Source organism: Gordonia insulae (genome assembly GCF_003855095.1).
Lineage (GTDB): Bacteria > Actinomycetota > Actinomycetes > Mycobacteriales > Mycobacteriaceae > Gordonia > Gordonia insulae.
In genome coordinates, this window is the sequence record NZ_CP033972.1 from 3,560,407 (window position 1) to 3,617,266 (window position 56,860).

At 67.5% G+C, this 56,860-nt stretch carries 57 protein-coding genes, 1 tRNA gene and 1 pseudogene (2 of these 59 running past the window's edge); 30 read left to right on the forward strand and 29 right to left on the reverse strand.

The genetic code is table 11. From position 1 onward, the window contains the following. Positions 1–549: the start of a replicative DNA helicase gene (gene dnaB, locus D7316_RS16195; protein WP_124709162.1), read on the reverse strand. Its footprint begins 1,701 nt before the window's first position; the window shows 549 of its 2,250 coding nt (coding positions 1–549); the start codon lies at positions 547–549; the stop codon falls past the left edge of the window. Positions 550–1,103: 554 nt separating this feature from the next. Between dnaB and D7316_RS16200 the strand changes: the two genes are divergently transcribed. Next, entirely contained in the window at positions 1,104–1,757 is a 654-nt protein-coding gene (locus D7316_RS16200; protein ID WP_197718249.1) for a hypothetical protein, read from the forward strand. A gap of 27 nt (positions 1,758–1,784) precedes the next feature. Here D7316_RS16200 and D7316_RS16205 read toward each other — a convergent pair whose 3' ends face one another. From D7316_RS16205 to rpsF, 5 genes are all read right to left on the reverse strand, one after another. Next, a complete protein-coding gene (locus D7316_RS16205; RefSeq protein ID WP_124709163.1) occupies positions 1,785–2,048 on the reverse strand; it encodes a hypothetical protein in 264 nt (87 codons plus the stop codon). Positions 2,049–2,302: 254 nt separating this feature from the next. Further along, positions 2,303–2,755 (reverse strand): 50S ribosomal protein L9, encoded by a 453-nt coding sequence (rplI, locus tag D7316_RS16210; protein WP_124709164.1) that lies wholly within the window; start codon positions 2,753–2,755, stop codon positions 2,303–2,305. 17 nt (positions 2,756–2,772) lie between these two features. Beyond that, complete coding sequence (gene rpsR / locus D7316_RS16215; protein WP_124709165.1) at positions 2,773–3,030, reverse strand: 30S ribosomal protein S18; 258 nt, start codon at positions 3,028–3,030, stop codon at positions 2,773–2,775. A gap of 18 nt (positions 3,031–3,048) precedes the next feature. Beyond that, positions 3,049–3,567 carry a single-stranded DNA-binding protein gene (locus D7316_RS16220; protein ID WP_124709166.1) on the reverse strand — a complete coding sequence of 173 codons (519 nt, stop codon included), beginning with the start codon at positions 3,565–3,567 and terminating at the stop codon, positions 3,049–3,051. Between the two features lie 125 nt (positions 3,568–3,692). Further along, positions 3,693–3,974, reverse strand: coding sequence for a 30S ribosomal protein S6 (gene rpsF / locus D7316_RS16225; RefSeq protein WP_124709167.1), 282 nt, complete (start codon positions 3,972–3,974; stop codon positions 3,693–3,695). A gap of 195 nt (positions 3,975–4,169) precedes the next feature. Here rpsF and D7316_RS16230 point away from each other — a divergent pair, with 195 nt between their 5' ends. Together D7316_RS16230 and D7316_RS16235 are read left to right on the forward strand one after the other, a co-directional pair. After that, positions 4,170–5,618, forward strand: a complete 1,449-nt coding sequence (locus D7316_RS16230; protein WP_124709168.1) for a hypothetical protein — start codon at positions 4,170–4,172, stop codon at positions 5,616–5,618. After that, entirely contained in the window at positions 5,615–6,196 is a 582-nt protein-coding gene (locus tag D7316_RS16235) for a GNAT family N-acetyltransferase (RefSeq protein WP_124709169.1), read from the forward strand. Before D7316_RS16230 ends, D7316_RS16235 begins: the two co-directional genes overlap by 4 nt. A 136-nt stretch (positions 6,197–6,332) precedes the next feature. On the opposite strand, the gene D7316_RS16240 is transcribed toward D7316_RS16235, so the two are convergent. The 6 genes from D7316_RS16240 to D7316_RS16265 all read right to left on the reverse strand — a co-directional run bounded on the left by D7316_RS16240 (position 6,333) and on the right by D7316_RS16265 (position 12,676). Next, entirely contained in the window at positions 6,333–6,740 is a 408-nt protein-coding gene (locus D7316_RS16240) for a hypothetical protein (RefSeq protein ID WP_124709170.1), read from the reverse strand. Positions 6,741–6,780: 40 nt separating this feature from the next. Then, complete coding sequence (locus tag D7316_RS16245; protein WP_124709171.1) at positions 6,781–7,779, reverse strand: acrylyl-CoA reductase family protein; 999 nt, start codon at positions 7,777–7,779, stop codon at positions 6,781–6,783. Between the two features lie 10 nt (positions 7,780–7,789). Continuing rightward, a complete protein-coding gene (locus tag D7316_RS16250) occupies positions 7,790–8,167 on the reverse strand; it encodes an HNH endonuclease (protein ID WP_124709172.1) in 378 nt (125 codons plus the stop codon). Continuing rightward, positions 8,089–9,795 (reverse strand): glycosyltransferase family 87 protein, encoded by a 1,707-nt coding sequence (locus D7316_RS16255; RefSeq protein WP_124709173.1) that lies wholly within the window; start codon positions 9,793–9,795, stop codon positions 8,089–8,091. The genes D7316_RS16250 and D7316_RS16255 overlap by 79 nt, the downstream gene beginning before the upstream one ends. A gap of 52 nt (positions 9,796–9,847) precedes the next feature. Then, entirely contained in the window at positions 9,848–12,148 is a 2,301-nt protein-coding gene (locus tag D7316_RS16260) for a transglycosylase domain-containing protein (RefSeq protein WP_124709174.1), read from the reverse strand. Positions 12,149–12,286: 138 nt separating this feature from the next. Next, a complete protein-coding gene (locus D7316_RS16265) occupies positions 12,287–12,676 on the reverse strand; it encodes a DUF5318 family protein (RefSeq protein ID WP_124709175.1) in 390 nt (129 codons plus the stop codon). Between the two features lie 175 nt (positions 12,677–12,851). Here D7316_RS16265 and D7316_RS16270 point away from each other — a divergent pair, with 175 nt between their 5' ends. Together D7316_RS16270 and D7316_RS16275 are read left to right on the forward strand one after the other, a co-directional pair. After that, on the forward strand, positions 12,852–13,592 hold the full coding sequence (locus D7316_RS16270; RefSeq protein WP_124709176.1) for a PadR family transcriptional regulator: 741 nt from the start codon (positions 12,852–12,854) through the stop codon (positions 13,590–13,592). Next, the gene (locus tag D7316_RS16275) at positions 13,585–14,676 is read left to right on the forward strand and encodes an inositol-3-phosphate synthase (protein WP_124709177.1); all 1,092 of its coding nucleotides are present in this window, start codon (positions 13,585–13,587) and stop codon (positions 14,674–14,676) included. Before D7316_RS16270 ends, D7316_RS16275 begins: the two co-directional genes overlap by 8 nt. Before the next feature lie 115 nt (positions 14,677–14,791). Here the strand turns inward: D7316_RS16275 and D7316_RS16280 are convergent, their stop codons facing one another. After that, positions 14,792–15,526: an MSMEG_1198 family transcriptional regulator gene (locus D7316_RS16280; RefSeq protein WP_124709178.1), complete on the reverse strand. Its 735-nt coding sequence runs from the start codon at positions 15,524–15,526 to the stop codon at positions 14,792–14,794. Positions 15,527–15,702: 176 nt separating this feature from the next. On the opposite strand from D7316_RS16280, the gene D7316_RS16285 reads away from it, so the two are divergent. Together D7316_RS16285 and D7316_RS16290 are read left to right on the forward strand one after the other, a co-directional pair. Continuing rightward, a complete protein-coding gene (locus D7316_RS16285) occupies positions 15,703–16,311 on the forward strand; it encodes a helix-turn-helix transcriptional regulator (RefSeq protein ID WP_124709179.1) in 609 nt (202 codons plus the stop codon). Positions 16,312–16,342: 31 nt separating this feature from the next. Continuing rightward, positions 16,343–17,281, forward strand: a complete 939-nt coding sequence (locus D7316_RS16290; protein WP_124709180.1) for an NADP-dependent oxidoreductase — start codon at positions 16,343–16,345, stop codon at positions 17,279–17,281. An 11-nt stretch (positions 17,282–17,292) separates the two neighbouring features. Here the strand turns inward: D7316_RS16290 and D7316_RS16295 are convergent, their stop codons facing one another. Beyond that, positions 17,293–19,299, reverse strand: coding sequence for an aconitate hydratase (locus D7316_RS16295; protein WP_124709181.1), 2,007 nt, complete (start codon positions 19,297–19,299; stop codon positions 17,293–17,295). A gap of 256 nt (positions 19,300–19,555) precedes the next feature. Here D7316_RS16295 and D7316_RS16300 point away from each other — a divergent pair, with 256 nt between their 5' ends. Both D7316_RS16300 and D7316_RS16305 read left to right on the forward strand, forming a co-directional pair. Beyond that, a complete protein-coding gene (locus D7316_RS16300) occupies positions 19,556–20,191 on the forward strand; it encodes an SRPBCC family protein (RefSeq protein WP_124709182.1) in 636 nt (211 codons plus the stop codon). A gap of 28 nt (positions 20,192–20,219) precedes the next feature. Next, complete coding sequence (locus D7316_RS16305; protein WP_124709183.1) at positions 20,220–21,170, forward strand: calcium/sodium antiporter; 951 nt, start codon at positions 20,220–20,222, stop codon at positions 21,168–21,170. A 143-nt stretch (positions 21,171–21,313) separates the two neighbouring features. Here D7316_RS16305 and D7316_RS16310 read toward each other — a convergent pair whose 3' ends face one another. Next, positions 21,314–22,378 carry a DNA polymerase domain-containing protein gene (locus tag D7316_RS16310; protein ID WP_124709184.1) on the reverse strand — a complete coding sequence of 355 codons (1,065 nt, stop codon included), beginning with the start codon at positions 22,376–22,378 and terminating at the stop codon, positions 21,314–21,316. Between the two features lies 1 nt (position 22,379). Continuing rightward, positions 22,380–23,435, reverse strand: a complete 1,056-nt coding sequence (locus D7316_RS16315; protein ID WP_124709185.1) for an ATP-dependent DNA ligase — start codon at positions 23,433–23,435, stop codon at positions 22,380–22,382. A 35-nt stretch (positions 23,436–23,470) separates the two neighbouring features. On the opposite strand from D7316_RS16315, the gene gluQRS reads away from it, so the two are divergent. Next, positions 23,471–24,394, forward strand: a complete 924-nt coding sequence (gluQRS, locus tag D7316_RS16320) for a tRNA glutamyl-Q(34) synthetase GluQRS (protein WP_124709186.1) — start codon at positions 23,471–23,473, stop codon at positions 24,392–24,394. Between the two features lie 169 nt (positions 24,395–24,563). Here gluQRS and D7316_RS16325 read toward each other — a convergent pair whose 3' ends face one another. Next, a complete protein-coding gene (locus tag D7316_RS16325) occupies positions 24,564–25,583 on the reverse strand; it encodes a hemolysin family protein (protein ID WP_124709187.1) in 1,020 nt (339 codons plus the stop codon). Then, positions 25,580–26,962, reverse strand: a complete 1,383-nt coding sequence (locus tag D7316_RS16330; RefSeq protein WP_124709188.1) for a hemolysin family protein — start codon at positions 26,960–26,962, stop codon at positions 25,580–25,582. The genes D7316_RS16325 and D7316_RS16330 overlap by 4 nt, the downstream gene beginning before the upstream one ends. Positions 26,963–27,240: 278 nt before the next feature. On the opposite strand from D7316_RS16330, the gene D7316_RS16335 reads away from it, so the two are divergent. Continuing rightward, positions 27,241–28,101 carry an LLM class F420-dependent oxidoreductase gene (locus tag D7316_RS16335; RefSeq protein ID WP_124711389.1) on the forward strand — a complete coding sequence of 287 codons (861 nt, stop codon included), beginning with the start codon at positions 27,241–27,243 and terminating at the stop codon, positions 28,099–28,101. A 1-nt stretch (position 28,102) separates the two neighbouring features. Here the strand turns inward: D7316_RS16335 and tgt are convergent, their stop codons facing one another. Next, complete coding sequence (gene tgt, locus D7316_RS16340; protein WP_124709189.1) at positions 28,103–29,377, reverse strand: tRNA guanosine(34) transglycosylase Tgt; 1,275 nt, start codon at positions 29,375–29,377, stop codon at positions 28,103–28,105. A gap of 71 nt (positions 29,378–29,448) precedes the next feature. On the opposite strand from tgt, the gene D7316_RS16345 reads away from it, so the two are divergent. Both D7316_RS16345 and D7316_RS16350 read left to right on the forward strand, forming a co-directional pair. Continuing rightward, positions 29,449–29,880, forward strand: coding sequence for an ABC transporter substrate-binding protein (locus D7316_RS16345; protein ID WP_124709190.1), 432 nt, complete (start codon positions 29,449–29,451; stop codon positions 29,878–29,880). Between the two features lie 209 nt (positions 29,881–30,089). Further along, positions 30,090–30,866: a MerR family transcriptional regulator gene (locus D7316_RS16350; RefSeq protein ID WP_408610015.1), complete on the forward strand. Its 777-nt coding sequence runs from the start codon at positions 30,090–30,092 to the stop codon at positions 30,864–30,866. 3 nt (positions 30,867–30,869) lie between these two features. On the opposite strand, the gene D7316_RS16355 is transcribed toward D7316_RS16350, so the two are convergent. Beyond that, positions 30,870–32,189 (reverse strand): UDP-N-acetylmuramoyl-tripeptide--D-alanyl-D-alanine ligase, encoded by a 1,320-nt coding sequence (locus D7316_RS16355; protein ID WP_124709192.1) that lies wholly within the window; start codon positions 32,187–32,189, stop codon positions 30,870–30,872. A 65-nt stretch (positions 32,190–32,254) separates the two neighbouring features. Between D7316_RS16355 and D7316_RS16360 the strand changes: the two genes are divergently transcribed. The 16 genes and pseudogenes from D7316_RS16360 to D7316_RS16435 all read left to right on the forward strand — a co-directional run bounded on the left by D7316_RS16360 (position 32,255) and on the right by D7316_RS16435 (position 50,612). Then, positions 32,255–33,334: a D-alanine--D-alanine ligase family protein gene (locus D7316_RS16360; protein ID WP_124709193.1), complete on the forward strand. Its 1,080-nt coding sequence runs from the start codon at positions 32,255–32,257 to the stop codon at positions 33,332–33,334. A gap of 24 nt (positions 33,335–33,358) precedes the next feature. Further along, positions 33,359–33,772: a DNA-binding transcriptional response regulator gene (locus tag D7316_RS16365; RefSeq protein WP_124709194.1), complete on the forward strand. Its 414-nt coding sequence runs from the start codon at positions 33,359–33,361 to the stop codon at positions 33,770–33,772. A gap of 94 nt (positions 33,773–33,866) precedes the next feature. Next, positions 33,867–34,274, forward strand: a complete 408-nt coding sequence (locus D7316_RS16370; RefSeq protein ID WP_124709195.1) for an NADH-quinone oxidoreductase subunit A — start codon at positions 33,867–33,869, stop codon at positions 34,272–34,274. 69 nt (positions 34,275–34,343) lie between these two features. Then, positions 34,344–34,898 carry a NuoB/complex I 20 kDa subunit family protein gene (locus D7316_RS16375; RefSeq protein ID WP_124709196.1) on the forward strand — a complete coding sequence of 185 codons (555 nt, stop codon included), beginning with the start codon at positions 34,344–34,346 and terminating at the stop codon, positions 34,896–34,898. Positions 34,899–34,984: 86 nt separating this feature from the next. Continuing rightward, positions 34,985–35,677 carry an NADH-quinone oxidoreductase subunit C gene (locus D7316_RS16380; protein ID WP_408610073.1) on the forward strand — a complete coding sequence of 231 codons (693 nt, stop codon included), beginning with the start codon at positions 34,985–34,987 and terminating at the stop codon, positions 35,675–35,677. Then, positions 35,677–37,056, forward strand: a complete 1,380-nt coding sequence (nuoD, locus tag D7316_RS16385) for an NADH dehydrogenase (quinone) subunit D (protein WP_197718250.1) — start codon at positions 35,677–35,679, stop codon at positions 37,054–37,056. The genes D7316_RS16380 and nuoD overlap by 1 nt, the downstream gene beginning before the upstream one ends. Then, positions 37,053–39,103 (forward strand): annotated as a pseudogene (nuoF, locus tag D7316_RS16390) (NADH-quinone oxidoreductase subunit NuoF). The gene nuoD and the pseudogene nuoF overlap by 4 nt, the downstream one beginning before the upstream one ends. Then, complete coding sequence (locus D7316_RS16395; protein ID WP_124709198.1) at positions 39,100–41,514, forward strand: NADH-quinone oxidoreductase subunit G; 2,415 nt, start codon at positions 39,100–39,102, stop codon at positions 41,512–41,514. The pseudogene nuoF and the gene D7316_RS16395 overlap by 4 nt, the downstream one beginning before the upstream one ends. Next, on the forward strand, positions 41,511–42,836 hold the full coding sequence (gene nuoH, locus D7316_RS16400) for an NADH-quinone oxidoreductase subunit NuoH (protein ID WP_124709199.1): 1,326 nt from the start codon (positions 41,511–41,513) through the stop codon (positions 42,834–42,836). The genes D7316_RS16395 and nuoH overlap by 4 nt, the downstream gene beginning before the upstream one ends. Beyond that, a complete protein-coding gene (gene nuoI, locus D7316_RS16405; protein WP_124709200.1) occupies positions 42,829–43,365 on the forward strand; it encodes an NADH-quinone oxidoreductase subunit NuoI in 537 nt (178 codons plus the stop codon). Before nuoH ends, nuoI begins: the two co-directional genes overlap by 8 nt. Further along, a complete protein-coding gene (locus D7316_RS16410) occupies positions 43,362–44,240 on the forward strand; it encodes an NADH-quinone oxidoreductase subunit J (RefSeq protein ID WP_124709201.1) in 879 nt (292 codons plus the stop codon). Before nuoI ends, D7316_RS16410 begins: the two co-directional genes overlap by 4 nt. Further along, entirely contained in the window at positions 44,237–44,536 is a 300-nt protein-coding gene (gene nuoK / locus D7316_RS16415) for an NADH-quinone oxidoreductase subunit NuoK (RefSeq protein WP_124709202.1), read from the forward strand. The genes D7316_RS16410 and nuoK overlap by 4 nt, the downstream gene beginning before the upstream one ends. A gap of 9 nt (positions 44,537–44,545) precedes the next feature. Next, complete coding sequence (gene nuoL, locus D7316_RS16420) at positions 44,546–46,444, forward strand: NADH-quinone oxidoreductase subunit L (RefSeq protein WP_124709203.1); 1,899 nt, start codon at positions 44,546–44,548, stop codon at positions 46,442–46,444. Continuing rightward, positions 46,441–48,069 carry an NADH-quinone oxidoreductase subunit M gene (locus D7316_RS16425; protein WP_124709204.1) on the forward strand — a complete coding sequence of 543 codons (1,629 nt, stop codon included), beginning with the start codon at positions 46,441–46,443 and terminating at the stop codon, positions 48,067–48,069. Before nuoL ends, D7316_RS16425 begins: the two co-directional genes overlap by 4 nt. Beyond that, positions 48,066–49,784: an NADH-quinone oxidoreductase subunit NuoN gene (gene nuoN / locus D7316_RS16430; protein ID WP_124709205.1), complete on the forward strand. Its 1,719-nt coding sequence runs from the start codon at positions 48,066–48,068 to the stop codon at positions 49,782–49,784. Before D7316_RS16425 ends, nuoN begins: the two co-directional genes overlap by 4 nt. Before the next feature lie 57 nt (positions 49,785–49,841). Then, positions 49,842–50,612 (forward strand): hypothetical protein, encoded by a 771-nt coding sequence (locus D7316_RS16435; RefSeq protein WP_124709206.1) that lies wholly within the window; start codon positions 49,842–49,844, stop codon positions 50,610–50,612. A gap of 11 nt (positions 50,613–50,623) precedes the next feature. Here the strand turns inward: D7316_RS16435 and D7316_RS16440 are convergent, their stop codons facing one another. From D7316_RS16440 to D7316_RS16465, 6 genes are all read right to left on the reverse strand, one after another. Beyond that, a complete protein-coding gene (locus D7316_RS16440; protein WP_124709207.1) occupies positions 50,624–51,007 on the reverse strand; it encodes a nuclear transport factor 2 family protein in 384 nt (127 codons plus the stop codon). Between the two features lie 79 nt (positions 51,008–51,086). Further along, positions 51,087–51,174 (reverse strand) — tRNA-Ser (locus D7316_RS16445). Between the two features lie 113 nt (positions 51,175–51,287). After that, positions 51,288–51,497: a CsbD family protein gene (locus D7316_RS16450; RefSeq protein WP_124709208.1), complete on the reverse strand. Its 210-nt coding sequence runs from the start codon at positions 51,495–51,497 to the stop codon at positions 51,288–51,290. 107 nt (positions 51,498–51,604) lie between these two features. Continuing rightward, complete coding sequence (locus tag D7316_RS16455) at positions 51,605–51,874, reverse strand: hypothetical protein (RefSeq protein WP_124709209.1); 270 nt, start codon at positions 51,872–51,874, stop codon at positions 51,605–51,607. Between the two features lie 141 nt (positions 51,875–52,015). Next, complete coding sequence (locus D7316_RS16460; RefSeq protein ID WP_232016934.1) at positions 52,016–52,504, reverse strand: nucleoside deaminase; 489 nt, start codon at positions 52,502–52,504, stop codon at positions 52,016–52,018. Between the two features lie 11 nt (positions 52,505–52,515). Beyond that, positions 52,516–53,061 carry a tRNA adenosine deaminase-associated protein gene (locus D7316_RS16465; protein ID WP_124709210.1) on the reverse strand — a complete coding sequence of 182 codons (546 nt, stop codon included), beginning with the start codon at positions 53,059–53,061 and terminating at the stop codon, positions 52,516–52,518. A gap of 94 nt (positions 53,062–53,155) precedes the next feature. Here D7316_RS16465 and D7316_RS16470 point away from each other — a divergent pair, with 94 nt between their 5' ends. Next, positions 53,156–54,130 carry a prephenate dehydrogenase gene (locus tag D7316_RS16470; RefSeq protein WP_232016935.1) on the forward strand — a complete coding sequence of 325 codons (975 nt, stop codon included), beginning with the start codon at positions 53,156–53,158 and terminating at the stop codon, positions 54,128–54,130. Positions 54,131–54,155: 25 nt separating this feature from the next. Here the strand turns inward: D7316_RS16470 and D7316_RS16475 are convergent, their stop codons facing one another. From D7316_RS16475 to D7316_RS16485, 3 genes are all read right to left on the reverse strand, one after another. Beyond that, positions 54,156–54,704 (reverse strand): putative glycolipid-binding domain-containing protein, encoded by a 549-nt coding sequence (locus D7316_RS16475; RefSeq protein WP_124711393.1) that lies wholly within the window; start codon positions 54,702–54,704, stop codon positions 54,156–54,158. 155 nt (positions 54,705–54,859) lie between these two features. Then, positions 54,860–55,579 carry a hypothetical protein gene (locus tag D7316_RS16480; RefSeq protein WP_124709211.1) on the reverse strand — a complete coding sequence of 240 codons (720 nt, stop codon included), beginning with the start codon at positions 55,577–55,579 and terminating at the stop codon, positions 54,860–54,862. A 120-nt stretch (positions 55,580–55,699) separates the two neighbouring features. After that, positions 55,700–56,860, reverse strand: the 3' portion of a protein-coding gene (locus tag D7316_RS16485; protein ID WP_124709212.1) for a cation:proton antiporter. It continues 537 nt past the right edge of the window; the window shows 1,161 of its 1,698 coding nt (coding positions 538–1,698); its start codon lies beyond the right edge, outside the window; its stop codon occupies positions 55,700–55,702.

The window sequence follows — 56,860 nt, forward strand, 5'->3', positions numbered from 1 at the left end:
GCGTTCGGTCACCTCGTAGACCTCGGCCTGCGCCCGGTCCACGACCTCGGCGACGTCCTGACCGTCGGCGCCCGCGTACCCGAACTGCACGATGCGTGTTCCGGCGGTCACCAGGCGACGCAGGATCGCCTTCTCCGCGACGATCTCAGCGTAGTAGCCCGCGTTGGCCGCGGTCGGCACCGTCGAGATCAGCGTGTGCAGATACGGTGCGCCACCCACCCGACGGAGCTCACCGGCCCGCTCGAGCTCGTTGGCGACCGTCACCGCATCGGCGGGCTCGCCCTTGCCGTACAGCTCCAGGATGGCGTCGTAGACCGCCTGATGTGCCGGCCGGTAGAAGTCGGCCGGGCGGAGTTTCTCCACCACGTCGGCGATCGCGTCCTTGGACAGCAACATGCCGCCCAGGACCGACTGCTCAGCAGCCATGTCCTGCGGCGGCTGCCGCCCGAAGTCCTCGGCGGGGACCCCATCGTCCCCGCGCCCTGCTCGCCCGCCGGGCACCGACTCCAGGTGGCCTGGGTCATGCCCGCGGTCATCGACAACTGCCACGCGTGTCAAACCTCTCGCAGTACTTGCACCACTCGACCTCGAGTGGGTCCGACTCTGTGTGGCGTCGGCTGCTGGCGCCGCCGACGTCGGTCGTGCTTCCGTGATAGCCACGTGCACCGACAAATCCGCCGGCGAGCTCGCGCAGTCATCTCAAGAAGCACTGTCGGAGCACATTAGGGGTCGTGTCCATCCCGCCCAAACCGGACTGTGCACAACTCTGTCAGCAAACTGTGGACGGTCTGTGGACGCTGCGGGAAGCGTTGTGCACCCCCTGTGTACAAACTGGGGAATTGCTCTGTGAGCAAAAATCTCTTTGCAGGTCAGCGCCTTGAAAAGTTTCCACAGGCGGACGGAAAAACTGGTTCGGCGTGTCACGGTGAGAGCGCCGTTCGGCGTGTTGCGGTCAAGGGTTCAACAACGTGCGACCAACAACTGGGTAAACATTTGATGTGACCCAGGTAACAGCTGATCACAACGGTGCCCAAATGTGATTGTGGGGCGGGCGTCCAGAAATGTGCGTCGTTCGGCGCCCGTCGGCGTGTCCCTGTGATCCAATGTCCGTCGTGGGGACACAGGTGCTTGGACGTTCGCGTGCCGATCGACGATGGCGTCGGCTCGCCGTCGCTCTGACGGTGGTCGGGCTGGCCCTCACCGCGCCCCTGGGCGCCGCCTCGGCGGCTCCCCCTCCCGGGCCGACGATGCCCGTCGAGTTCGATCTGACGCGCTATCAACCGGTCGGCGGCGCACAGTTCCGCCCGGTGGCCTACTCCGACGACGGACGTGCCTTCCTCCGCATCGGCGGCTGGTTGTGTCAGATCGGCCCGGACTACCGCTACGTCGGCTGCCAGGGACGCCCCGCGACGGCACCCCGGGACGTGCGTGGCGCGGCGATCTCCGGCGACCAGCAGGGTCCGTGGCGGATCCCCGACTGGTCGAACTACCGCTTCGGCGCACCGTCGGGTTTCCGTGCGCCGACCCTGCCGGTCGGGAAGCGGGTCACCATCGCCGGCGTGACCTGTACCGCGCCTCGACCCGCGACGGCCGCCTGCCGCACCGGCTCGCGGGCGCTGATCTTCACCCCCGGCTGGCACAAGTTCTTCTTCCCGAGCGGCGACACCGCGCACAGTCCCAATCCGGCGCCGCGCGAGCTACCGCCTCGCCTGCAGTACTGGAATCAGCTGCCCGCCACACCCGCTCCGCCGCGTTGATTCTGAACTCGTTGCACCACAACGAGTTCAGAGGATCGACCGCATCTGGGTGGCAAAGTCCAACACCCAGGCGCGGGTGGGTCGAACGGTAGAGCGGCGCGGCACTTCGGCCGGCGCCTGTGCGGCGGCACGCCGAGCCGACCTCTCCTGACGCCGAAGTTCCCTGCGCGCCGCACGATCCCGGGCGGCAATGAACTGTCGGGCCTCATGTCCGTCGTAGTCCAGCGAGGGTTGGAGGAAGAAGGTGAGGACGTAGATCGCAGCGCCGACGATGACGAGGGCGATGAGCATGGCAGACGTCTCCTGGTGTGAACGTTTGTGTCAGTTCACGAGTCCGGTGGACGTTGCGCTCCGTTGCGGCCGATCCGGCCCCCCCGGAATGAACTCGCAGAAGTGAAACTACGGAGCCCTCGGGAGTAGCGGATGCGTAGAGCACTACGCGAAATACTCGGCCGTGTGCGCGCACCGCGTGGCGGCACTACGCAGACGACGAAGGCCGGGCGGATCAGATCCGCCCGGCCTTCGTGGCCGATGTGTCGGCTGTGTCAGCCGGCGACGACAGCCAGTTCGACGTTGGCCTGCACCTCGGGGTGCAGGTTCACGACGACCGGGTAGCTGCCGGTGGCCTTGATGTGCCCCTTCGGCAGTTCGACGCTGCGCTTGTCGACGACCGGGCCACCGGCCGACTTGATCGCACCGGCGACGTCGGCGGCGGTCACCGAGCCGAACAGCTTGCCCGAGTCGTGGGTCTTGACGCCCAACGAGACAGCAGTGAGGGCCTCGAGGGCCTGCTTCAGCTCGTTGGCGTGCTCCAGACCGCGGACCTCGCGGGCCTCCTGCGACCGGCGGATGCCCTCGACCTGCTTCTCCGCGCCGCGGGTGGCCTTGATGGCCAGGCCGCGGGGCAGCAGGTAGTTGCGGCCGTAGCCGTCCTTGACCTCTACGGTGTCGCCTGCTTCGCCGAGGTTCTCCACGGCGGCGGTGAGGATGAGTTTCATATCAGCTCTCCTCCCGCTCAGCGTCCGGTCGAGGTGAAGGGCAGCAAGGCCACCTCACGCGAGTTCTTCACGGCCACCGCGACGTCGCGCTGGTGCTGGACGCAGTTGCCCGTGACGCGGCGCGAACGGATCTTGCCGCGGTCGGACAGGAAGCGCCGCAGCAGTGCGGTGTCCTTGTAGTCGATGACAGCCTTCTTGTCTTTGCAGAAGCTGCACGCCTTGGTCTTGGTGACCTTCTCGACGCGCGGCTTCCGCGTGCTCTTAGCTTTAGCCATTGGTACTCCAGTGTGTTTCTAGAAAGGTGGTTCGTCGTCGCCCCCGCCGAACGATCCACTCGCGGGCGCACTGCCCCACGGATCGTCGGCGACCTGCTGGTTTCCGCCTCCGCCGCTGCGGCTTCCGCCGCCACCGCCCGAGGAGAAACCGCCGCCGCCACCGCTGCCACCGCGCGATGCGCGGTTGACCTTGGCGGTGGCGTACCGCAGTGAGGGACCGATCTCATCGACCTCGAGTTCCACCACCGTGCGACGTTCGCCTTCTTTGGTCTCGTAAGACCGCTGCTTCAGGCGTCCTTGCACGACGACCCGGGTTCCCTTGGACAAACTCTCGGTCACGTTCTCGGCCGCGTCACGCCAGATGTTGCAGCGGAGGAACAGCGCTTCGCCGTCCTTCCACTCGTTCGTCTGACGATCAAAGGTGCGCGGTGTCGAGGCCACCGTGAAGTTGGCCACCGCGGCGCCCGACGGCGTGAACCGGAGTTCCGGATCAGCGGTCAGGTTTCCGATGACGGTGATGACCGTGTCGTTCGCCATGTGTCTCCCCTTGGGTCGTGGTTGGGCACTCGTTGATCGACGTGCACCGGTTCGTTGGGTCAAACGCTGGGTTCAACCCTAGAGCCCGGCACCGACTGCATAGGCGTCGATCAAGGAACTGTGGATTACTTCCGCAGGACCTTGGTGCGCAGAACAGACTCGTTGAGCTTCAGCTGACGGTCGAGTTCGGTGACCGTCTTGGGCTCGGCGTTGAGATCGACGACGGCGTAGATGCCTTCGTTGTGCTTGAGGATTTCGTAAGCGAGACGGCGCTTGCCCCAGATGTCAACACCATCAACAGTGCCGCCATCCTTGCGGACAACGTTGAGGAAGGTATCGAGAGAGGGTGCGACGGTGCGCTCGTCCAGATTCGGATCGAGAATGACCATCAATTCGTAGTGACGCATAAGACCACATCACCTCCTATGGGCTAGGTCGGCCACGGACTGTCCGTGGCAGGAGGGTCGCCTGCGTCGGCAACCGCTCCAAGATACACGACGAAGGTCTGACCAGCGAAATCGTCGTCGGGTGGGGCTGGCCTTTGACCACTCCCACCCGCTCGGATTGGAGAGATCGGGTGTCCAGCACCTACCCTCTAGGCCATGTCCGACGCCCCTGTAGCACGCCCGGCAGGGTCGTCCCGCCTCACGAGCAGCCTGGCCGGCCGCGGCCGGATGGCACTGATCCTGCTGGTCTCACTGTTGTCGTCGTGCCTGGCGATGCTGTGGAGCTACCAGGCCAAGATCGTCTGCGGCGGCCCCCCGTTCCTCGCCGAGGGGCGCAGCGCGCACTGGCCGGTCGGCGACCCGAACGCGGCGATCCCCTGCTACTCGGACCTGATGTATCTGTGGATCGGCCGCGACATCAACAACCATGTCTTCCCCTACATCAGCGGCGGCATCACCCCGGACGGCAAATTGTTCGGCGGGGTCGTCGAGTACCCGGTGCTCTCGGGCATGTTCATGTGGCTCGGCGCGATCGGCGCGCACACCGACACTGAGTTCTTCCAGCACTCGGTGTGGCTGCTCGTCCCGTTCGGACTCGCGATCACCGTGATGCTGGCGTTCATGACCCGCTGGTGGGTGCTGCTGTGGGCGGCCACACCCCCGCTGGTGCTCTACGCCTTCCACAACTGGGAACTGCCGGTGGTGGCCACTGCGGTCGGCGCGGTCGCGGTGATGGCGTGGGGTTCGACGATCGGCCCGCGGACCGGCGAACGACGACTGTCGCTGCGGACCGCGGCCATCCTCGCGGCGATCCTGTTCGCGATCGGGTTCTGCCTGAAGCTCTATCCCGGCTTCTTCGTCCTGCCGTTGGCGATCTATGTCCTCACCCGGGGCGCGGGTACCGACGACGTCCCGGCGGCGCGGCGCACGCTCGACTGGGTCGGTGCCGCATGGGTGGCCGCCGCGGCGACGCTGACCGTGATCGCGATCCAGTTGCCGTTCATGGTGCTCGGGTTCGACGGCTGGAAGGCGGCGCTCTCGTTCCAGGGCAAACGCAAGTCCGACGTCGACACCAACTCCATCTGGTACTGGGGACTACGTCACTTCACCGGCGGACAGAACGACACCTACAACACACTCGTGGGCCTGCTGTCACCGCTGCTGATCGTCGCGGCATTCGCGACGTCGGTCTACCTGGGTTGGCGCGTCTACCGGCGCGCGGGCGCCTACCCGTGGATCGGTGTCTCGGCGTCGATGCTGGCCGGATTCATGCTCTTCCACAAGGTGCACTCGCCGCAGTACACGCTGTGGATTCTGCCGTTCTTCGTCTTGCTGCAGGTCCGCTGGCCGGTCATCGCGGCGTACCTGGCAGCCGACCTCGCTCTGGATCTGACGATCTTCCGGCTGTTCGGCATCTACACGTCGGGTTCGCCGATGCAGTGGTGGGTGATCACCGGCGTCAACGTCGGGGTGTGGGTGCATGCGGTGTTGTTGGCGTATCTGATCGTCGCCTTCGTCCGCGCACCGTTGCGGGAACCGTTGGCGTCCTTCGGCCGTCGACCGCGCCCGGCGACCGAACCCGACCTGGTACCCGCGCCCGCGTGAGCGCCTGGCTGGGCACCGCGACTCTCGCGCTCGGCCGAGTGACGTTGCGGCCGTTCACCGTCGACGACGCCGAGGCGCTCTCGGAGGTCGTCGGCGATCCCGAGCGGTTCCGCTGGGTGCCCGGCGTACCGACCGACGTGTCGTCGAGCCGGACGTGGATCGAAGCCGCGCTCGCCGATCCCTCGAGGCGCATCGCCTACGCCGTCGTCGACAACACCGACGGCCGGCTGGTCGGCACCACCAGCTACTACGACATCGATCCCGGAAACCTCACCGCGGCAATCGGTTACACCTTCTACACCGAATCCGTACAGGGCACCGCGATCAATCCGACGGCGAAGTACCTGCTGATGCGTCACGCGTTCGAGGACTGCGGGGCGGTCCGGCTGGTGTGGCACACGCACGAGAGCAACGCGCAATCGCGGGCCGCCATCGCCAAGCTCGGGGCAACCTTCGAAGGTCTCCTCCGCAAGCATCGCCGCTTCGGGGAGGGCTGGCGGACGACGGCCCTGTACGCGATGACCGACGACGACTGGCCCGGCGCGCGGGACCGGCTGCTCGCGCGGATCGGGCGGTAGACCCGCGGGCCGGTGACGGGCAGGCCCGCAAGAGCGCCCCAGAAATGCACCCTCGAGGGAGCGGCCGTGAGCACTATGTCGATGGTGGCTCTGCGGAGGGCACATTTCTGGGGCGCTTTTCAGGACTCCTCCCGCGCTACGGCTTCTCCGTGTGATCGGGGTGACCGTGCGTGCGTCGACGTTCCTTCATCCGCGCCTCGTACAGGTGCCGGACCCCGTCGGCGACGTCGTCGCGGATCTGCTTCTCGGTGTCGCGCAGCGGACCCCAGTACGTGTCGTCGAATTCCTCCACGACCTGGAAGGTCCAGCGCCCGTCGATCACGTTGCGGCCGACGATCTCGGTCTCGAGGAGGTCGGCGGCCTCGGTCCGACCGTCCGCGCGCAGGGCCTCGACGGCCTCGCCCAGAACGCCGTCCGCGTGGCCGATGAGCTGATGGAAGCTGTAGAGGTGTCCACGCGCACGCTCGACGTACTCCAGTGCCTCCGACAGCTTGCCCACGGCCTCGGCGGTCGCGTCGGAGATGTGCTCTGCTCGGTCGGACATGTCGTGTCAGTACCCGGGAGCGGTCACGGCCAATCCCCGATCAGAACTCGCCGGCGACGATGACACGGGTGCGTCCGGTGATTCCGCCGCCGAGGATCTTCTTGATCGACTTCGGCAGTTCGGTGACGGCGACGTCGGTGGTGACGTCGGCGAGATGCCGGGGCTTGAGGTCGGCGCCGAGCCGACCCCACAGGGCGCGACGTCGACCGATGGGCAACTGAACCGAATCGATGCCGGCCAGGGTGACGCCGCGCAGGATGAACGGGTGGACCGTCGTCGGCAGGTCAGCACTGCCGGCCAGTCCCGATGCCGCGACCACCCCGCCGTACTCGAGTGTGCTGATGGCGTAGGCGAGGGTGGTGCCGCCGACACAGTCGACGACCGCCGCCCAGCGCGACTTGCCGAGCGCGCGGACCTTCTCGCCTTCTTCCGGTACCCGGCCGATGACCTCCGACGCACCGAGCGATCGCAGCAGTTCGGCGGCGTCGGACTTGCCGGTCGACGCGATGACCTCGTAGCCGGCCGCTGCCAACAGATCCACGCTCACGCTGCCGACGCCACCGGTCGCCCCGGTCACCAGCACCGGACCGTCGGACGGCGTGATCCCATGGGAGGTGAGAGCGTCGACGCTCATCGCCGCGGTGAAGCCGGCCGTACCGATCGCCGCGGCCTCGGCCGCCGACAATCCGTCGAGCTTGACCACCATGTCCGCGGGCAGTCGAGCGGTATCCGCGTAGCCACCGTGCCGGCCGGTGCCGATGTCGTAGCCGTGGGCGACCACGACATCGCCGACCGCGAACTCCGGCGAAGTGCTCGAGCGTACGGTGCCGGCGAGGTCGATGCCCGGGATGAGCGGATACGACCGCGCCACCCCGCCTTTCGGCGTGACCACCAGTGCGTCCTTGAAATTGACGCCCGAGTACTCGACCGCGATCTCGACGTCACCGTCGGGTAGGAAACTCTCGTCCACGGCCTCGTGCACGAGGTCGATGTTGCCTTCGTCGTCCTGATGCGCCACCAGCGCTTGCACGTCGCCCATGTCTCGAACCCTACTGAAGAACCTCGGCAGATGGGTCCGGACCCGGCTCCGCGGTCAGCAGGGCCGACACCGCGATCACGCGGCGCAGAAAGGCCTCCTCGTCGAGCTTCTTGCGTCGCATCCAGCCGGTCACCTCGGAATTGCACTTGCTGGCATTACACGAGCGGCAGGCGGGCACGACGTTGAGCCGCGTGTAGCGGCCGCCCACCGACAACGGCTGGATGCAGTCCTTCTGCAGCGGGGTGTCGGAGCGGGCACAGTAGGCGCAGCCGCCCCACGCGTCCTTGATCTCCTGCCACTGCGCGACGCTCAAGTCGTTGCCGGCGTTGCGCATCCGACGTTGTCGTCGCCGTCCCGCCCGGGCCCGCCTCGAGTTGGTGCTCGCCATGGCGAGAATCGTAAGCGGACGCGCTGCGGATCCTCGACAGGGCCGGTCCCCGGCGGAGTGTCACGAGCGCGGTCGGATGCCCGCCGACCGGGTATCGCGATCCGGTCGGGTGCGCCGTCGAGGACGCCGCCCGCGGGGTCGTCGAGGAGTTCACCGGGCTCATCGGGTCGTCGGCGGTACAGGTCGTCCTCGGGATGCCAGATCTGCCACACCACCACGACGCAGAGCACGATCACCATCAGTGCCCGGAGAACGATCGCGACGGTGAACCACTGCTCGGGCAGCCAGCGACGGTCGGCGTCGAGATAGAGCGCCATCCGCGGCACCCAGACCAGGGCGTCGACGAACATCCACGCGAACAGCAGTCGGGTGTGCGGGATGGCCAGGACGGCCAACGGCACCAGCCACAGCGAGTACTGCGGACTCCACACCTTGTTGACGAGCAGGAAGCCCGCGACCATCAGGAACGCCATCTGCGCCACCCGCGGCCGCTGCGGTGCGCGCAGGCCGATGAACGCGATGCCCACGATCACCGCGATCAGCAGACCCAACGACAACGCGTTGAGGACGTCGATGTTCCAGGTGAACCCGGCGGCGTCGCTGATGATCCGGTACACGCTGTCGCGTTCGGCGGCCCGGCCCTGGTTGTAGCGGAAGAACTCCCACCACCCGTTGGGGTAGGCGATCAGGATCGGGAGATTGACCGCCACCCACACCAGTGCCGCCGCCGAGGCCGCCTGCGCGAACTCACGCACCTTGCCGGCGCGCAGGCACAAGATCAGCAACACCACCAGCAGCAGCGCCGGATAGAGTTTCGCTGCGGTGCCCAACCCGATGAAAACCCCGGCGAGCCATGGCTTTCGACGGGCCCAATACAGCAGGGCCAAGGCCACCATGGCCATCGCGATGGCGTCGAAGTTGGTGAAGATGTGCACGATGACCAACGGCGACAGCGCCGCCATCCACGTCGCCCAGACCCGGGTGCGGGCGGTGCGCGAGGTGGCCCAGATGGTCACGAGCCAGAAGAGTGCGAGACCGAGGGCCGCGAGATCGAAGAACAGCACGACCTCCAGAGCACCCGGCACACCCCACTTCTGATGCGCCGAATCCCATTGCTGCGCAACCCAGGCGACGCCGTACATGTACATCCCGGTGACCACCGGGTACTCCATGTAGCGCTTGACCTGCCGGCCGTCAGCACCTTCTTCGAACCAGTAGGTGCGATACGGGAAGGCGCCCTCGTCGAGTTTCTCGGCGCCGAAGAGACCGATCACATCGGAGTAGCAGAGGTTGGTGTACTGGCGCTGGTTGTCCCAGTCGAGCCGCAGGGCGGTGCCGGCGGCCGAGTTGCCGTCGGCGGGCGCCTGCTGGAGACAGCCCGCCTTGCCGAACCAGCCGAGTGCCAACGCGCACAGGGCGAGCGCGAACAGGATTCGGAGCGGTGTCCACGTCCGGCTCCGGCCGATCGCGGCATGTCGCCCGACCGGCCCACCCACCACGGTTGACGCGTCACGAACCACGGCGTCGGTGTGGGACGGCAGTACACGGTCGACGTCGATTCGTCGATCGGTGGCGAGAACGCCTGGCGCATCCCACGATTCATCCTCGTCGGGATTCCTGCCCGTCATGTCGTCACCCCGGGCACCGGGGTACGCATCGTCCTCTGCCACGGTCGCCGGACTAGTTCAGCGCCGGGGGCTCCGGAACATCTCCGCCACCGCCGGTGTCGCCGCCACCGGTGTCACCACCGGTACCACCGCCCGCGCCGGAGTCACCACCGCCCTGGCCACCACCTTGACCGCCGCCGCCTTGACCGCCGTCACCCGGTGCCGCGTTGCCCGGCAGCGGGATGGTCACGCCGGGAGCGAGCGTGATGTTGCCGTCACCGTTGCCACCGCCCGGGAAGCGCTGCGTGGGGCCGTCGCCGTTGCGCGGCGACCGTGTGCGGGGCGAGTTGTCGTAGGTCACCGGCGGTGGCTCGTAAGGCACACCGGCCTGGCCACCGACCGACTGCGGTTCGGGGAACTGCTGGATCGGCTTGCCCTCGAGGGCGCCGTCCATCGTGGCCTTCCAGATCTGCGCGGGTAATCCACTGCCGTAGATCGAGGAGCCGCTGTAGTTGGTCAGCGCGGTCCCGCGATCGGTACCGACCCAGACGGCGGTGGACAACTGCGGCGTGTAGCCGACCATCCAGGCGTCCTTGTTCTGGCCGGTGTCGCCGAGCTGCGCGGTGCCGGTCTTGGCTGCCGACGGGCGCGAACCCAGCGTCGGATCGGAGAGCGAGTTGCCGTTAGAGTAGCCGGCGATCGGCTCGAGCGCGGCCGTGACATTGTCGGCGACCTTCGCCGGGATGCGGCGTTCGCCCTGCTCGGGCTGCCGGTCGAACAACACGTCACCGGAGGACGTCTCGACCTTCTGCACGAAGAACGGGGCCCGGTAGACGCCGGATGCGGCCAAGGTCGCGTATGCGGAGGCCATGTCGAGCACGCGCGACGGGTACTGGCCGAGAACGACACCGCCCTCGATGCCACCGTTCTTTTCCTGCAGTGTCTGCTGGATGTCGCCGAAGCTCTCCGCGACACCGGCCTTGTGCGCCGCGTCGGCGACAGCCTTGGCCTGCCCGTTGAGATCCATCATCAGCCGGTAGTACACCGTGTTCAGCGACATCTTCATCGCCGTCGCGAGGTTGCACGAGCCGCAGCTCTCGCCGTCGGAGTTCTCCACGGTCAGACCGCCGGGGCCGTCGTAGGGCGCCGAGCTGTAGACCTTCGACAGCGGGATGTCCTGTTCGAGCGCGGCGACCAGCGCGAAGACCTTGAACGACGAACCGGTCTGCAAGCCGGCCTGCGCGTAGTCCCAGCCGTTGGCGTCGTTGCCACCGAAGTAGCCCTTGACGCCGCCGGTCCGCGGGTCGACGGAGACGATCGAGGTACGCAGCTTGTCCGGTTCACCCTGGAGCTTGTCGTTGGCCGCATCGATGACGGACTTCTGCACCTGCGGATCGATCGAGGTGGTGATCTTGAGGCCTTCGGTGCGGACCTGCTGCTCGGAGATGTTGAGCGCCCCGAGCTCGGCGAGCACCTGCCGCTTGATGAGTCCGTTCGGGCCGGGCGTCTCGTCGGACTGGGTGGCGCGGGCCGCGGGCACCTTCGGGTACTTGATCGCCGCACGCTCGGTGGGCGACAGGGCCCGTGTCGCGACCATGCCGTCGAGCACGTAGTTCCAGCGGGCCTCGGCGGCCTCCGGATTGATCTCCGGGTCGTAGTAGGAAGGCGACCGGATCGCCGCGGCCAGCACTGCGGCCTCGGCGGTGTCGATCTTGCTGATGTCCTTGCGGAAGTAGGCCTGCGACGCTGCCGACACACCGTAGGCGCCACGCCCGAAGTAGATGGTGTTGAGGTAGGCGGCCATGATGTCGTCCTTGGACCATTCGTTCGACATCTTGGTCGCGAGCGCCAGCTCCTTGAACTTGCGCTCATAGCTGTGCTCGTCGCCGACCAGCGCGTTCTTCACGTACTGCTGGGTGATGGTCGACCCACCGCCGGCCTCACCACCGTTGCCGGTGACCTGGCCGATCGCCGCCCGGGACAGACCACGGACCGAGAAACCGGAGTTGCTCGCGAACTCGCGGTCCTCGGCCGCGATCACCGCATCCTGCATGGCCTTGGGGATCTCGGTGATCTTGACGTCGGTGCGGTTGCCCTCGGGCGGTACGACCCGCGCGAGGGGTTTGCCGTTGGAGTACGTGATCGTCGCGACCTGGTTCTGCTTGATGTCGCCGGGAGCGGGAACCGAGGCACCGACGTAGGTCAGCATGAAGGCGAGGATGCCGATGAGAGCGATCGCCGGCACGATGCCGCCGATGATGCCGAGGCCCCAGGCGAGCCACTTCTGCCGGCGGCGCGTGGGCTCATCGGCCGGTGACCCTGTCTTCCGGGCACCACCGCGCGGGGTCGGCGATGTACCGCGTGTGCTGCTCATCGACCCACCATCCGATCTCCGCGCCCGACCAGTTCAGCGCTACTCACAAATCCATCTCCGTCATTCGGCTTGCACACCACTGTGACCCACGCGGGGGTACCCGGGCAAAAGTTGTCCGGTCGCGCAGGCTCGTGGAAGTTACTTCGCCACCCGTCGCGAACGCGACGAACGTGGCGGCAAACCTGCAACGTACGACTGGACGAGATGGTTCCAGCTACATGTGCGGCACACCTCGACCACATGCACCGAGAACTCCTCGGCCGACGTCGCCAACCGGGCGATCTCCTCGTTGGTCCGGGCCGAACCGGACACCTGGCCGAGCTTCTCTCCGAAGACCCAGGACACCAGCGTGACCTGCTCTTTCCGGCAGATCGGGCACAGCGTGGACGACTGCCGTCCGTGGAACTTGGCCGCACGCAACAGATACGGACTCGCGTCGCAGACGTCGGCCATGGCGGTCCGTCCGGAATGGACATCGGACAGCCGCGACCTCCTCTGCAGGGCGTAGTCGACGATCTGGCGTTGCACGAGTTCAAGGGTACGTGGTCGACCTGACGCCTGTCGGTGTGACGGCCACCCCACGGCGACGTGTCTGAGTCGATTCCCACCGGTCGATGCACCCGCTGTAGACGCGAGTTATATCGCTGCGATACATTGACAATCACATCAGCGCGACCTGTCGACCGGGAAGGGGTGAGCACCGATGTTGGAGCTCGCAATTCTCGGACTGCTCCTGGAGTCCCCGATGCACGGCTATGAGCTGCGCAAACGGCTCACCGGCCTGCTCGGGGCGTTCCGTGCGTTCTCGTACGGGTCGCTCTATCCGACACTGCGCCGCATGCAGGCCGACGGAATCATCGACGAGGCGACCGCACCGGCCGCGGCCAAGGTCCGACGAGGCCGCCGCGTGTACCAGCTCACCGAGAAGGGCCGCGAGCGCTTCAGCGAGTTGGTCGCCGACACCGGTCCGCAGAACTACACCGACGACGGGTTCGGCGTGCACCTCGCGTTCTTCAGTCGGACACCGGCGGTCGCGAGAATGCGAATCCTCGAGGGCCGTCGCCGACAGGTCGAGGAGCGACGCGAAGGGCTGCGCGAGATCGTCGGCCGGTCCAACAAGGCCGTCGACCGGTACACCCGCCAGTTGCATCAGCTCAGCCTCGAGTCGAGCGAGCGCGAGGTGCGCTGGCTCAACGAGCTGATCGCCGCCGAGGCGTCGGAGAACGACGAGACGCTCGCCGACGACAACCGGCCCGCTCGCTCCGCTCCCGGCGCCGACGACAACAGGCCGAATCCGATGACGGACACCGCCGACAGAGACTTCCGTGTTGCGGGCTCAGAGCTGAGCCGTGACGGGGGACAAATGGAAACCGATCAAGAGAAAACACCGGTGGCGCAGCGATCTGCGACGCCCCGAGTAGAAGGAGAACCCGACCATGGGTGAGCCAAATAAGGTGCGCGTGGCCATTGTGGGCGTAGGAAACTGCGCTTCATCCCTGGTCCAGGGCGTGCAGTACTACAAGGACGCCGACGAGACCGCCAACGTGCCGGGCCTGATGCACGTGAAGTTCGGCCAGTACCACGTGCGCGACGTCGAGTTCGTCGCCGCGTTCGACGTCGACGCCAAGAAGGTCGGCTTCGACCTCTCCGACGCGATCTTCGCGAGCGAGAACAACACCATCAAGATCGCCGACGTGCCGCCGACCGGCGTCACCGTCCAGCGCGGTCAGACCCTCGACGGCCTCGGCAAGTACTACCGCGAGACCATCACCGAGGCCGAGGGCAGCGGCGTCGACGTCGTGCAGGCGCTCAAGGACGCCGAGGTCGACGTGCTCGTCTCCTACCTGCCGGTGGGTTCGGACCAGGCGGACAAGTTCTACGCGCAGTGCGCCATCGACGCGAATGTCGCTTTCGTCAACGCCCTGCCGGTGTTCATCGCCTCGGATCCGGAGTGGGCGCAGAAGTTCGTCGATGCCGGTGTCCCGATCGTCGGCGACGACATCAAGAGCCAGGTGGGCGCCACGATCACCCACCGCGTGATGGCCAAGCTGTTCGAGGATCGCGGCGTCACGCTGGACCGCACCTACCAGCTGAACGTCGGCGGCAACATGGACTTCAAGAACATGCTCGAGCGTGAGCGCCTGGAGTCCAAGAAGGTCTCCAAGACCCAGGCCGTGACCTCGAACCTGACCGGCTCGCTGGCCGGCAAGGTCGAGGACAAGAACGTCCACATCGGACCGTCGGACCACGTCGCGTGGCTCGACGACCGCAAGTGGGCCTACGTGCGCCTCGAGGGACGCGCCTTCGGCGACGTGCCGCTGAACCTGGAGTACAAGCTCGAGGTGTGGGACTCCCCCAACTCGGCCGGCATCATCATCGACGCCGTGCGTGCCGCCAAGATCGCCAAGGACCGCGGCATCGGCGGCCCGATCCTGCCGGCCTCGGCCTACCTGATGAAGAGCCCACCGAAGCAGCTTGCCGACGACGTCGCGCGTCAAGAGCTGGAAGCGTTCATCATCGGCGCGTGACCCACGGAGTCGTTGCGCGACTGAGTGACTGAGATCGTCCCCGTCAGGGCGGTCCGGGGGATATCCCCTCGGATGACCCTGACGGGGACGATTGTCGTCGTGAGGCCGCACCACCTCAGAAGTGGATCGTGCCCAGCACGTCGGAATGCCCGTTCCGACGGCACCAACTGACGATGTAGCGGGCATGGACGCCACACCAGCGGTAAACCACCGACTGCGTCATCGGCAGCCTGTCGTCGTGCTCGCCCCGACTCTCGATGATGGGCCCGAGGTAGTGGCTGGTCACCTTGTTGGCGGTGTTCGGTGAGACCTTGGCCGCCGCCGCGAGCGTTGCGGTGTCGGCCGCGTTGCCCGACGCGATCGCCCCGGCGAGGCGGCCCGCGGTGTGTCCGCGACGTCCGACGAACAGCTCGTAGAGCGGCGGTCGGCGGCTGGGCGTGGTCGCGGGCAGCCGTTGGCCGAGCGCGACCGTCCGGATCGCGTTCATCAGGGGCATCAGCCCGTCCGACTTGGCGATCACCCCGGACACCTCCGGGCGCAGGCGCGCCTCCTCGAGATGGTCGCGTTCCATACTGTGCCCCTGGGTGGCCAGCAGAACGGGCGCGAGTCGGTCGGCATTGTTCAGCGCATCGATGGCGTCGAGACCGTCGAAGCTCCATTCCATCTCGGGCCGGTTCCAGATGAGGTCGGCGACCACGACGTCGAAGCGCACCCGGCCGGCGACGCCGCGGACGAATTCGTCCTGATCGGCGGCCACCACCACGGTCACGTCGTCGAAGCCGGACTCCAGCGGGCCCGCCACGACCCGACCGAGCGGCGATGCCACGAGGATGCGTAATCCACTGCTCACATGCGTGATCTTGCCTGCTTCCGGAAGATCATGCGCGATTCGACGCGACGTTCGTTCGTTTGAGTGATTCTGCACCCCAAACTCGTGCGGACTGGTCGCAAGAAGTGCTGACTCTGTCGGTGCCGTAACCGAAGCTATGTTCACATCTTCACACTTCGAGCACCTCAGGACGCATCATGACCGTCGACATCGACCGCGAACTCCGAGTTCCACTTCACTCTCTGCCGACTCCCGCCACCGTCGCGATCATCGCTGAGCGCGACCTCCTCGACGCCGCGCTCGTGGCACTCGTCGAGCGGCTCGGGTTTCACACGGTGCTGGTCGACCTCGACCTCGAGACCGGTCCGGTGCGTCCGATGGTCGCTGTCGTACGTTCCGACGCGAATCTCGCGCGGCTGCGCTCCCGTGCGGAGATGCAGCAATGCGTCATCGCGGCGATCGGCATCGACATCCGCGATGCCCCGGGCGTGGCCATCGCCGACTCACCGCTGGCGGCGCGCCGGCTGCAGCAGGTGCTGGAGGAGACCGCGCGACGGAGACCGACGCTCCGCAATCGGGTGAACATCACCGCGCGCGAGCTGGAGATCCTCAGCACCTATGCGCTCGGTGCCACACTTCGCGAGACGTCGCAGACACATTTCGTCGCCGAGAGCACGGTGCGCGCGCACTACCGGCGGGTATCCCAGAGGTATGCCGACGCGGGGCGGCCGGTGAGCAACAAGTCGCAACTCCTCCTGCAGTTCATGGCGGATGGATGGGTGCAGCGCCGTCCGATGGCGGTCTGAGACGTGGACAGGCCGTCGTAGCCTGGAAGGCATGCGCACACAACGCTGGGTGGCCACCGGATTCGGCGGACTCGACGACTTCGCCTTCATCGACGACGAACTCGGACCGCCCGGACCGGGCGAGGTCACCATCGGAGTTCGGGCCGCAGGCGTGAATCCGGCGGACCTCAAGCACACGCGACGCGTCACCGACCCCTCGCAGTTGCCGCTGCCGATCGGGTACGAGGTGGCCGGTGAGATCCTCGCGCTGGGGCCCGACACCGAGATCGCCTCGGGCGGTGGAGCTGTGGGTGATGCCGTCATGGCATTCCGGGTCGCGGGCGGCTATGCGACGGCGCTGACGGTGCCTGCGGAGAAGGTGTTCGCCAAGCCCGCGGCCCTCGACGATCCGGCGGCCGCGAATCTGCTGCTGGCCGGGTGCACGGCCGCCGACATGGTGCGCGCGGCGCACCTGGAGCGCGACGAGACCGTCCTGCTGCACGCCGCCTCGGGAGCCGTCGGCGTGGCCCTGATGCAGCTCGCCAGGTTGCGAGGCATCCGGGTGATCGGCACGGCCGGGCCGTCGAGCTTCGACCGGGTGCGCGAATTCGGCGGAATACCAGTCGAATACGGGCCCGAGCTGGTCGACCGGGTGCGGGCCGCGGTGCCCGGCGAGGTCGCTGCCGCGCTGGACTGCGCGGGAACCGACGAGGCCATCGACGCCTCGCTCGAGCTGGTCGCCGACCGTTCGCGGATCGTCACCATCGTCTCGCCCCAGCGCGCCGCCGCCGACGGTTTCGTCGCGCTCGGCGGGGCACAGCCGGAGAGTCTCGCGTTCCGTGACGCCGTGCGCTCCAATCTCATCCGCCTTGCCGCCGCGGGAGATCTCGTTGTCCCCATGGCCCGCACATATCCGCTCGCCGAGGCCCGTGCGGCAGTCGCCTACGTCAGCTCCGGTCACCCGGGCGGCAAGGTCGCGTTGATTCCCTGAGTGTCAGGGCTTCAGCTGATCTCGCCGCTGTCCTGCAGCACGGTTTCCTTGGCCTCCTGGACGTCGGATTCCGCGTCTGCGGCCAGCCGCGGGATGAGGCCGCCGGCGAGCACGTCAGCCACCTGGCGCTGCGACAATCGATGCCGGACGCCGAATGTGGTTCCCTTGGTGACATTCTCGATCGTCAACTCATCCTTGGATTCCAGAGACGCGCGGAGATCGGTGACCTTGAGCACGTCGTCCTGCTCGATGGTGTCGTGGTCGGCGGGATCATCGAACTCGACGGCGAGCACACCGAAGTTGGCCAGGTTCTGCCAGTGGATGCGGGCGAACGACTTGGCGATGACCATCCTCAGGCCGAGATGGCGCGGCGCGATCGCGGCATGCTCCCGCGACGACCCCTGTCCATAGTTCTCACCTCCCACGATGATGTGACCGCCCTCCGCCGCGGCCGCGCGCTCCGGGTAGGTCTCGTCGACCTGGGTGAAGCTGAACTGCGCCAGTTTCGGGATGTTCGACCGGAACGGCAGCGCCCGTGCACCGGCCGGGGAGATCTCGTCGGTGGAGATGTTGTCGCCGACGGTCAGCAGCACCGGCGCCTCGATGACGTCGGGGAGTTCGTCGAGTTCCGGGAGACTGGAGATGTTGGGGCCCTTCACCGGTTCGACCTTCGCCGCGGCCTCCGCAACGATCGGCTCCACCAGCATCGCCGTGTTGATCGAATGCTCCTGCGGGAAGTCCAGATGCGGGTAGGTCATCCCCACGTCGGCGGCCCAGTCGCGGGGGTCGGTGATGTGGCCGGTCAGCGCCGACGCAGCCGCGGTCTCCGGCGAGCACAACCACACCGAGTCCTCGCGCGTCCCAGAGCGCCCGGGGAAGTTGCGCGGCATGGTGCGCAGTGAGTTCCGGCCTGTCGCAGGCGCCTGCCCCATGCCGATACAGCCCATACATCCCGCCTGGTGGATCCGTGCCCCACCGATCACGAGTTGGGTGGTCGAGCCCATCTTCGTGAGGTCGGCGAGGATCTCCCGCGACGTCGGATTCACGTCGAAACTCACCTCGGGCGCCGTCTGACGCCCGTCGATCATGGCAGCGGCGATGGCGAAATCGCGGAGCCCCGGATTGGCGCTGGAACCGATGACCACCTGGGAGATCTCCTCGCCCGCGACCTCACGCACCGGTACGACATTGCCGGGCGACGACGGCTTGGCGATCAGCGGCTCGATCTCGGACAGGTCGATCGTGTCGGAGATGTCGTACTCGGCGCCGTCGTCGGCGAGCAGCTCGGTCCAGTCGTCCTCGCGTCCCTCGGCGCGGAGGAAGTCGCGCACCTCGTCGTCGCTCGGGAAGACCGATGTGGTGGCACCGAGTTCGGCGCCCATGTTGGCGATGACGTGGCGGTCCATCGCGGTCAACGACGCCAGCCCCGGTCCGTGGTATTCGATGATCCGGTTGACCCCGCCCTTCACGTCGTGGCGGCGCAGCATCTCCAGGATCACGTCCTTGGCCGAACACCATTCGGGCAGTTCGCCTTCCAACCGAACTCCCCAGATCTCCGGCATGCGGATGTTGAGCGGATGTCCGGCGATCGCGAGCGCGACCTCGAGCCCGCCCACCCCGATCGCCAACATCCCAAGCGATCCCGCGGCCGGCGTGTGCGAGTCCGAACCGACCATCGTCTTTCCGGGCGCGCCGAACCGCTGCATGTGGGTGGGGTGCGAGACACCGTTGCCCGGCTTGGAGAACCAGAGGCCGAACCGCAGGCACGCGGTGCGCAGGTACTCGTGATCCTCGGCATTCTTCTCATCGGTCTGCAGCAGGTTGTGATCGACGTACTGCACGCTCACCTCGGTGCGGGCCCGGTCGAGGTCGAGCGCCTCGAGTTCCTGCATGACCAGGGTTCCGGTGGCGTCCTGGGTGAGCGTCTGATCGATCCTGATCGCGATCTCCTCGCCGGCGGTCATCTCGCCGTGCTCGAGATGGGAGCCGATGAGTTTGCGGGCAACGTTGTCGGGCATCACGCACTCCTCGCCGCAGATCGTCTGCAGCGGCGACGTCTCCCGACAGCTCGGGTCCGAGCAGATGGGCTGTCGTCGAACCGTCGGTGGGGCCCGCCTCGGGCCCGGCCTCTGCGACGCGATCTGACGTTGCGCTCGGACTGACTCCATGGTTCCAGTCCGAGCGCGCGCCCGCCACGAGATCGGAGTGATCAGGCGCCGGATCGGTGACGTTGGGCCCACGACAGACGCGCCTTGACGGGTGCATGCTGAGGATATGAAACCCGCAACTGCCCTCACGGTCGGGGCGTTGGCTGCAGGCGCCGCGGCGGTGGGCTATCGCCGTTTCCTCCGGCAGCCGATCCTCACCTGGGGCGCCACCGATGACGAGGTGGTCGCGACCCTGCCCGGTGACGACCTGCTGCCCGACGCGGACGGCACCTCCACCCGCGCCATCACGATCCACGCTCGGCCGGCGCACGTCTACCCGTGGCTCGCGCAGATGGGGCCGGCCCCGCGCGGCGGCGCCTACACCTACGACTGGATCGAGAACCTCCTCGGTCTGCACATGCACAGCACCGATCACGTGCTCGAGGAGTTCCAGCATCCGACGATCGGCGAGGTCATCGCGCTCGGACCGAACCGGATGCGGATCGCCGTCGCGGACGCGGGACACGCATTCGCGACGCGTTCGGAGGACGGCAACTGGGTGTGGTCGTTCACGCTCATCGACCTCGGCGACGACACGACGCGACTCATCAGCCGCAACCGTTTCCGTCTCCCCCGGTTGCGCGACCGGATCGGGATGCTGCCGATGGAGCCGGGGTCGCTGATCATGGAGCGCAGGATGCTGCGGGGCGTCCGGGAGCGCGCCGAGACGTTGGCGCGTCGCGAGGAGGTCATCTCCACCTGAACCCCGACGCGCCCGCCATAATCAGCGAATGAACTCCTACGTGCTGGTCGTCGTGGGACTGGCCGCGCTGATCGTCGGTGCGGAAGGGCTGGTGCGTGGCGGTTCGGCGATCGCCGCTCGACTGGGGATCTCACCGATGCTGGTCGGCGTGACGGTGGTGTCGATCGGCACCAGCCTCCCGGAGCTCGCGGTCGGGATCGACGCTGCCGTACACGACGCCGGCCCGTTGGCGGTCGGCAACATCGCCGGCACCAACATCGTCAACCTCCTTCTCATCCTCGGCCTTTCCGCCGCTATGGTGCCGCTGGCATTGCGCCCGCAGACCGTTCGCCTCGATCTTCCCGTGATGGTCGCGTCTGCTCTGCTCGTGTGGGCACTGGCGGCCAATGGAACTCTCTCGCGACTCGACGGCACGATCCTGCTGCTCCTGGCCATCGCGTACACGATCACCGTCATCCGCGCCGAGCTGACGGGCTCCGACGAACTGCCGGTCGACGCGATCACCGCCACGGCCCCGACACCGGACCGGATCGGCTGGCGGACACTGCAGCTCGTGGCCGGGATGGCAGTGGTCATCATCGGAGCCGAGTGGCTGGTCAGCGGCGCGGTGGAGGTGGCCGGGGACCTCGGGGTCAGTGAGGCCGTCATCGGTTTGACGGTGGTGGCGATCGGGACGTCGGCGCCGGAGCTGGTCACCACCGTCATGTCGACCATCCGCGGCGAGCGCGACCTGGCGATCGGCAACCTCATCGGGTCGAGCATCTACAACCTGACCTTCATCCTGGGCGCGACGTCGCTGTTCCGGCCACTCGAGGTCACCAGCGAACTGATCCGCATCGACCTCCCCCTGATGGCGGCTGTCGCGCTGATCTGCGTGCCGGTCTTCCTGACCGGGCGACGGATCACGCGGGTCGAAGGGATCGCGTTCGTCGTCGGGTATGTGGTGTATCTGGTGCTGGTGATCGCGTTGCGTACGTGAGGGTTCGGTGGTCTCGATACGCCGGGCTCGCTACGCTCGCTCGGCTACTCGACCAACGGACGGGGGGCGCCACTCGACCAACGGGCAAGGGGGCGCCACTCGACCAGCCGGACGGCTACTCGCCCAGCGGACGGGGGCGCCGATCACCCCTCGACGCGGTTGCCCTTCTCGTCCCAGTGCGCGGCGACCTTCTTGCTCGGCTGGACGCGTGGCGGCTCGCCCGGCATCTTCGGATAGCTGGGCGGATACGGCATGTCGCCGAGGCCGTTCCCGTCGTCGCGCTGCACCATCTCGAGTAGCGGCTCCAGACCGCGGCGGTGGTCGGCGATGTCGGCCATCGGATCACCGCGCCGCGCAACGAGTTCCGGAACCGTTGCGATGGTGCAGTCGTCGGGATTCACATCCGCGAGTTCGTCCCAGGTGACCGGCGTCGACACGCGGGCGTTGGGACTGCGGCGCGCCGAGTACGGCGAGGCCATGGTGCGGTCGCGGGCATTCTGGTTGTAGTCGATGAAGATCCGCTCTCCGCGTTCCTCTTTCCACCACGCCGGGGTGACCGCGTCGGGGGCGCGACGTTCCATCTCGCGGGCAATGGCGATCACCGCGCGGCGACCCGCGATGAAGTCCCATCGCGGTTCGATCGGCACGTACACGTGGATGCCCCGCCCGCCGGAGGTCTTCGGGAAACCCTTGTAGCCCAACTCATCCAGCAATGGCGCCAAGACCTCGATGGCGACCCGGCGGACGTCCTCGAAGTCGGTTCCGGGCTGCGGGTCGAGGTCGATGCGTAACTGATCGGGATGATCGTTGTCCGGGTCGACCGTGGGCCAACTGTGAAAAGTGAAGGTACCCAGGTTCGCACCCCACACGATGTCGGCGGGGATCGTCGGCTTGATCGCGTCTCCCGTCCTCCCCGAGGGGAACACGATGCGGGTAGATTCGACGTGGTCGGGCCGCTTCTTGGCGATGTGCTTCTGGTAGATCTCCTCTCCCTCGACGCCGTCCGGGAAGCGCTGGAGAAAGGTCGGCCGGTCACGGACCGCGGTCATGATCGCGCCCTGCAGCGCGATCTCCCGGTAGTAACCGACGAGATCCCGCTTGCGCCCGCCGTTTTCGCCGAGTTCGGGGAAGTAGATCTTGTCGGGATTACTGAGCCGGACGGCGACTCCGTCGACGTCCAGTTCCTCGGCGGGTGAGCGGGATGCCATGTCAGGAGTCCCCTTCCAACACGTCGTGCAGGTCGTAGGTGAGGGGCACCTCGAGTTGGTCGTAGGTGCAGCTCTCCGGTTCACGATCGGGGCGCCACCGCACGAACTTCACGGTGTGCCGGAAGCGATGGTTCTCCATCTGGTCGTAGGCGACCTCGACGACGAGTTCCGGCCGTATCGGGATCCACTCACCCGACTTCTCCGATCGCCACCGCGTCGGTTCGCCCGGGCTGAGTTTGTCCGGGTCGGTGCGCATCGGCTCGAACATCTCCTGCAACTCGATCCGCTTTGCGTCGGAGAACGCCCCCGCGCCGCCGACCATCCGGAGCTCACCGTCGGCATAGAGCCCGAGCAACATGGAACCGAGCCCGGTGCCGCTCTTGTGCACCCGATAGCCGAACACCACGCAGTCGGCGGTCCGCTTGTGTTTGACCTTCACCATCTCCCGTTTGCCCTCGACATAGCGGCCGTCGAGCTTCTTGCCCACCACACCGTCGAGACCCGCGCCCTCGAACGCGGTGAACCAGTCGGTGGCGATCGCCGGATCACCCGTCACCCGGCTGACCTTCAGACGTCGTTCGGCTCGACCGTCCGGGTCGATCGCCCTCAGCAACGCCTCACGACGTACCGGGAACGGTTCGTCGAGGACACTCGCCCCGCCCAGTGCGAGTGCGTCGAAGCCGATGAAGATCGCCGGCGTCTTCTCGGCGAGCATGGTGACCCGGGATTCGGCGGGATGGATCCGCTGCGCGAGCGAGTCCCAGTCCAGCCGGTGGGTGTCGCCGATCAGCGCAGGGACGCCGATCTCACCGTCGACGACCGCCTTGTCCGGCAGCTCGTCCTTGGCCGCGGCGACCAGCTCCGGGAAGTAGCGCGCCAGGTCCTTTCCACCGCGCGATCCGATGGCCACCTCGTCGCCATCGCGAAAGATCAACGCACGAAAGCCATCCCACTTGGGCTCGTACGACCACACCGGAGCGCCGTCGGGCTGGTCGGGGACGGCCGTGACAGCTTTGGCGAGCATCGGCGCGATGGGCGGCATTACCGGGAGATCCACGGGTCCATCGTCCGATACTTGTAGTGTCATCCGCAATGGATCCGGGACACACCGCGCCGCCATCGGGCCGGTTCGCGCCATCGCCGTCGGGCGATCTGCATATCGGGAATCTGCGTACGGCGGTGCTGGCCTGGCTGTTCGCTGCCACGACCGAGCGCGCCTTTCTGATCCGCATGGAAGATCTGGACCGCACCGCGGCCGGCTCCGACGTACGGCAGATGGCCGATCTGTCTGCGCTCGGGCTGACGTGGTCGCCGGACGTGGTCTACCAATCCGAGAGGTTGGCGTCGTATCAGGCGGTGATCGATGCCCTGCACGGCGGCGGCCGCACCTTCGAGTGCTTCTGCACACGGCGGGAGATCCAGGAGGCGCCGTCGGCGCCCCATGCCCCGGAAGGGGCCTACCCGGGCACCTGCCGAGACCTCACCGATGCGCAACGAGATGCACGTCGGGCCGCCGGCCGACCACCGGCGATACGCCTGCGCAGCGACACGGACGACTTCACCGTCTCGGATCTCCTGCATGGCCGGTACACCGGGATGGTGGACGACTTCGTCATCCAACGCAACGACGGCACCCCCGCCTACAACCTCGCCGTCGTCGTCGACGATGCCGCCCAGGGGATCGATCAGGTGGTGCGCGGCGCCGACCTCTTGTCGTCCGCGCCCCGGCAGGCTTACCTCGCGACACTCCTCGGACACCGCCCGCCTGTATATGCACACGTGCCGATGGTGCTGAACGACAAGCGGATTCGACTGAGCAAACGCGACGGCGCGGTGACCCTCGACGATCTCGCCGAACGCGGAGTGACCGCGACACAGGTGCTCTCGCACATCGCCCAGTCGTTGTGGCTCGCCGAATCCGGCGAGGTGGTCGACCTCCCAATGCTGGCCGAGCGCTTCCGACCCGATGCACTGCCCCGCGAGCCGTGGATTCTGACGGCCGCGGAGTGGGAGTGATCCTGCCGATTGGCTGCACGGGCTTCGGCGAGGCCCGAAGTTGTCGGATCGCTTCGTAGAATGGGAGGTTTCCCCTTAGCCGAGATTTGTCGAAATATGTTGCCGCGCACCCGACCACCGGCCGAGACCGCGCACGACCCTGGACAACACCACAGTGTGGGCCACGGGATCACCCAGATGTGGTCGCCATCAGCCGCTCGAGCACGTCGTCGAGGGTCAGCAGCCCGATCACCCGACCGTCGTCGACGACGGTCGCGATGTGCTGACGGGTCTCCCGCATCGTGCCCAGTGCCTCGTACACGGGCACCGTCGATGCCAATGACAGAACCGGACGCATGAGCTCGGCGGCTGTCGTGTCCGGGGAAGCGGCCAGACTGTCGCGTACATGCACCACGCCGTCGATCAACGCGGGACCCGCTGTGTCGTTGCTGCGCACCAGGAGTCGTCGGTGCCCGCTGTCGCGGGATGCCGCGCGGATCTGCGCGGGCGATGCGTCGCGCGCCACACCGGTGACCTCCCCGTGGCCGGTCACGTCGGCGACGGTCAGCGATTCGAGTTCGAGGGCGCTGGTCAGGTGCGCGTGGTAGCGCTCGTCCAGTGTGCCGACAGTTGCCGAATGCTCGACGAGATGTCGCAGCGCCTCCGAGTCCTGGCCCGCGCCGACCTGATCCACCGGCTCGACGCCGACCCGCATCAGACACCAGTTGGCCAGCCGGTTCAGTCGGACGATGACCGGGCGGGTCACCCACATGAACGCCCGCATCGGGATCGCGAGCAGTGTGGCCGAGCGTTCCGGGTGCGCGATGGCCCACGACTTCGGGGCCATCTCACCGACGACGAGGTGCAGGAACGTGACGATCACCAACGCCAGGATGAAACCGGCGATGTCAGCGGACCACAGTGGCAAACCCCAACTCTCGAACGCCGGGGTCAACCAGTGATGCACCGCAGGCTTGGTGATGGCACCGAGGGCCAGCGTGCAGACGGTGATGCCGAGTTGCGAACCCGCCAGCAGCACCGACAACTCCGATGCACTACGCAGGGCCGCCCGGGCCGAGCGGCTGTCGGGAGCGGCATCCTCCAAGCGATGCCGTCGGGCGGCGATCAACGCGAACTCGACGGCGACGAAGAACGCACTGGACGCGATCAACACGAACGTCGCCGCGGCGACGATCCACGGGTTGCTCATCGGGTGCCTCCGTTGTCGGCCGCCTGCAGGTCCTCGACGGTGAGCAGGACCGACGACGGCACATGTCGCTCCACCTCGAGAACCTCGATGGTCATCGTGCGCGGGGCCGATTCCTCATCGACCGGCAGTCCCGGGTCTGAAGCCAGTTCCACCGACACCGTGTCACCGACGTCGGGCAGGTCACCGAATTCGCTGATGACCAGGCCCGCGACCGTCTCGTGGTCACCGTCGGGCAGCTCGTGACCGATCTCGCGGGAGACTTCGTCGAGGTGTGCGTCGCCGCGGATGCGCCACCCGTCGTCGGTGCGCTCGATGAACTCGGGCATCTCGAGATCGTGCTCGTCGTCGATCTCGCCGACGAGTTCCTCGGCGATGTCCTCGACCGTCACCACACCGTCGAAACCGCCGTATTCGTCGATCACCACGGCCATCTCGTCGGACGCGTCATGGATGCGGGTCAGCACCTCCGGCAGCGGGAGCGAGGTCGGGACGATCACCGCGGGACGACAGAGGGTCGAGGCGGTGGCGGCGGGATCCGCGCTCGGGCGGGCCTCCCAGTCGAGCAGGTCGTGCAGGCGGATCACGCCGATCACCTCGGCGTCGTCGTCGATCACCGGATAACGGGTGTGTCCGGTGCTCATTCTGGTGAGCACGGCCGACGCCGTCTCCTCGGCGCGGATGCTGTCCACGCGGGTGCGCGGGATCATCGCGTGTCCGGCTGTGCGCGTGGGAAAGTCGAGGACCCGGTCGAGCAGCGTGGACAGGTCGGCGGGAAGCTCCCCGGCCTCACGCGATTCCGCGACGATGTGCTCGAGGTCGCGGGGCGTGGCCGAGTGCTCGACGTCATGCACCGGCTCGATGCGCAGCAGCTTCAGCAGCAGGTTCGACGACTTGTCGAACAGCGCGATCAGCCAGCCGAACACTGCGAGATAGGCAGTGGTGGACGCCGCGAGCCGACGCGCGACCGGTTCGGGCCGGGCGATGGCGAGGTTCTTCGGGAACAGCTCGCCGAGCACCATCTGGACGACGGTGGAGAACAGGATGGCGAACACGGTGCCGATCGCGACACCGACGGCGACCGGGATGCCGACGTCGCCGAGCAGGTCACCGACGCCGCTGCCGATGAGCGGTTCGGCGACGTAACCGACCAGCAGACCGGTGACGGTGATGCCGAGTTGGGCGCCGGACAACATGAACGAGGTGCGGCGGGTGACCGTGAGTGCGCGGGCGGCCGCGGCGTCACCGGCTTCGGCACGGGCTTTGAGCCGGGAGCGGTCGACCGCCATGTAGGCGAACTCCTGAGCGACGAAGTAGCCGGTCAGGGCGGTGATGAGGATGACGACGAGGACGCCGGCGGCGATGCCGAGGAGGGTCAGCACGACGACCTCCGGGCGGCCGCGACCGGGTGGTCGTCAGGCAGGGTCGAGCAGGGGTGGCCGGATCGTCGTCGGCGTTTTCGGCGCTTTGCGCGTCGCATTGTCTCTCTCGGTTCGGGCTCGGCGGGACCCTTTCAGGGTGCCGAGTCGGATGGATCTACGCAAACCGAACGATCGGGGACTCGGTCGGGTTCCCGAGTTCGAGTGCCCGATCAGCCCGACCGCACCAGTTGTACGAGTTCGTGACGCGACGTGGTGAATGATCTACAGGCATGACGGACCTGCGCATCGGCCTGCACGCACTGGGGATCGGCACGGGGGCGAACCGCGACGTCATCGACGCCGTCGCCCGCCGGGCCGAGCGCCGGGGCTTCGCAACCCTGTGGTCCGGCGAGCATGTCGTGATGGTCGACGAACAGGCCTCGCGATATCCCTATGCGGCCGACGGGAAGATCGCGGTCCCGGCCGATGCGGACTGGCTCGATCCGACCGTCACGTTGTCCTTCGCCGCCGCAGCCACCTCGACAATCCGACTCGCGACCGGTGTGTGCCTTCTACCCGAGCACAATCCGGTGATCATGGCCAAGCAACTCGCGTCACTGGACCACCTCAGCGGTGGCCGGCTCACCGCCGGCGTCGGGATCGGCTGGTCGCGTGAGGAATTCGACGCACTCGGCATTCCGTTCGAGCGCCGCGGCGCCAGGACCGCACGGTATGCCGAGGCGATGCGCACCCTCTGGCGAGACGATCCGGCGACCTACTCGTCCGAGTTCGTCTCGTTCGACGCCATCCGCGTGCGGCCCGCGCCGAGCCGAGGGAGTATCCCGATCGTCGTCGGCGGCAACAGCGACAACGCTCTACGTCGCGTCGCCGACTGGGGCGACGGCTGGTACGGCTTCAACCTCGACGACGTCGATGCCGTGGCGGAACGCATGCACCGGATCACCGAGATGTGCGCCTCCGCCGGCCGATCCGCCGATGAGCTCGCCGTAGCGGTCGCGTTGCGTTCGCCGTCGGTCGCCGACATCGAACCACTCGCCGCGCTCGGCGTGACCGAACTCGTGATCGTGGATGCGCCGCCGGCCGACGCGGGCGAGGCAGTCGAGTGGGTGGATGGCCTTGCTGCCGAATGGATTCGCTGACTCAGGAACCGGAGCTGCGCGAACCCGCGTAGTACCTGCCCAGGAAGTCGTCGCGGTACTCGATGTAGTTCCCGGCCTCGATGGCGCGGCGTGCACCGTCGACCATCTGCACGACGAACGAGACGTTGTGCAGGGTCGCGAGAGTTGCCGCCAGCCCTTCCTTGGCCTTGAACAGGTGATGCAGGTATGCGCGGGAGTACTGCGAGCTGTAGTTCTCGATCTCGGGATCGAGTGGCCGGAAGTCCTTGCGGTAGCGCGCATTCGTCACGTTGTACCGACCGTCGAGCGAGTAGATGGCGCCGTTCCGGGCGACTCGGGTCGGGGAGACGCAGTCGAAGGTGTCGGCGCCGTTCTCGATGGCGGTGAAGATGTCGTCGGGCTCGCTGATGCCGAGGAGGTGTTTCGCGGAGTCCTCGGGCAACTCGTCGTTGACCCAGCCGACGATGGTGCCGAGGTCGTCCTTGGTGAGCGCGCCACCGATGCCGTACCCGCCGAAGCCTTTACCGCCGTCGGCCTGATCCCGGCGACTCAGCTCGCCGAGGTCGCGGGCCGCCTTACGCCGCAGATCCTCGTACTGGGCCCCCTGGATGACACCCCACAACGATTGCGGCGGCCGGTGGATGCGCTCGCGCGACAGCCGATTGTGTTCGGCGAGACAGCGGATCGCCCACAGTCGGGTGCGCTCCAGTGAGTTCTCCTGATAGGTACGGGTGTTCATCAGCGTGGTGAGTTCGTCGAACGCGAAGATGATGTCGGCGCCGAGTTGGTGCTGGATCCGCATCGACACCTCCGGCGTGAACCGGTGCGTCGACCCGTCCAGATGCGATTTGAAGGTGACACCGTCGTCGTCGACGGCGGACAGCCGCTCCTTGCCCGGCGCGACGGCGTCGTCGTTCTGCTCCCCGACGACATCCATCGAGATGACCTTCTTGAATCCGACGCCGAGCGACATGACCTGGAAGCCACCACTGTCGGTGTAGGTCGGCCCGGGCCAGTTCATGAACGCGCCGAGACCGCCCGCCTCATCGATGATCTCCGGGCCCGGCTGCAGGTAGAGGTGATAGGCGTTGGCGAGGACCGCCTGCGCGCCGAGCGCTGCGACCGATTCGGGCAGCACCGTCTTGACCGTCGCCTTGGTGCCGACCGGGACGAAGGCCGGGGTGTGGATACGGCCGTGCGGGGTGTCGATGACACCGGTCCGTCCCCTCGTGCCGGGCAGCGACGTCCCGACGGTGAACGAATGGTCGGGGCCGATGGCGGGGTCGTCGGAACTCACGGGTGCATCCTTGCAGGTGGGGGCCTCACCGCCCAAACCTGGACGGCGATCGGACCCGGTACGGTGATCCCATGTCGCGTAGCTTGCATCGAATCGTGCTCGTTCTCGCCGCCGGGGTGCTGGGCCTCGCGCTCGCCGCCTGCGGCAGTGAACAGGAATCCTCGACCCCGTCACAGGGGGCGGCGACCACCGTGTCGGAGAACCCGAGCGCATCCGTCGTCGGCGGGCCGAAACCGGCCTCGCCGACCACGTCGGTGGCCGACGACCATGCCGGGCACACCGAGTGCGGCACCACCAAGGGACCCGACGGCGCGCTGCGCATCATCGTCCTCGAGGGTGCACTGGACTGTGCCACCGCCGAGCAGGTCGCCACCCACTACGGGCCGAAGATCGCGACCGGACAGCCGCAGCAGGTGTCCGGTTGGGATTGCGGACCGTCGGAAACCGCGGGCATCCTCGCGGCATGCAGCAAAGACGACCAGGAGTTCGGGCTGGCGCCGTAGGGTCGGTCCCGTCGGAGGGGTCCCCGGAGAAGCGCCCACGAATTGCGCCCGGTGCAGGCGGCCCGGCCACGCATTGTCGACGGCGGCGTTTCACGGGGCGCATCCCCGGGGCGGTTTTCCGGGGTGGCCTCCGACGGGGCGCATCCCCGGGGCGGTTTTCCGGGGTGGGCCCTCCCACCCTTGACCCTGACGCGACGTGAGGCCCGAGAGTGTCCGGTGTGAGCGAAGGAGAGCACACGGTCGGCGCCGTCGCCCGACTCGTCGGGGTCAGCGTGCGGACGTTGCATCACTACGACCGAATCGGTCTGGTGGTGCCGTCGGGCCGCACCGCAGCCGGCTATCGCGTCTACGACGACGCCGACATCGAACGGTTGCATCGGGTTCTGACCTACCGTGAACTGGGCTTTCCGCTGGAGCAGATAGCGACCCTGCTCGACGATCCGCACGTGGATGCGCTGGCGCATCTGCACGATCAGCACGCATTGCTGACCGACCGGATCGATCGCTTGCACCGGATGGTCGCAGCTGTGGAGGAGATGATGGGCGCGAAGAAGAAGGGCATCCAGCTCAGCGCGGAGGAACAGGCCGAGATCTTCGGGCGGGACTGGCCCGGCGACGAGTACGCGGCCGAGGCCGAGGAGCGTTGGGGCGACACCGAGGCGTGGCGGCAGAGCCAGGAACGCACCGCACGGTTCACCAAGGACCAGTGGCGTGCGGTGAAGGACGAGACCGACGCGCTCGAGGCCCGACTGGCCGACGCACTGCGCGCGGGTGTGGCACCCGGATCCGCCGACGCCAACGCCCTCGCAGAGGAGCATCGGGCGTCGATCAACCGGTTCTACGACTGCAGCTACGAGATGCAGGTCAACCTGGCCGAGATGTACGTGGCCGACCCCCGATTCACCGAGCACTACGAGCGGATTGCCGACGGTCTCACCCGGTTCGTCCACGACATCATCGTGGCGAATGCGCAGGCGCGGGGCTGACTGTCAGCGGTCGAGCGCGGCGGCGACCCGTTCCAGGGCGGCGACGCGACTGCCCTTGACCAGCACCGCGTCGCCCGCCTGGAGGTCGGCGAGCACGGCGACAGCGGCGTCGACGTCGGCGACGTGGCGGACCGCGTCACCGTAATCGGGCTCGGCGACCGCGATCACGTCGATGCCGAGGTCGCGGGCCCGCAGCGCGATCGCCGCGTGCTGCTCGGCCGAGTCCGCACCGAGTTCGGCCATGGTCCCGAGCACCGCGACCCGACGTCGGGCATCGAGCGCGGCGAGCGACTGCAGCGCCGCGGCCATCGACGTCGGGTTGGCGTTGTAGGCGTCGTTGAGGACGGTGACGCCGGACGGCGTGGTCACCAACTCCATCCGGAGTCCGGAGAGCGCGGCCCCCAGCAGACCGCCGGCCATCTCGTCGACCGGCACACCCAGCCAACCGGCGGCGGCCACCGCGGCGAGCGCGTTCGGCACCTGATGCTCGCCGCGGGCACCGAGTCGGATGTCCGTCTCGCCCCAGGGGCTGTGCAGGCGGAACGATGCGCGCAACTGGTCGTCGATGACGATGTCGGACGCGTGGATGTCGGCGGACGGGGTGAGGCCGAAGGTCAGCACGCCGGCGTCGGTGCGATCGGCCATGGCCGCGACCAGCGCGTGGTCGGCGTTGAGCACCGCGAGACCGTCGACGGGCAGCGCCTCGACGAGTTCACCCTTCGCCCGGGCCACCGATTCGATGTCCCCGAACAGTTCGAGGTGCACCCCCTCGACGCGGGTGATGATGCCGACGGTGGGGCGGGCGATGCCGCAGAGCAAGTCGATGTGCCCGATCCCGCGTGCACCCATCTCGACCACGACGGCCTCGGTGTCGTCGGGGGCGTTGGCCAGGGTCAAGGGCAGACCGAGTTCGTTGTTGAACGACTTCTCGCTCGCCGTGGTGCGGTAGGTGGTCGCGAGCACGCCGGCGAGTAGATCCTTGGTCGACGTCTTGCCGACCGAGCCGGTCACGCCGACCACCCGGTCCGGCAGACGATCCCGCGCGGCACCGCCGAGGTCGGCGAGGGCGGCCGCGGTATCGGTCACCGTGATGGCCGGAAGCGTCACGTCGGGGATGCTGCCCTCCGACGACAAGTAGGCGGCCGCACCACCCGCGGCAGCCGCACCAACGAACTCGTGGCCGTCACGGGCGGCGACGATCGGCACGAACAACTGTCCGGCCGTCGCGCTGCGCGAATCGATGCCCGCACCGTCGATCGGTACGTCGTCGCCGACCAATCGGCCGCCGACGGCCGCTGCCACCTCACTCGCCCTGAACTGCACACCGCAACGCTACAAGCCTGCTGCGCGTAGAGCCCCCGACCCCCGGTGGCCGTATCGTGTCAGCCATGGTTTCACCCCTGCTGCGTCTGGTCGTCCTCTACGGCGGTGTGTCCGCGGAACACGACGTCTCGTGTGTCACGGCCGCGCACGTGCTGGCCGCGGCAGACCGCAGCAAGTACGACCTCGTGCCGATCGGCATCACCAAGTCCGGATCGTGGCTGCGCAACGACAAGGCGATCGCCGCGCTGGCCGAGGGCAGCGATCTGCCCGAGAGACTGGAACCGGCGGGCACCGAGGTCGAACCGCTCGCCGCCATCCGCGGCGCTGCCGACGATCAGGCGATCACCGTGGTGCTCCCGTTGCTGCACGGGCCGCACGGTGAGGACGGCACCATCCAGGGAATGCTCGAGCTGTTCAAGGTGCCCTATGTCGGTGCCGGGGTGCTGTCATCGGCGCTCTGCATGGACAAGGCGATGGCCAAGATCGTCGCCGAGCAGGCGGGCATCCCGCAGTGCCGGTGGATGGAATTCCGTGACGGCATCGACGATGCGGACACGATCGTCGCGCGCGCCGTCGAGATCCTGGGGCTGCCGGTGTTCGTCAAGCCCGCCAACCTGGGATCGTCGGTCGGCATCACCAAGGCGCACGACGCCTCCGAGTTGGACAAGGCCATCGACCTGGCCCTGCGCTACGACGACGTGGTCATCATCGAGGAGCATGTGACCGCTCGCGAGGTCGAGGTCGCGGTGCTGGGCAACACCGCCCCCGAGGCGTCGGTGCCCGGCGAGATCCTGCCCGGCAGCGAGTTCTACGACTACGAGGACAAGTACGTGACCGGCGCCGCGACCCTGGTCATCCCGGCCGAGCTCCCCGACGACGCCGCGCGGGAGGTCCGCGAGCTCGCGGCGAAGTCGTTCACCGCACTCCGCTGCGCGGGTATGGCCCGGGTCGACTTCTTCTACGAGGCCGGCGGTCGCGGCTGGCTGTTGAACGAGGTCAACACGATTCCCGGCTTCACGCCGGGCTCGATGTACCCGAAGCTGTGGGAGGCATCCGGGGTGAGCTACCCCGATCTGATCGACCAGCTGGTCACCCTCGCACTGGAAAACCATCGGCGACGGGTCGGGTTCTCGACCGAGCACTGACGGGCGAGCGGTAATGTGCTCGACGTGACCGACCCCCAGACGCAGCCAGTCTCGGCGCTGCGCGTGTTGGTCTATTCAGACCATTCCGACACCCGTGCAGCCGTCATCGGCGCTCTCGGTCGACGGCCCGACGCCGACCTCCCGGAACTGAGCTTCATCGAGGTGGCCACCGCACCGATGGTGTTCGCGCAGCTCGACGCCGGCGTCATCGACGTGGTGATCCTCGACGGCGAGGCCACACCCGCCGGTGGCATGGGCCTGGCGAAGCAGATGAAGGACGAGATCGACCCCTGCCCGCCGATCCTGGTGCTCCTGGGACGCGCGGACGACCGCTGGCTGGCCGATTGGTCACGCGCCGACGCGACCGCGACGCTGCCTGTGGACCCCATCGCGCTGTCGACGACCGTCGTCGATCTGCTGCGGAGCACGGAACTCTAGACACTCCTACAAAAGCTCGACAACGGCGGCCCTCCCGCTTGTAGGCTTGTGTTGTAGCTCACATTAGGCGCAACCGTGGGGAGGCCGTCACCCTATGAATGCATATGTCCCGATCATGGTCCTCGGGGCAATTGCTGTGGGGTTTGCGGTCTTTTCGGTCGGCATCGCCATGTTCGTCGGCCCGAAACGGTACAACCGCGCCAAATTGGAAGCCTACGAGTGCGGCATCGAGCCGATGACCGAGACGCACTCCCTGTCGGCCGGTGGCGGCGTCGCCACGGCGATGCGCACCGAACGCCTGATCCAGCGCATTCCGGTGAAGTACTACCTCACCGCGATGCTTTTCATCATCTTCGACATCGAGATCGTCTTCCTCTATCCGTGGGCAGTCGCGTTCGACGCCCTCGGGTGGTTCGGTCTCGCCGCCATGGCCCTGTTCATCGTAAACGTGTCGGTGGCCTACGCCTATGAGTGGCGACGCGGAGGACTCAGCTGGGAATGACCACCTCCGCCGACGTGCGCCCGAGTGGCGCGCGCCGGAGGAGACCGTAGACGCAAGGAGGTTCGCGAGATGGGACTCGAGGAGAAACTGCCCAGCGGATTCCTGCTGAGCACTGTCGAGGACCTGGCCGGGTTCATGCGCAAGGGCTCGCTGTGGCCGGCCACCTTCGGCCTCGCCTGCTGCGCCATCGAGATGATGGCGACGACGTCGGGTCGCTACGACCTCGCCCGCTTCGGCATGGAGGCGTTCCGGGCCTCCCCGCGACAGGCCGACCTGATGATCGTGGCGGGCCGCGTCAGCCAGAAGATGGCGCCGGTGCTGCGGCAGATCTACGACCAGATGGTAGAGCCCAAATGGGTACTGGCCATGGGGGTTTGCGCGTCGTCGGGCGGGATGTTCAACAACTACGCGATCGTGCAGGGCGTCGACCATGTGGTACCGGTCGACATCTATCTGCCCGGTTGTCCGCCGCGGCCGGAGATGCTGCTCAACGCGATCCTGAAACTGCACGAGCAGATTGCGCAGATGCCGCTCGGTGTCAACCGCGAGCAGGCCATCTGGGCGGCCGAACAGGCCGCGCTGCAAGCGAAGCCGACCATCGAACTGAAGGGGCTGCTGCGATGACGGCGCCGGAGGAGAAACCGGCGAGCCGATCAACCACCCCCGGCCAGGACGACCCCGCACCGGAGACCGTCGGCACAGCCGGTGAACTGACCAGAGACGAGCAGACCGGGCCCGAGCAGATCGGGGTGCGCAAGGGCCTGTTCGGGGTGCACGGCAGCGGCGACACCTCCGGGTATGGCGGCCTCGTGCAGGCGGTGACCCTGCCGGGGAGTTCCGAGCGACCCTTCGGCGGCTACTTCGACGACATCGCGGACGAACTCGCGGTCGGTCTGGGCGAACTGCCACCGCCGGGATCGAGCTACGACGACGCCATCGAGAAGGTGGTGATCTTCCGCGGCGAGATGACGTTGCACGTCCGCCGCGAATACCTGCGCGCGGTCGCATTGACCCTGCGCAACCGCGACACCCTCCGGTTCGAACTCTGCTTGGGCGTCAACGGCGTTCACTATCCCGACGACCACGGGCGGGAGCTCCATGCGGTCTGGCCGCTGACCTCGATCACCCACAATCGACGTCTCCGCCTGGAGGTGTCGGTCGCCGACTCGGACCCGCACATCCCGACGCTGACCGACATCTACCCCACCGACGACTGGCACGAACGCGAGACCTACGACTTCTTCGGCATCGTGTTCGACGGGCACCGGTCGCTCACCCGGATCGAGATGCCCGACGACTGGCAGGGCCACCCGCAACGCAAGGATTATCCGCTCGGCGGAGTTCCGGTGGAGTACAAGGGAACCCGTATCGCACCACCCGACCAGCGGAGGTCGTACAGCTGATGACCACCACCGACAACGGTTCCCCCACCCACCGTCCGCCCAGCGATGCCGGACCCGGCGCCGACAAAGACGTACGTCCCACCCAGACCTACACGGTCTCCGGTCAGGACTGGGACGAGATCGTCACCGCCGTCCGGGAACGCGCGGCCGCCCAACCCGGCGACGAACGCATCGTGGTCAACATGGGACCGCAGCATCCGTCCACCCACGGGGTCTTGCGACTGATCCTGGAGATCGAGGGCGAGACGGTCACCGAGGCACGCTGCACGATCGGCTACCTGCACACCGGGATCGAGAAGAATCTCGAGTACCGCAACTGGACCCAGGGCGTCACCTTCGTCACGCGGATGGACTACCTGTCACCGTTCTTCAACGAGACGGCGTACTGCCTCGGGGTGGAACGCCTTCTCGACATCACCGACGACATCCCCGAACGTGCGAGCGTCATCCGCGTGATGTTGATGGAGCTCAACCGCATCACCTCACATCTGGTCGCGCTGGCCACCGGCGGCATGGAACTCGGCGCCGTCACCGCGATGTTCCTCGGCTTCCGGGAACGCGAGATGATCCTCGACCTCTTCGAGCTCATCACCGGACTGCGGATGAATCACGCCTACATCCGACCGGGCGGGGTCGCGCAAGATCTTCCCGCGGACGCGCTGGACCGGGTGTCCGAGGTACTCGACGTCCTGCCGTCGCGGCTCGACCAACTCGGGGATCTCCTGAACGACAACTACATCTGGAAGGCACGCACCCAGGGTGTCGGCTATCTCGACCTCACCGGATGCATGGCGCTGGGCATCACCGGGCCGGTCCTGCGCTCCACCGGACTGCCCCACGACCTCCGGAAGTCGCAGCCGTACTGCGGCTACGAGAACTACGAGTTCGACGTCATCACCGACACCACCTGCGACTCCTACGGCCGCTACCTGATCCGGGTCAAGGAGATGCGCGAATCGATCCGCATCGTCCGCCAATGCCTCGAGCGCATCCGGCCGGGACCGGTCATGGTGGAGGACCGCAAACTGGCGTGGCCCGCCGACCTCGCACTCGGACCCGATGGCCTCGGCAACTCACCCGAGCACATCGCGAAGATCATGGGCACCTCCATGGAGGCGCTCATCCACCACTTCAAGCTGGTGACCGAGGGGATGCGGGTGCCGGCCGGCCAATGCTATGTGGCCGTCGAGTCACCGCGCGGCGAACTGGGCGTGCACATGGTCAGCGACGGCGGGACCCGCCCGTACCGGGTGCACTATCGCGACCCGTCGTTCACGAATCTTCAAGCGGTGGCGGCGATGTGTGAGGGCGGCATGGTCGCCGACGTCATCACCGCCGTCGCCAGCATCGACCCGGTGATGGGAGGGGTTGACCGATGACCGACCCGGTGTTCGTGGATCTGACCGCACCACCCGCGGAAGGTGTGCCGATCGTCGCGCCCGCGCCCCACCCGACCATCCGTTTCGACGGCCCGCCGGCATACCCCGACGATGTCGCCGAACGGTTGGCCACCGACGCCGTCGGCATCATCGCCCGTTATCCGCAGCGCCGGTCCGCGTTGCTGCCACTGCTGCACCTGGTGCAGTCCGAGGACGGCCAGATCACCCGCGCCGGTGTCACATTCTGCGCAACACAGCTGGATCTGACCACCGCCGAGGTCGCGGCGGTCGCCACCTTCTACTCGATGTACCGGCGATCACCCACCGGTGAGTACCTCGTCGGGGTCTGCACCAACACCCTGTGCGCCATCATGGGCGGAGACGAGATCCTCGCCGCCCTGACCGAGCACCTGGGCATCTCCCCCGGCGAGACGACCCCCGACGGTCGGATCACCCTCGAACACGTCGAATGCAATGCCGCCTGCGACTTCGCCCCGGTGGTGATGGTGAACTGGGAGTTCTTCGACAACCAGACACCCACCGAGAGCATCGAACTCGTCGAGGACCTCCGGGCGGGCGTCTCCGTCACACCCGCCCGCGGCACCGGCACGGTGTGCTCGTTCCGCCAGACCGCGCGGCTGCTCGCCGGGTTGACGGAACGTCCCGTCGACGGGGATCTCTCATGACCGCGACCCTGCCGGGCGCCGAACCCGCCGAGCCCCCGGTACTCAGCCGATACTGGTCCGAGCCCGAGTCGTGGTCGCTGCGGAACTACGAGTCACACAACGGCTATACCGCGTTGCGTACCGCGCTGACCACGGCGCCGGACGACATCATCGAGACCATCAAGGCCTCCGGTCTCCGTGGTCGCGGCGGCGCCGGATTCCCGGTCGGCCTCAAGTGGTCGTTCATCCCGCAACAGGATCCCGACCGGCCGACCGATCCCACCGCACCACCGCATTATCTGGTGGTCAACGCCGACGAGTCCGAGCCCGGCACGTGCAAGGACATGCCACTCATCTTCGCGTCCCCGCACGCGCTGGTGGAGGGCGCCATCATCGCCGCCTACGCGATCCGCGCCCACCACGCGTTCATCTACCTGCGCGGGGAGGTCGCGTCGGTGCTGCGGCGACTCCGCGCCGCCGTCGAGGAGGCCTACACCGCAGGCTATCTCGGACGCGACATCCTCGGTTCCGGCTTCGACCTCGAGTTGGTGGTGCACGCCGGGGCCGGTGCGTACATCTGCGGCGAGGAGACCGCACTCCTCGACTCACTCGAGGGACGTCGTGGACAGCCCCGCCTGCGGCCGCCGTTCCCCGCCGTCGCGGGGCTCTACGCGAGTCCTACCGTCGTCAACAATGTGGAGTCGATCGCGAGCGTGCCCCCGATCATCCGCAACGGCATCGACTGGTTCCGTGCGATGGGCACCGAGAAGTCGCCCGGGTTCACCCTCTACTCGCTGTCCGGGCACGTCACACGACCTGGTCAGTACGAGGCGCCACTGGGGATCACGTTGCGGGAGTTGCTCGATCGTGCCGGTGGGGTGCGGGCGGGACATCAGTTGAAGTTCTGGACGCCGGGCGGATCGTCGACGCCCATCCTGACCGACGAACATCTCGACGTCCCCCTCGACTACGAGGGCGTCGGTGCCGCCGGATCGATGCTGGGCACCAAGGCCTTACAGATCTTCGACGAGACGACGTGTGTGGTGCGCGCGGTGTTGCGCTGGACCGAGTTCTACGCCCACGAATCGTGCGGCAAGTGCACGCCCTGCCGGGAGGGCACCTACTGGTTGGTGCAGTTGCTGCGCCGGCTCGAAGCCGGCGACGGCGCACCCGAGGACCTCGACACGCTCGCCGACATCACCAACACCATCGTCGGAAAGTCGTTCTGCGCCCTCGGTGACGGCGCCGGCAGCCCGATCGTCTCGTCTCTCAAGTACTTCCGCGATGAGTATCTGGCCCACTTCGACGGTGGCTGCCCGTTCGATCACCACCGGTCGACGGTCTTCGCCGACGCCGCACCCGCCGCAGGAGGTGTCCGTTGACCGCAGTCGACGATGCTCGAACCGGACAGCAGCCGGCGTTGGTGTCGGTGACGATCGACGGCACCGAGGTCTCCGTGCCGCCCGGCACCCTGGTGATCCGCGCCGCCGAGATGATCGGCACGCAGATCCCCCGGTTCTGCGACCATCCCCTGCTCGATCCGGTCGGCGCCTGCCGACAGTGCCTCGTCGAGGTGGAGGGCCAGCGTAAACCGTTGGCGTCCTGCACCACCGTGTGTACCGAGGGCATGGTGGTACACACCCAGCGCAGTTCCGAGGTCGCCGAGAAGGCGCAGCGCGGCGTGATGGAGTTGCTGCTGATCAACCATCCGCTGGACTGCCCGGTCTGTGACAAGGGTGGCGAATGCCCACTGCAGAACCAGGCGATGTCCTCAGGTCGGGGTGACTCCCGATTCACCGGCGTGAAAAGGACCTTCACCAAACCGGTGCCGTTGTCGTCGGAGGTCCTGCTGGACCGGGAACGTTGCGTGCTGTGCGCCCGGTGTACCCGATTCGCCGGCCAGGTGGCCGGCGACCCGCTCATCGACCTGGCTGATCGCGGTGCGCTGCAACAGGTCTCCATCTACGAGGACGACCCGTTCGAATCGTACTTCTCCGGCAACACCGTGCAGGTCTGTCCGGTGGGCGCGCTGACCAGCACCGCCTATCGGTTCCGGGCACGACCCTTCGACCTCGTCTCCTCCCCCAGCGTCTGCGAGCACTGCGCGAGCGGGTGCGCGCAACGCACCGATCACCGTCGCGGAAAGGTGTTGCGGCGCCTCGCCGGCGACGATCCCGAGGTCAACCAGGAGTGGAACTGCGACAAGGGCCGGTGGGCGTTCGCCTACGCCACCGCCGCCGATCGTCTGACCGCGCCGATGATCCGGTGGACGGATGGCTCGCTCCGCGAGGTGTCGTGGGCGCACGCCTTGCGACACGCCGCCGAGGGTCTCGCCGCCGCGCACGGCCGGACCGGCGTGCTGACCGGCGGCCGGCTGACCGCCGAGGATGCCTACGCGTACGCGCGCTTCGCCCGAACCGTGCTGGACACCAACGACATCGACTTCCGGGCCCGCACGCACAGCGCCGAGGAGGCCGACTTCCTGGCCGCGCACATCGCCGCCCGGCCCGACGACGTCACCTACGACGAACTGGGCGCGGCGCCGGCCGTACTCATGGTGGCGTTCGAACCGGAGGAGGAGTCGCCGATCGTGTTCCTCCGGCTGCGCCGAGCGGTGCGGACCGCGGGCCAGCAGGTCACCACCATCGCGGCGTTGCGCAGCCGCGGGGCGGCGAAGCTCGACGCCGCATGGCTCCCGACCGTCCCGGGAGACGAGGCGGCCGCGTTGGATTCCGACGCCGCGGTCGAGGCCGCCGCCGCACCGGGCTCGGTGATCCTGGTGGGTGAACGGCTCGCCGGAAGCCCGGGCGGACTCAGTGCGGCCGTGCGCCTGGCCGAACGCACCGGAGCGCGGCTCGCCTGGATACCCCGGCGGGCGGGCGAGCGGGGTGCGCTGGAGGTCGGCGCGGCGCCGAACCTGTTGCCGGGTGGTCGGCCCGTCGCGGATCTGTCCGCACGCACGGAGATCGCGCTGGCCTGGCAGCTCGCCGATCTGCCCAGCGTTCCCGGCCGCGACACCACAGGCATCCTGGATGCGACACTGCGCCAGGAGATCTCCGCACTGGTGATCGGCGGGGTCGAATTGGACGACCTGCCGGATCCGGTGGCCGCGGCGACCGCGGTCGGCCAGGCGGGCTTCGTCGTCAGCCTCGAACTCCGCCGCACCGCCGTCACCGAGCACGCCGATGTCGTCCTACCGGTCGCCGCCGCCGCCGAGAAGGCCGGCATGTACCTCGACTGGGAAGGGCGGGCGCGCCCGTTCGCGACGGCGCTGCCCGAGGTCGGCACGCTACCCGACCACCGCGTGCTGGGCGCCCTGGCCCGGCAGATGGGCGTCGACCTGCGGTGTGACGACACGACGATGATCCGCGCCGACCTCGAGCACGTGGGCGCCTGGCACGGTGCGCGTCCACCGTCGCCGACCGTCGAGGCGGCCTCTAACAATCATCTCGCCGACGAGACCCGCCGGGCGGTCCTCGCCACCTGGCGCATGCTCCTGGACAACGGACGCCTGCAGGACGGCGAACCCCATCTCGCCGGTACCGCACGAACTCCCGTGGCCCGCATGTCCCCCGCCACCGCCACCGGGATAGGCGCGACCGACGGCTCGTCGGTCGAGATCGGCACCGAGCGCGGTGCCATCACCCTGCCGCTCGAGATCACGGACATGGCCGACGGGGTCGTGTGGGTGCCGGCGAACTCACCGGGATCAGCTGTGCACGCTCAGCTACGGGCCGACCCGGGCGACGTCGTCGCGATCGCCGTCGCGACCCCGACCCAGGAGGCACGATGAGCTTCCCCTCGCTCGCCGACTTCGGTCACGATCCCTGGTGGCTCATCCTCATCAAGGCGGTCGCCGTGTTCGGCTTCCTGGTCGCCAACCCGTTGGCCGCCATTCTCATCGAACGAAAAGTCATGGCGCGGATGCAGACCCGCATCGGCCCCAACCGTGTCGGTCCCCGTGGCCTGCTGCAGAGCCTCGCCGACGGGGTCAAGCTCGCGCTGAAGGAGGGGATCGTCCCGGCGGGCGTCGACAAGCCGATCTACCTGCTGGCCCCCATCATCGCGGTGGTGCCCGCGGTCATGGCGTTCGCGGTGATCCCGATGGGGCCCATGGTGTCGGTGTTCGGTCACCAGACTCCGCTACAGCTCACCGATCTCCCGGTGGGTGTCCTGTATGTCCTCGCGATCACGTCGGTCGGCGTGTACGGCATCGTGCTGGCAGGGTGGTCCTCGGGTTCCACCTACCCACTGCTCGGTGGCCTGCGGTCGACCGCACAGGTGATCTCCTACGAGATCGCGATGGGCCTGACCTTCGCGGCGGTCTTCATCGATGCCGGCACCATGTCGACGTCGGGCATCGTCGCTGCGCAGGAACATCATTGGTATGTTCTGCTGCTGTTGCCCTCGTTCGTGATCTACGCGATCTCCATGGTCGGTGAGACCAACCGCGCTCCGTTCGACCTGCCGGAGGCCGAGGGTGAACTCGTCGGCGGATTCCACACCGAGTACTCGTCGCTCAAGTTCGCCATGTTCATGCTGGCCGAGTACATCAACATGGTCACCGTGTCGGCCCTGGCGACCACGCTGTTCCTCGGCGGCTGGCAGGCCCCCTGGCCGGTCAGCATGTTCGACTGGGCCAATTCCGGGTGGTGGCCGATCCTGTGGTTCACCATCAAGGTCTGGGTGTTCCTCTTCGTGTTCATCTGGCTGCGCACCAGCCTCCCCCGTCTGCGTTACGACCAGTTCATGAATCTGGGTTGGAAGGTGCTCATCCCGATCTCCCTGACCTGGGTGATGGTGGTCGCGCTGATCCGGGCGGCGGTCGGAGGATCTTCCGACGACGACCTCGTCCGCTCACTGGTGTCGGCCGGGGCCGGGCTGGTGGTGACCGCATTGATCGGCTACGCCGTCTGGCGGCTGATGAGATTGCCGACCGCGCCGGAGGTCTCGACCCGCGGCTCCTCCGTCGCCGCCACTCCGCCGGCGGGGGAGACGTTCGATCCGATGGCCGGCGGATTCCCGGTGCCACCGATGCCCGGACAGGTGCTGCCGCCGCGAACCACCACACCACCACCTCCATCCGACCACGCGAAGGAGACGACCGATGCCTGACTTCCTCTCACCGATCAGTGGACTCGGGGTGACGTTCTCGTCGATGTTCTCCCCCACCATCACCGAGCAGTACCCCGAGCAGAAGACACCGACGGCACCGCGCTATCACGGTCGCCACCAACTGAATCGCCATCCCGACGGGCTGGAGAAGTGCATCGGCTGCGAGCTGTGCGCGTGGGCGTGCCCGGCCGACGCCATCTACGTCGAGGGCGCCGACAACACCGAGGACGAACGCTACTCGCCGGGCGAACGATACGGCCGCGTCTATCAGATCAACTACCTGCGCTGCATCGGCTGCGGACTCTGCATCGAGGCATGCCCGACGCGGGCGTTGACCATGACCAACGACTACGAGATGGCCGACGACAACCGCGCCGACCTGATCTACGAGAAGGATCGGCTGCTCGCGCCGCTGGAACCCGGCGTCGAGCCGGCACCCCACGACATGGCGCCCGGCTCCACCGAGGAGAACTACTACCGCGGTGAGGTGTCCACGGACGGTCGGCTCGTCGCCAAGGACGAGTCGTGACAGCACTGCTCGCCGCCGAGCTCACCCGCACGTCGTCATCGCTCCCGCTCGCTGCGCTCCCGGCGACCAGCACGGGCGAGGCCGTGCAGTTCTGGGCGCTCGGCGCGGTCGCGGTCCTCGGTGCACTGGGCGTGGTGTTCGCGACCAAGGCCGTCTACTCGGCCGTCTTCCTGGCCACCACGATGATCATCCTCGCGATCTTCTACGTCGCGCAGGGCGCATTGTTCCTCGGCGTCGTACAGGTGGTGGTCTACACCGGCGCGGTGATGATGCTGTTCCTGTTCGTCCTCATGCTGATCGGTGTCGACTCGTCGGACTCGTTGGTGGAAACCCTTCGTGGACAACGTGTCGCAGCCGTCGTCCTCGGTATCGGCTTCGGTGTGTTGCTGATCGCGGCGATCGCGAACGCATCGCTGGCGGTGTTCGCGGGGGCACCGACGGCCGGGCCGCCCACGGTGTCCGGCACCACGGGCTCCGACGGCAACATCGAGGCGATAGCGCAGTTGATCTTCGTGCAGTATCTGTGGGCATTCGAGCTGACCGGTGCGTTGCTGATCGCGGCCACCCTGGGCGCGATGGTGCTGGCGCACCGGGAACGGTTCGGACCGAAACGCAGTCAGCGTGAACTGTCGGAGGAGCGGTTCCGGCTGGGCGTCGACATGACACCGATGCCGAGTCCCGGTGTCTACGCCCGTCACAACGCCGTCGATGTCCCGGCGCTGCTGCCCGACGGCACCCCGTCGGAGCTCTCGGTCAATGCGACGCTGAAGCCCCGCCCGCCCGTCGTCGCGGGTGACCGCGAATCGGACACTCACATACCCGGTCGCTCCGCGAACGACAGCATCCGCCGATCTCTCGGGGAGGGCCGTCGATGAACCCCGAGAACTACCTGTACCTCTCGGCGCTGCTGTTCACCATCGGCGCCGCCGGGGTACTGCTGCGCCGCAACGCGATCGTCGTGTTCATGTGCGTCGAGCTGATGCTCAACGCGGCCAACCTGGCGTTCGTCACCTTCGCGCGGATGCACGGATCGTTCGACGGCCAGGTGATCGCGTTCTTCACGATGGTCGTCGCGGCGGCCGAGGTGGTGGTGGGACTGGCCATCATCATGACGATCTTCCGTGCCCGGCGTTCGGCCTCGGTCGACGGCACAGATCTGTTGAAGCGGTAGGAGGCCCGGGTGAGCACTGATTCGTCCGCAGCTCTGCTCTGGTTGGTCCCCGCTCTTCCGTTGGTCGGCGCGGTGATCCTGCTCATCGCCGGCCGGCGCACCGATCGGTGGGGACACGTGCTGGGCACCGCGCTCGCGCTCGCGTCCTTCGTACTCGGGTCGGCCATGTTCACCGGGATGCTGGGCCGTGCCACGGATGACCGTGCGGTGCACCAGGTCCTGTTCACCTGGGTGCCGGTCGGCGAGTTGCAGGTCGACTTCGGTCTTCAACTCGACCAGCTGTCGATGTGCTTCGTGCTGTTGATCACCGGCGTCGGTTCCCTGATCCACATCTATTCGATCGGCTACATGGCCGACGACCCGGACCGTCGTCGATTCTTCGCCTATCTCAACCTCTTCCTGGCCGCCATGCTGGTGCTGGTGCTGGCCGACAACTATCTCGGCCTCTACCTCGGCTGGGAGGGCGTTGGTCTCGCGTCCTACCTGTTGATCGGCTTCTGGCAGTACAAGCCGACCGCGGCGACCGCCGCGAAGAAGGCGTTCGTGGTGAACCGGGTCGGCGACATCGGCCTCGCCGTGGCGTTGATGCTGATGTTCGCGACATTCGGCGCGGTGTCCTTCGAGGCGGTGTTCGGTGGTGCTTCCGCCGCCGGTCAGAGTGTGCTCACCGCACTGGGATTCATGTTGCTGCTGGCGGCGTGCGGCAAGTCGGCACAGGTTCCGCTGCAGTCGTGGCTGGGCGACGCGATGGAGGGCCCCACCCCGGTGTCGGCGCTCATCCACGCCGCCACCATGGTCACGGCAGGCGTCTACCTGATCGCCCGCTCCAACCCCATCTTCGATCTCGCACCGGCGGCTCAGGTCGGCGTCACCGTCGTCGGCGCGGTGACCCTGCTGTTCGGCGCGATCATCGGCTGTGCCAAGGACGACATCAAGAAGGCTCTCGCGGCGTCGACGATGAGCCAGATCGGGTACATGATCCTCGCCACGGGTCTCGGGCCCGCCGGTTACGCGTTCGCCATCATGCACCTGCTGACCCACGGCTTCTTCAAGGCCGGCCTGTTCCTCGGCGCCGGATCGGTGATGCACGGGATGAACGACGAGACCGACATGCGGCGCTTCGGTGGGTTGCGCACGGTCATGCCGATCACGTTCGTCACCTTCGGGCTCGGCTACCTCGCCATCATCGGTGTGCCACCGTTCTCGGGGTTCTTCTCCAAGGACCCGATCATCGAGTCGGCGTTCGCCTCCGGCGGGGTCGGCGGCTGGCTCCTCGGCGGCGCAGCCCTGCTCGGCGCGGGTATCACCGCCTTCTACATGACGCGCGTGATGCTGTTGACGTTCTTCGGCGAGCGCCGCTGGCAGGAGGATGCGCATCCGCATGAGTCGCCGGGCGTGATGACCGCGCCGATGATCCTGATCGCGATCGGATCGGTGATCTCCGGCGCCGTGCTGGCGTGGGGTGATGCGTTGGTGCACTGGCTCGAACCCGTTGTCGGCGAAGAACACCACGAGCTGGCGGTGCCGGCCTGGGTGGTGACCGTGACGATCCTCGCGGTGGTGGCGATCGGTGTCGCGATCGCGTGGCGCCAGTACGCGACCCGCCCGGTGCTCGAGGTCGCCCCGGAAGACGTGTCCGCCCTGACCGTCGCGGCACGGCGAGATCTGTACGGCGACGCCGTCAACGAGAAGCTGTTGATGCGGCCAGGCCAAGAACTCACCCGCCAGCTCGTCGCGGTGGAGAGCGACGGTGTCGACGGTCTCACCACCGGGATCGGCACCACCGTCGGCCGGCTGTCCCAGCGAATACGCGGCTGGCAGAACGGCTACGTGCGGTCATACGCGCTGTCGATGTTCGCCGGGGCGGTCCTGATCGTCGCGATGGTGATGGTGGTGAACGTCCTGTGACCGCACCGTGGCTGACCATCCTGTGGCTCCTGCCGGCCGTCGGCGCCGTTGCGGTACTGGCGGTTCCGAGTAACCGGCCCGGCATCGCCAAGTGGCTCGGGCTGGGCGTCACCCTGGGTGTGCTCGCCGTGTCACTCGGCCTGGCTGCCGGCTTCGACACCACCGGCACCGGTGCGCGGTACCAGTTCGTCGAGGACCACAGCTGGATACCCGCGCTCGGCACACGCTATGCACTGGGGCTCGACGGTATCGGGCTGGTCCTGGTGTTGTTGACGGCGGTGTTGTTGCCGGTGCTCGTCCTGGCCGGCTGGAACGATGCGGACCATGTCGGGTCGCTGGATCATTCGGGCGGTCGCCGGCAGAAGGGACCGCACACCTACCTCGCGTTGACCCTGGCGGTCGAGGCGATGGTGTTGATGAGTTTCGTCGCCCTCGACATCCTCCTGTTCTACATCTTCTTCGAGGCGATGCTGATCCCGATGTACTTCCTCATCGGCGGATTCGGCACGACGGTCGGTGTCGACCGATCCCGGGCGGCGGTGAAGTTCCTGCTGTACAACCTGTTCGGCGGTCTGATCATGCTGGCCGCGGTGATCGGACTGTACGTGGTCACCGCCCGCTCCGGACTCGGCACCGGCGGTGGCGGGACGTTCGACCTGCGAGCCGTGGTCGACGCGGTGTCGTCGGGACAGCTCGACGCCGGCACCGGCCTGATCAAACTGCTGTTCCTGGGCTTCATGTTCGCATTCGCCGTGAAGGCGCCCCTCTGGCCGTTCCATTCGTGGCTGCCCGACGCGGCGGTCGCCGCCACCCCGGCCGGCGCGGTACTGATGATGGCGGTCGTCGACAAGGTCGGCACATTCGCGATGCTGCGATTCTGCCTGCAGCTGTTCCCGGACGCCGCACGGTATTTCGCCCCGCTGATCGCGGCCCTGGCGGTGATCGGCATCGTCTACGGCGCGATCCTCGCCATCGGCCAGACCGATGTCATGCGGCTGATCGCCTACACCTCGATCTCGCACTTCGGTTTCATCATCCTGGGCATCTTCGCGCTGACCAGTCAGGGGCAGACCGGATCGACGCTCTACATGGTCAACCACGGGATCTCCACCGCCGCACTGTTCCTGATCGCCGGCTTCCTGGTCTCTCGCCGCGGTAGTCGTCTCATCGCCGACTACGGCGGAGTCCAGAAGATCGCGCCCGTCCTGGCCGGGACGTTCCTCGTGGCCGGGCTGGCCACACTGTCGCTGCCCGGCCTTGCACCGTTCATCAGCGAATTCCTCGTGTTGATCGGGACATTCACCCGCTACCCGGTGGCGGCGGTGATCGCGACGAGTGCCCTGGTGCTGTCGGCCATCTACGTCCTGTGGCTCTACCAGCGGATGATGGGCGGGCCGGCCACGCTCACAGAGGGCCCCGGCGCGGCGACCCGGTCGATGCGCGATCTGCACGGTCGGGAACTCCTGGTGGTGACGCCGCTGATCGCTCTGCTCCTCGTCTTCGGCGTCTATCCCAAACCTCTGCTGGATCTGATAGATCCGGCGGTCGCGCACACGATGAGCACGATTCACGAACAGGACCCCCAACCGGCGGTCCCGACCGATCAGGACGGAGGTCCGAGATGACCGTCATACATCTCGACTCATTCCCCGTCGCTTCCCTCGCCTCTCCCGCCATCGATCCGCCCAGCGTCGAGTACGGCCTGCTCTCGCCGATGCTGATCGTGTTCGGGGTCGCCGTCGTCGGGGTGCTCGTGGAGGCCTTCTCCCCGCGTCGTTTCCGTTACCCCATCCAGCTGGTGCTCTCCCTGGTCGGTCTGGTCGCCGCGTTCATCGCGGTTGTCGGGGTCGCCGTCGCGGAGGCGAAAGACGGTGGCACAGGACAGTTCGCGATGTCGGGGGCCGTGGTCATCGACCGCCCGACGCTACTCCTGCAGGGACTGCTGGTGCTCGTGGCGATCCTGGCGGTCGCGTTCATGGGCGAACGTCGCCTCGAACGGGTCGTGGCGGCGCCGTCGATGACGTTGCGCATCAGCGACGGACCCGGGGCGGCCGCGAAGGCGACGCTGGACTCGGTCGAGGCGGACATGTTCACCCCGTCGGGCGCGTCCGTGCCCAACACCGACGCCGAGTTCGAGGCGACGCGCGCAGGCGGGCTCACCACGGAGGTCTTCCCGCTGACCCTGCTGGCGGTCGGCGGCATGATGCTGTTCCCGGCGTGCGGCGACCTGCTCACGATGTTCATCGCCCTCGAGGTCTTCTCATTGCCGCTGTACCTACTGTGCGGGCTGGCCCGGCGCCGGCGACTGATCTCCCAGGAGGCGTCGCTGAAATACTTTCTGCTGGGCGCGTTCTCGTCGGCGTTCTTCTTGTTCGGCGCCGCATTCGCGTACGGGGCCACGGGCTCCCTGCAGCTCGGCGCGATCGGCGAATCCATCGCGGGGATGGTCGCCGACCCGGGTGGCGACACCATCCTGCCGCTGATCGCGCTCGGCCTGCTGTCGGTCGGCCTGCTGTTCAAGGTCGGTGCGGTGCCATTCCATTCGTGGGTTCCGGATGTGTACCAGGGTGCCCCGACACCGGTGACCGCGTTCATGGCGGCGGCCACCAAGATCGCCGCCTTCGGCGCCCTGCTGCGCGTGTTCCATGTCGGCTTCGCCGACCTGAAGTCCGATTGGGAGCCCGCGCTCTGGGTGGTCGCGATCGCCACCATGCTGGCCGGCGCGCTGATGGCGGTGACACAGACCGACGTCAAGCGCATGCTCGCCTACTCGTCGATCACCCACGCCGGCTTCATTCTGCTGGGCCTCATCGCGTTCGACGAGGCAGGTGTCGCCGCGACATTGTTCTATCTTGCGGCGTACGCCTTCTCGACGTTCGGTGCGTTCGCGACGGTGGCGGTGGTTCGCGAGACCGACCGGGCATCGGGGCCGCATCTGTCCGGCCGCGAGGCCACCGAGATCTCCCAGTGGGCCGGTCTCGGTCGACGTTATCCCCTTGTGGGGGCGATGTTCTCGATGTTCCTGCTCGCCTTCGCCGGCATTCCGTTGACCAGTGGATTCATCGCGAAGTTCGATGTGTTCGCCGCGTCTGCGGGCGCGGGCGGCGGCGTACTGGTGGTGATCGGTGTGATCAGCAGCGCCATCGCCGCATACTTCTACATTCGGATCATCGTCGCGATGTTCTTCGCCGACGTCCCCGTCGATGCACCGCACGTGGTGAAGCCGAGCGTGCTGACGACGTCGTCGATCGCCGTCTGCACCGTGATCACCATCGCATTGGGCATCTTTCCGCAACCACTGCTCGAACTCACCGAGAAGGCAGCGCAGTTCTTGAGCTGAGGCGTCCACCGACCGGACGACGCTCATCCACGCCGATGCGAAGAAGGGATCGATGCCATGACCAGCCGACGTGGCGGTGTGGCGACGATTCTTCTCGCCGTGACCGTGCTCGCCGCCTGTGGCGAGTCCACGCAGACCACCTCGTCGAACTCACCCGGCCAGGTGATTGTCACCTCGTCGTCCACACCGCCATCGTCGGCCGCCGCGCCGATGCCGTCGCCCACGCCCGCGGCGCAGCGCTATGTGGCGGCCTCGGTACCGGTGACGGGCGTTAGCGGCACCACCACCGTCGACGTTCTCCTGCCGCAGGTGACCGGTGGAGACGCCGCTGTTCGCAGCCGATTCAACAGCGGGATGCGCGCGGGCCTCGACGATCTCATCGGCAACGTCGGCGGTGGCCAGTTCACCGTGGCGAACGGCTCACTCGTGACCGACGAACGGAGCAGGGTCACCACGATCACCGAAACCGTCGTCGCCGGCGTCGGGATCTACATGACGAACGCACCCGGGGCCGCACATCCCAACAACCACGTCGCGACCACCACCATCAATGCGTCCACCGCGCAACCGATTCTGCTGACCGACGTCTTCGTCGATCCGGCTGCGGCCGCCCAGCGCCTGGCGATGCTGGTGCCGCGACTGGACAGCCGGGCAGATCCGCCGCAGCCCGCGATCGACAGTTTCCTCAACTGGGTTCCGCTGAGCACCGGCTTCCACATCTACGTGTCCGTGATCCATGCGCTCGGCGACTACCTGCCGGTCACCGTGCCGTGGGACGACATCTCCGATCTGATGAAGCCCGGCATGGCCGCAGTGCTCGGCGGGTAGGCGCCACGGAGCTACTGCTCGTAGCTCTCCAGCGCGTCCACGGTTCGCCAACTCGGCCAGGTGGTCTCCCACACCCGGTGAATGCGACCGTCGAGATAGGACGCGATGAGCACCACCTCGATCCGCGTCGGCGTCTCCCCCGGTCGGGAGGTGGTGATCCACACGCGACCCGCGACCCGGTCGCCCGCGTCCACCCAGGCGTCCTCGTCATACTCGATCGCGTAAGCGATGTCGGTCGCATAGACGCGACGATGACCGTCGGCGAAATCGGCGAACTCCTCGGTCAGTCCGTCGGAGGTCATCACGAAGTCCGGGTGGTAGTAGCGCCCGATGAGGTCGGCGTCCTTACGCACGACCATCTGGTCGAACATCTCCTTGAGGCGAGCCACGGTCATGGCGGCGACGGTATCCGAACCGGGTGCCCGACACGACGAAAACGGCCCCTCATCTGGGTAGATGAGGGGCCGTTCGCTGCGGTGGCGGAGGGATTTGAACCCTCGGTACGGGGTTACCGCACACAGCATTTCGAGTGCTGCACCTTCGGCCGCTCGGACACGCCACCGCGGAAGACTGTACCGCAGTCGGCGTCCAGGCCTAAATTGGCTGGTCAGAGCACCCTTTGCGGGGCTTTACCCCTCGGTGCCGGAGACGCTGCTCCGCAGAGAGGCTGGTGTCCTAGCGTCCGGTGAGTTTGTCCTTGAGGTCGTCGACCTTGCCCTTGACCGCATCCGCGGCCTCGGTGACCTTCTGCTTGCCCTGGGCGACAGACTTGTCGCCACGGCCTTCGTCCTTGAGGTCCTGGTTGTCGGTGAGATCGCCGGCAGCTTCTTTACCGCGACCCTTCAATTCTTCGGCCTTGTTCTTGGCGTCGTCTGCAACTCCCATGAACTGCCTCCTTCTACTTCTCCCGGGACCCGGTGTCACCGGCGTTCAAAGGCACTTCCACCGTGCCACGGAAGACCGGCGCCGACCACAATCGCAGGTCAGGCAGATCATTTGCCGGTGATCTTGTCCTTGATCTCGTCGAACTTGTCCATTGCGGTCGACAGTGCGTCCTGCACCTTCTCGTTCCCCGCGATCTCGCCGAACTTCTCCTTGGCGGTGTCGACGGCGCCCTGGACCTTCTCGTGCTCGGCGAGCTCGGTCAGCTTGTCCTTGGCGGTACCGACGGCCCCCTGGACCTGGTCGCTCGCCGCGAACTCGTTGATCTTGTCCTTGACGGTGTTGACCGCCTCGTTCACCTTGTCGGTGGGGTCGGACATCTTCTTCTCCTCGGGTCGGGTGGGCACGGCCAGGTGCACGCGCCCATGTGCCCAATCTGCCAGAGCTTCCGCTGTTCCGAACCCTGATTTCCACCCTGATTCCTGCGCTGCGAAGCCAGGGTCCGATCGCGTCGCGAGGCCTCAGTCGGTACGCCGGGCACTGAAGAAGTCGAGCATCAACGCTCTGCCCTCCTCCTCGCGCACACCGCCGACCACCTGCGGCCGATGGGTCAGCCGGGGATCCCGCACGACATCCCACAGCGACCCGACGGCGCCGGTCTTGGGCTCCCACGCACCGAACACGAGCGTGTCCACCCGTGCCAGCGTGATCGCCCCGGCGCACATGGTGCACGGCTCGACGGTCACCACGATGGTGCATCCCGGAAGCCGCCATCCGTCGCCGAATCTGCTTGCCGCCGTGCGGAGTGCGAGAATCTCGGCGTGCGCGGTCGGGTCGCAGTCGGCCTCCCGACGATTACCCGCGCGGGCCAGTTCGATGCCTCCCGGATCGAATACGACAGCCCCGATCGGGACGTCGTCGGCGCCGCTGTCGTCGACGGCGGCCAGCAGCGCCGAACTCATCATGGACTCCCATTCCGCGCGCAGCGGCCCGGCGGGCGAGGACACCATGACGGGCGGGGTCAGTGGCCGAGTGAGTCGAGAACCTTGGACAGCTGGTCGGCGAACCCGAGCCGCGCGGCGATCATGCCCACCTGCTCGTCGGCGTACAGATCGGTGTCACCGACGATGATGCTCATGACGGCGTCGGGTAGACCGAGGTCCGCAAGGATGCCGAGATCGCCCTCTTCCCACGGGTCGATGTCGTCGAGTTCGTCGGGATCGAGGTCGGGCACCTCGATGTTCATCGCATCGAGCGCGTCGGCGGCGACGTCGTAGTCGACGCCGGCGGTCGCGTCGGAGATCAGCAGTTGAGCACCGGACGGCCCGGGCCGCACGACGATGAAGAACTCGTCGTCGACGTCGAGCAGACCGAACACCGCACCCGTGGCCCGCAGCTCACGCAGCTGCAGCTCGGCATCATCGAGATTGCGCAACGCCGACGTATTCAACGCGGAAACCTTCCACGCGCCCTCGTCGCGGACGACCGCGACAGCGAAACCCTCGATCTCGTCGTTGACGTCCTGCTTGTTCGAACCACCCGATACATTCGCGCCGGCACCTGCCATGCAGGTCACCGTAGCCGTAATCGGCGGACCACCCAAGTCCCGCACCCGCCCCTCGCCGCCACACCGGATGGGGCGCGTGTGGGAATCTGAAGGGGTGACTGCCCCTGCCGCCCGCCTCGACCCGCACGCCGGACCGCCGGTCTGTGTTCTCGGCCTCGGCCTGATCGGCGGATCGTTGCTGCGGGCACTGCACGACGCCGGTCGGCAGTGCTACGGATACAACCGGTCCACACAGACCGTCGAGGCCGCGACCGCGTCCGGCCATCGCGCCTCCACCGATCTGATCGCGACGCTGCGCCAGGCTGCCGCCGACGATGCACTGCTGGTCCTCGCCACGCCGATGACAACCATCGACGATCTCCTGCCGGTCATCGCCGAACAGGCGGGCACCTGCCTGCTCACCGACGTCGTCAGCGTCAAACGGCCGGTCGCCGAATCGGTCACCCGCCTCGCCCGCGGTCAACGCTACGTCGGCGGGCACCCGATGGCCGGAACCAGCCGATCAGGTTGGGCAGCAACCGATCCCACGCTCTTCCGCGATGCGATGTGGATGGTGAGCACCGAGGACCACACCGACCCCGACGACTGGCTGGTGGTCGCGTCCCTGGCGCGGACGGTCGGGTCGTTGGTGGTACCCGCCGCGCCCGATGCGCATGACCGGGCCGTCGCGGCCATCTCGCATCTGCCGCATCTGACGGCGGCCGCCACCGCGGCGGTCGGTGCGGGCGAGAGCGATCTGGCGCTGCGGCTGGCCGCCGGCAGCTTCCGCGACGGGACGCGGGTCGCCGGCACCGCACCGGCATTGCAGCGAGCGATGCTGGAGGCCAACGGGATCGCACTGCTGAACGTCCTCAGCGAGGCCATCAACCGGTTGACGGCCGTCCGCGACGAACTGCGCGACCGCGGCAGCGTCGAGGTGCTCGTCGACGACGGGCACCGGGCACGACTCGCCTACGAGGCGATCGCCGGTGCGGACCCGGTCGCGATCAGCGGCGTGACGGTGGGCGATCCGGGATGGGCGGAGGAACTACGGCGTCAGGCGCACCGCGCGCGGGTCTGGTTCGGCTGACGCGTGCGCTGGGTCCGGGTGCGGCTCAGACGCGGGTGGCCAGACCGGCGTAGTCGACCACGAAACCCTCGTCGTCGACGGTCAGCGTGGAGGTGACGATCGGCGAGATGACGCCGATCGAGTCGGGCCCCGGGGTGTAGTGCAGGGTGGCCGGCTCGACGGTGCCCGCCGGGAGGTAGAGGTAGGCGACCGGCACGTCGATCTCGTCGCCACCGCGCTGGAGTCCGTGACGGCGGATCGGCAGGGCGTTGAACATCGGGGACAGCGCCAGGTCGACGTCCTCGGCACCGTTGAAGTCACTGCGGTTGGTGCCCTCGCTGGTCTGGACCAGCCAATTGTTCTCTCCGTCACGCGTGATGCCGAGCTGTGTTTCTCCACTCGCACGCACCAGATGGACGGACAACCGCTTGGTGACACCGGAGTCGTTGGTGACGAGCTCGTAGGACGCCGAGAACGCCTCGTGCTCATTCGTGGCTGCCGCGATGATCCGGCCGTAGGCCTTGATCCGGGAACCGGTGACGTGCAGACGGACCTGTTCGAGCCGGTCAGCACCCTCGCCGCGCCACGTGATCATCGTCTTGAAGTCGGCCGATGACGACGCGTCGCCCTGCGGGGCGGTGTTCTCTGGGGCTGTCTGAGAGGAACTCACGGGTCTACGGTAGCGACCTCGGGACCTCGGCACACAGTCGATGCGCTCGGAAGACGCCCCAATCTGTGATCGGGGTCACCTCAGGCCCGGCAGGACACCGTTCGCCGAGGTGACTCCGCGGCGATCCGATCGGTGGCGACGGTCCGTCCGTCGACCGTGATCGCACAGGTGGCCGCCCCCTGTCCGGCGAGCACCAGGACGCGCAGCGGATTGGCCGAGCCGGTGAACGTGATCGTCCACTTCGTCGAGTCGTCGACGGTCGTCCGCAGGCCGTTGTCGTCGACGTAGAGGATCGTGGCCGGACTCGACGTGGTCACCTCGTAGATGACCGCCTTGCCGATCGGCAGGGTCTGCCCGCCGGGCGCGCCCGGGGTGTCGGGTTCGTCGTCGGGCGCCGCCGTCGGCATCCGGGTCGGCAGCTCGGAGATCACCACGGGCATGTCGGGCTGCGCGGTGGGTGGTTCGTCGTCGCGCAGGGCGGCCCGCCCGACGGTGACCGCGAGCAGGCTCAGTGCGGCGACCGCGACCAGCGCCAGCACCCCGACCAGGCGCCGGTCCGACGACGCGAGCCGGCGCGACGTCTCGTCGGGTACGTCACCGTCGTCGGCGGGCGTCGGGACAACCTCATCGCGCTGTTCGAGGGTCGGGTCCGGACCGGACGGCTGCCCCGGCACGAAGACCGGCCGGCCGTCGGGGGTGTACCCCAACGGCGGATACAGCTGGGCATACAGCGGTGTGCGGTAGAGGTCGTCGGGTGGCGGACGGCTCCCCTGCGGCGACCGTTCGGCGGGTTCTCCCAACTTCGGCCTCCCGTCGGCGTCGTCTGGTCCCGGCAGATGCCCGACCACGGGCCGGACGACCCGCACCTTCGACAGTACGACGACGCGTCGCCGACGTCCGCCGGCCGTCGGCGACCGAGATCAGAGACGACTCTCGAGGCGCGCCGACAAGCCCGCTTCCTGCAGGTCGAGGCGTTCCAGCATGGCGCGCACCGCCTCATCGTCGACCTTCCCGGCGTCCCGGTCGGCGACCAAGGCCTCCCGTTGCGCATGCAGCACCGCGCGGTAGAGGGTCGCGAACGCGTCGTTACGGGCCGTGTGGGCCTCCGGGTCCGGCATCTCCTCCGCGTCGCGGGACTGTCGCGCGACGGTGTCCTTGATGAACTCCACGGTCGCGGCATCCAGTTCTGCCGGCGGGCGGTCGACGAAGTCGGCGAACACCTGATCCGCGGCCGTGTGCACGATGGTCTCGGTCCGGGCCGTCTGATCGTGGTCGTACCGTTCCTCGTCCTCGTTGTGCAGGTTCAGCCGTGCGATGAGCCACGGCAGTGTGGGTCCCTGGATCAGGATCGTCCCGACCGCGACCACGAAGGCGATCGCCTGGATCGCCGAACGCTCGGGGAACGGTTCGCCCGACGCCATGGTCACCGGGATGCCGGAGGCAGCGGCGAGGGTGACCACGCCGCGCATCCCGGTCCAGGCGACCACCGTCGACTCCTGCCAGGTGAGTGGGCGATGATCGATGCGGTCGGCAAATCGGCGCCATCGTCCGGGCGGACGGTCCTCCGCGGGAACGGGTCTCGTCGAGCGCCGAGGGTTGGCCGGCACCTCGACGTTGACCGCGCTGTCGATGCGCCGGCTCACCACGCCCCGGCCGAACATCGCGAAGACACAGATCGGCCGGATCGCCAGCACCACGACGAGCACCAGGACCGAGGCGGCGACGATGTGCAGCAACGACTCTCGGGCGTCGCGCAGGTCTTCGATGATGAACCGCATCTGCAGACCGATGTAGGCGAACACGAAGGCCTCGAGCAGGACGTCGACCGAGTTCCAGACATACCGTTCCTGGAGTCGCGTCTGGTAGCCGGCGTGGACCGATCCGGAGCCGACGACGAATCCGGCGATCACGACGGCCAGCACGCCCGACGCGTGGAGGTGCTCTGCCGCGAGGAAGGCGGCGAACGGCACGACGAAGCCCTGCACGGTCTCGAGGGCAGGGTTCTGCAGATGCCGACGGATCCAGAGGGTGAGCATGCCGAGCACCGCACCGACGATCGGGCCGAGGATCGCGTTGTAGCC

Excerpts from the sequence above, each read along its gene's own strand:
- D7316_RS16325 (WP_124709187.1), bottom strand. The coding sequence starts at position 25,583 with ATGAGCAACCCGTGGATCGTCGCCGCGGCGACGTTCGTGTTGATCGCG.
- D7316_RS16345 (WP_124709190.1), top strand. The coding sequence starts at position 29,449 with ATGTCGCGTAGCTTGCATCGAATCGTGCTCGTTCTCGCCGCCGGGGTG.
- D7316_RS16455 (WP_124709209.1), bottom strand. The coding sequence starts at position 51,874 with ATGTCCGACCCCACCGACAAGGTGAACGAGGCGGTCAACACCGTCAAG.
- D7316_RS16255 (WP_124709173.1), bottom strand. The coding sequence starts at position 9,795 with ATGACGGGCAGGAATCCCGACGAGGATGAATCGTGGGATGCGCCAGGC.
- nuoN (WP_124709205.1), top strand. The coding sequence starts at position 48,066 with ATGACCGTCATACATCTCGACTCATTCCCCGTCGCTTCCCTCGCCTCT.
- D7316_RS16240 (WP_124709170.1), bottom strand. The coding sequence starts at position 6,740 with ATGTCCGACCGAGCAGAGCACATCTCCGACGCGACCGCCGAGGCCGTG.
- D7316_RS16250 (WP_124709172.1), bottom strand. The coding sequence starts at position 8,167 with ATGGCGAGCACCAACTCGAGGCGGGCCCGGGCGGGACGGCGACGACAA.
- D7316_RS16440 (WP_124709207.1), bottom strand. The coding sequence starts at position 51,007 with ATGACCGTGGCTCGCCTCAAGGAGATGTTCGACCAGATGGTCGTGCGT.
- D7316_RS16260 (WP_124709174.1), bottom strand. The coding sequence starts at position 12,148 with ATGAGCAGCACACGCGGTACATCGCCGACCCCGCGCGGTGGTGCCCGG.
- D7316_RS16450 (WP_124709208.1), bottom strand. The coding sequence starts at position 51,497 with ATGGGAGTTGCAGACGACGCCAAGAACAAGGCCGAAGAATTGAAGGGT.
- D7316_RS16465 (WP_124709210.1), bottom strand. The coding sequence starts at position 53,061 with ATGGCAGGTGCCGGCGCGAATGTATCGGGTGGTTCGAACAAGCAGGAC.
- D7316_RS16220 (WP_124709166.1), bottom strand. The coding sequence starts at position 3,567 with ATGGCGAACGACACGGTCATCACCGTCATCGGAAACCTGACCGCTGAT.
- nuoK (WP_124709202.1), top strand. The coding sequence starts at position 44,237 with ATGAACCCCGAGAACTACCTGTACCTCTCGGCGCTGCTGTTCACCATC.
- D7316_RS16375 (WP_124709196.1), top strand. The coding sequence starts at position 34,344 with ATGGGACTCGAGGAGAAACTGCCCAGCGGATTCCTGCTGAGCACTGTC.
- D7316_RS16435 (WP_124709206.1), top strand. The coding sequence starts at position 49,842 with ATGACCAGCCGACGTGGCGGTGTGGCGACGATTCTTCTCGCCGTGACC.
- D7316_RS16205 (WP_124709163.1), bottom strand. The coding sequence starts at position 2,048 with ATGCTCATCGCCCTCGTCATCGTCGGCGCTGCGATCTACGTCCTCACC.
- D7316_RS16295 (WP_124709181.1), bottom strand. The coding sequence starts at position 19,299 with ATGCCCGACAACGTTGCCCGCAAACTCATCGGCTCCCATCTCGAGCAC.
- nuoH (WP_124709199.1), top strand. The coding sequence starts at position 41,511 with ATGAGCTTCCCCTCGCTCGCCGACTTCGGTCACGATCCCTGGTGGCTC.
- D7316_RS16360 (WP_124709193.1), top strand. The coding sequence starts at position 32,255 with ATGGTTTCACCCCTGCTGCGTCTGGTCGTCCTCTACGGCGGTGTGTCC.
- D7316_RS16275 (WP_124709177.1), top strand. The coding sequence starts at position 13,585 with ATGGGTGAGCCAAATAAGGTGCGCGTGGCCATTGTGGGCGTAGGAAAC.
- D7316_RS16285 (WP_124709179.1), top strand. The coding sequence starts at position 15,703 with ATGACCGTCGACATCGACCGCGAACTCCGAGTTCCACTTCACTCTCTG.
- nuoD (WP_197718250.1), top strand. The coding sequence starts at position 35,677 with ATGACCACCACCGACAACGGTTCCCCCACCCACCGTCCGCCCAGCGAT.
- D7316_RS16300 (WP_124709182.1), top strand. The coding sequence starts at position 19,556 with ATGAAACCCGCAACTGCCCTCACGGTCGGGGCGTTGGCTGCAGGCGCC.
- D7316_RS16290 (WP_124709180.1), top strand. The coding sequence starts at position 16,343 with ATGCGCACACAACGCTGGGTGGCCACCGGATTCGGCGGACTCGACGAC.
- nuoI (WP_124709200.1), top strand. The coding sequence starts at position 42,829 with ATGCCTGACTTCCTCTCACCGATCAGTGGACTCGGGGTGACGTTCTCG.
- D7316_RS16230 (WP_124709168.1), top strand. The coding sequence starts at position 4,170 with ATGTCCGACGCCCCTGTAGCACGCCCGGCAGGGTCGTCCCGCCTCACG.
- rpsR (WP_124709165.1), bottom strand. The coding sequence starts at position 3,030 with ATGGCTAAAGCTAAGAGCACGCGGAAGCCGCGCGTCGAGAAGGTCACC.
- D7316_RS16200 (WP_197718249.1), top strand. The coding sequence starts at position 1,104 with ATGTCCGTCGTGGGGACACAGGTGCTTGGACGTTCGCGTGCCGATCGA.
- D7316_RS16305 (WP_124709183.1), top strand. The coding sequence starts at position 20,220 with ATGAACTCCTACGTGCTGGTCGTCGTGGGACTGGCCGCGCTGATCGTC.
- D7316_RS16370 (WP_124709195.1), top strand. The coding sequence starts at position 33,867 with ATGAATGCATATGTCCCGATCATGGTCCTCGGGGCAATTGCTGTGGGG.
- D7316_RS16245 (WP_124709171.1), bottom strand. The coding sequence starts at position 7,779 with ATGGGCGACGTGCAAGCGCTGGTGGCGCATCAGGACGACGAAGGCAAC.
- D7316_RS16310 (WP_124709184.1), bottom strand. The coding sequence starts at position 22,378 with ATGGCATCCCGCTCACCCGCCGAGGAACTGGACGTCGACGGAGTCGCC.
- rplI (WP_124709164.1), bottom strand. The coding sequence starts at position 2,755 with ATGAAACTCATCCTCACCGCCGCCGTGGAGAACCTCGGCGAAGCAGGC.
- D7316_RS16270 (WP_124709176.1), top strand. The coding sequence starts at position 12,852 with ATGTTGGAGCTCGCAATTCTCGGACTGCTCCTGGAGTCCCCGATGCAC.
- D7316_RS16460 (WP_232016934.1), bottom strand. The coding sequence starts at position 52,504 with ATGGTGTCCTCGCCCGCCGGGCCGCTGCGCGCGGAATGGGAGTCCATG.
- D7316_RS16475 (WP_124711393.1), bottom strand. The coding sequence starts at position 54,704 with ATGATCACGTGGCGCGGCGAGGGTGCTGACCGGCTCGAACAGGTCCGT.
- rpsF (WP_124709167.1), bottom strand. The coding sequence starts at position 3,974 with ATGCGTCACTACGAATTGATGGTCATTCTCGATCCGAATCTGGACGAG.
- gluQRS (WP_124709186.1), top strand. The coding sequence starts at position 23,471 with ATGGATCCGGGACACACCGCGCCGCCATCGGGCCGGTTCGCGCCATCG.